Below are 46513 nucleotides of genomic sequence, written 5' to 3'. Positions count from 1 at the left end.
GCGCTTCAGAGCGGGGCGCTCAAGAACGGGCGCCCTTCGGCAGCCGCCCGGCAAAGTCCGCCACCGCCGCCCGTACGTCCTCCGCCGTCCACTCCAGGCCCGTCGCCGCCACCGTCACCTCCGTCATCGACAGCCCCGGGCCCTTCGTGCCCCAGAAGCCGGTGAAGAGGTAGGTGTTGGTCTCCTCGGCCTGGCGTACCGCCGTCTCCAGCAGTACGTCGGCGTCGTACGGCAGCCAGACCTGGAACTGGTGGGTGTGCGGTTCCTCCGGGTGGACCCGGGCCCAGGGGACGCCCGCCCCGGCGAAGCCCTCGCGCAGCGCCGCGGCGACCACACGCGCGTGGCGGACGTAGTCCGGGAGGCGGGGCAGTTCGCGCTCCAGGCCGATCAGGGCCGCGAGCGCCGTCGGGAACTGCTGGAAGACCATGCCGCCGTAGCGGTGGCGCCAGGTCCTCGCCTCCTCGACCAGGGACCTCGGGCCGGCCAGCGCGGCACCGCCGATGCCGTCGAGGGACTTGTAGAACGACACGTAGACGCTGTCCGCCAGGTCCGCGATCTCCGGCAGGGAGCGGCCGAAGCGGACGGTGGACTCCCACAGGCGTGCGCCGTCGAAGTGCACCACCGCGTCGCGTTCCCGCGCCGCCTCCACCAGCTCCGTGAGCTCCTCCCAGGAGGGCAGGACGAAACCGGCGTCCCTGAGGGGCAGCTCCAGCATCAGCGTGCCGAAGGGCTCCGCGAAGTCGCGTATCTCCTGGGCGGTCGGGAGCCGGGGCTCGCCGGTGACGCGGACCGTGCGCAGGCCGGCCACCTCGCGCAAGGCGTCGCGCTCGTGCACCTCGGGGTGGGCGAGGGCGTGCAGGGCGACCGTGGGGCTGCCGGTGCGGGCCGCCCAGCAGCGCAGGGCGACCTGCTGGGCCATCGTGCCGGTCGGGAAGAACGCGGCGGCCTCCGTGCCCAGCAGAGCCGCGACGCGCCGCTCCAGGGCCTCGACGACGCCGTTGCCGTAGAGGTCCGACGGCTCGTCCAGGTCGTACACCTCGGGGGCCGCCTCCCGGAGCCCCGCGAGCCGCTCGCGGAGCGAGGCCCGCAGGCCGGTGCGCGCCAGGACGCGGGTTGCCTGCCGGTAGGCGTCGGCGCGTCGCCGTCGCATCCGTTCTTCCGCCGGCAGGGGTTCCGCCGGCTGCTCGTCCTGGGCCGTCGCCGTTTCACTCATGCGGTGGATGATGCCGTGGCGCGCCGGCCGGGTGCCCGGCATTTTCCCCGGGGCCGGTGTGACGGGATACCCACAGCCTGTGGACGACCGATCGGCCCCGGACCGGATAGCGTTAACATGACGAGAAATCGTCCGGTACCCAGAGCGGACTGGAACGGGAAGGCCACCCTCGCGTGAGTACAGTCCAACAGCCAGACCCCGGCGACCGCCCCGCGCGGCTCACCGTCGGCGTCGTCGGCGCCGGCCGGGTGGGCCCCGCGCTGGCCGCGTCCCTGCAACTCGCCGGGCACCGTCCGGTGGCCGTCTCCGGGGTCTCCGACGCCTCCCGGCGGCGCGCCGAGGCGATGCTCCCCGACGTCCCGCTGGTACCCCCCGCCGAGGTCCTGCTCCGCGCCGACCTGGTCCTGCTGACCGTCCCCGACGACGCCCTGCCCGGCCTGGTCACCGGCCTCGCCGAGACCGGCGCCGTACGGCCCGGCCAGCTGCTCGTGCACACCTCCGGACGGTACGGCGCGAAGGTCCTGGACCCGGCCCTGCGCGCGGGCGCGCTGCCGCTGGCCCTGCACCCGGCGATGACCTTCACCGGGACGCCGGTGGACGTGCAGCGGCTGGCGGGCTGCTCGTTCGGGGTGACCGCGCCAGAGGAGCTGCGGCTGGCCGCCGAGGCCCTGGTCATCGAGATGGGCGGCGAGCCGGAGTGGATCTCCGAGGAGAACCGCCCGCTCTACCACGCGGCCCTCGCCCTCGGCGCCAACCACCTGGTCACCCTGGTCGCCCAGTCCATGGAGCTGCTGCGCACCGCCGGTGTCGAGGCCCCCGACCGGATGCTCGGCCCGCTCCTCGGCGCGGCCCTGGACAACGCCCTGCGCTCCGGCGACGCGGCACTGACCGGGCCGGTCGCGCGCGGGGACGCGGGCACCGTCGCCGCGCACGTCACTGAGTTGCGCAGGCACGCCCCGCAGGCCGTCGACGGCTACCTGGCGATGGCCCGCGCGACGGCCGACCGGGCGCTCGCGCACGGCCTGCTCAAGCCGGAGCTCGCCGAGGACCTGCTCGGCGTCCTCGCGAACAGCGCCGACGGCCCGACCGGTACGACCGGCATCGACGGCACCGACGGCACCGAGGGGAGCCCCCGATGAGCACCGCCCTGCTGCGCACCGCCGGGGAACTGCACGCGCGCGTACGGCACGGCCGCCGTGCCGTCGTGATGACCATGGGCGCCCTGCACGAGGGCCACGCCACCCTGGTCCGCGCCGCGCGCGAGATCGCCGGCCCGGACGGCGAGGTCGTCGTCACGGTGTTCGTCAACCCGCTCCAGTTCGGCGCCGGCGAGGACCTCGACCGCTACCCGCGCACCCTGGACGCCGACCTCAAGATCGCGGAACAGGCGGGCGCGGACGCCGTGTTCGCCCCGTCCGCCGACGAGGTCTACCCGGGCGGGCGGCCCCAGGTGCGGGTCACCGCGGGGCCGATGGGCACGCTCCTGGAGGGCGCCTCCCGCCCCGGGCACTTCGACGGTGTCCTGACCGTCGTCGCCAAGCTGCTGCACCTCACCCGCCCCGACGTGGCCCTGTTCGGGCAGAAGGACGCCCAGCAGCTGGCCGTGATCCGGCGGATGGTGCGCGACCTGAACTTCGGCATCGAGATCGTCGGCGTACCGACCGTGCGCGAGCCCGACGGGCTCGCGATGTCCAGCCGCAACCGCTACCTGTCGGCCGACGAACGGCGCACGGCGCTCGCGCTGTCCCGCGCGCTGTTCGCGGGCCGCGACCGGCACGCGGCACAGGAGGCGCTGCGTGCGCGGGCGCGCGAGGTGCCGTCCACGCGGGCGCGCGCCGAGGCGCTCAGCGCCATAGGCGAATCCCGCGCGGCCGCCGACGCGCACGCCGTCGCCAAGGCCGTGCCGAACGCCGCCGCGGCGGTCCGCGCGGCCGCCCGCCAGGTCCTGGACGACGCGGTCCACCACGACCCGCCCCTCGCACTGGACTACCTCGCCCTGGTCGACCCGTCCGACTTCACCGAGATCGACGACGACTTCACCGGAGAGGCCGTCCTCGCCGTCGCCGCCCGGGTCGGGACGACCCGGCTGATCGACAACCTTCCGCTCACCTTCGGATCCTTCGGAGCCGCCTCGTGACCAGCACAGGCACCAGCACAGGCACCACCACCGGCATACGGCTGCACGCGCCCGCGCCCGGGTGGAGCATCTCGGCGGACGTGGTCGTCGTCGGGTCCGGGGTGGCCGGGCTGACCGCGGCCCTGCGCTGCCAGGCCGCCGGGCTCACCACGGTCGTCGTCACCAAGGCCCGCCTGGACGACGGCTCCACCCGCTGGGCGCAGGGCGGCATCGCCGCGGCCCTCGGCGAGGGCGACACCCCCGAACAGCACCTCGGGGACACCCTGGTGGCCGGCGTCGGACTCTGCGACGAGGACGCCGTACGGATCCTCGTCACCGAGGGCCCCGGCGCGGTACGGCGGCTCATCGACACCGGCGCCATCTTCGACGAGTCCTCCGAGGGCGGCCTCGACCTCACCCGCGAGGGCGGCCACCACCGGCGCCGGATCGCGCACGCGGGCGGCGACGCCACCGGCGCCGAGGTCTCCCGGGCCCTGGTGGAGGCGGTACGCGCGCGTGGGCTGCGCACCTTCGAGAACGCGCTGGTCCTGGACCTGCTGACCGACGCCGAAGGCCGTACGGCCGGTGTCACCCTGCACGTCATGGGCGAGGGCCAGCACGACGGCGTGGGCGCCGTGCACGCCCCGGCGGTCGTCCTCGCGACCGGCGGCATGGGCCAGGTCTTCTCCGCGACCACCAACCCGTCGGTGTCCACCGGCGACGGCGTGGCCCTGGCGCTGCGCGCCGGCGCGGAGGTCAGCGACCTCGAATTCGTGCAGTTCCACCCGACCGTGCTCTTCCTCGGCCCCGACGCCGAGGGCCAGCAGCCGCTGGTCTCCGAGGCGGTCCGCGGCGAGGGCGCGTACCTGGTCGACGCGGACGGCACCCGCTTCATGGTGGGCCGGCACGAACTGGCGGAGCTGGCGCCCCGGGACATCGTGGCCAAGGGCATCATGCGGCGGATGCAGGAGCAGGACGCCGAGCACATGTACCTCGACGCCCGGCACTTCGGCGCCGACATGTGGGAGCACCGCTTCCCGACCATCCTGGCCGCCTGCCGGGCCAACGGCATCGACCCGGTCACCGAGCCCATCCCGATAGCGCCGGCCGCCCACTACGCCTCCGGGGGCGTGCGCACCGACGCGCGAGGCCGCACCACCGTCCCCGGGCTCTACGCGTGCGGCGAGGTCGCCTGCACCGGCGTGCACGGCGCGAACCGGCTCGCCTCCAACTCCCTCCTCGAAGGCCTCGTCTACGCCGAGCGCATCGCCGCCGACATCACGGCGGCCCGCGCGGAGCACGGCCTGCCCGCACGCGTGCCCGCACCGGTCCCGCACCCCGAGAAGCCCGCGCACCCGCTGCTCGCCCCGGAGAACCGCTTCGCCATCCAGCGGATCATGACCGAGGGCGCCGGCGTGCTGCGCTCCGAGGAGTCCCTCGCCAGGGCCGCCGGACAGCTCCAGCGGCTGCACACGGACGCCCGTGACGCCCTGGACGAGAACGGCAAGACCGCCGAGCCCGGCGTCGACACCTGGGAGGCCACCAACCTCCTGTGCGTCGCGCGGGTGCTCGTCGAGGCGGCCCTCCGCCGCGAGGAGACCCGCGGCTGCCACTGGCGCGAGGACCACGCCGACCGCGACGACGCCCGGTGGGAGCGCCACATCGTCGTACGGCTGAATCCCGACCGCACGCTGGCCGTGGGCACCACCGACACCGCAGACTTCCCCCCTACCCGGCCCCACCAGCCACACCAGGAGCAGTGACAGACGTGAGCACCAACGACCTTCCCCTCGCCGACGGCGGCGGCTGCGGCGACGGCTGTGCCTGTGGCGCCGGGGGCGACGAGGAGTACCTGGAGTGCGGGCTCGACCCCGCGCTCGCCGAACTGCTGGCCGCCGCCGGCCTCGACCCCGTCGAGGTCGAGGACATCGCCAACGTGGCCGTCCAGGAGGACCTGGACAACGGCGTGGACGTGACGACCGTCGCGACGATCCCCGAGGAGGCCGTGGCCACCGGCGACTTCGTCGCGCGCGAGGCCGGTGTCGTCGCGGGCCTGAGGGTCGCCGAGGCCGTGGTCTCCGTGGTCTGCACCGACGAGTTCGAGGTCGAGCGGCACGTCGAGGACGGCGACCGGGTCGAGGCCGGGCAGCGGCTGCTGTCGATCACCACCCGCACCCGCGACCTGCTCACCGCCGAGCGCAGCGCCCTCAACATCCTGAACCGCCTCTCCGGCATCGCGACCGCCACGCGCGCGTGGGCGGACGAGCTGGAGGGCACGGCCACGCGCGTGCGGGACACCCGCAAGACCACTCCGGGGCTGCGCTCCCTGGAGAAGTTCGCGGTGCGCAGCGGCGGCGGCGTCAACCACCGCATGTCGCTCTCCGACGCGGCCCTGGTCAAGGACAACCACGTGGTCGCGGCCGGTGGCGTCGCGCAGGCCTTCAAGGCCGTCCGCGAGGCCTTCCCGGAGCTGGCGATCGAGGTCGAGGTCGACACCCTGCACCAGCTGCGCGAGGTCGTCGACGCGGGCGCCGACCTGATCCTGCTGGACAACTTCACGCCGATGGAGTGCGAGGAGGCCGTCGCGATCGTCGACGGGCGCGCGCTCCTGGAGGCGTCCGGGCGGCTCACGCTGGACAACGCGCGGGCCTACGCCGACACGGGCGTGGACTTCCTGGCCGTCGGCGCCCTCACCCACTCCTCGCCGATCCTGGACATCGGCCTGGATCTGCGCGAGGCGGAGTGACCCCATGCTCCTCACCATCGACGTCGGCAACACCCACACCGTCCTCGGCCTCTTCGACGGCGAGGACATCGTCGAGCACTGGCGCATCTCGACGGACGCCCGCCGTACCGCCGACGAGCTGGCGGTGCTGCTCCAGGGCCTGATGGGCATGCACCCGCTGCTCGGCGACGAGCTCGGCGACGGCATCGACGGGATCGCGATCTGCGCGACCGTGCCGTCCGTGCTGCACGAGCTGCGCGAGGTGACGCGGCGCTACTACGGCGACGTCCCGGCGGTGCTGGTGGAGCCCGGGGTGAAGACCGGGGTGCCGATCCTCACTGACAACCCCAAGGAGGTCGGTGCCGACCGGATCATCAACGCGGTCGCCGCCGTCGAGCTGTACGGGGGACCGGCGATCGTCGTCGACTTCGGTACGGCCACGACCTTCGACGCGGTGTCCGCGCGCGGGGAGTACGTGGGCGGTGTGATCGCGCCCGGTATCGAGATCTCCGTGGAGGCGCTCGGGGTCAAGGGCGCGCAGCTGCGGAAGATCGAGGTGGCCCGGCCGCGGAGCGTGATCGGGAAGAACACGGTGGAGGCCATGCAGGCGGGCATCGTGTACGGGTTCGCCGGGCAGGTCGACGGGGTGGTCGGGCGGATGGCGCGGGAGCTCGCCGACGATCCCGACGACGTGACGGTGATCGCGACGGGTGGGTTGGCGCCGATGGTGCTGGGCGAGTCGTCGGTGATCGACGAGCACGAGCCGTGGCTGACGCTGGTGGGTCTGCGGCTGGTGTACGAGCGGAACGTGTCGCGGATGTGAGCGGCGGGTGGGGTCGGGGAGGGTTCTTCGCCCCCGCCGCCCCTACCCGTCCCGTCCTTCCAGGGGGCGGACCCCCTTCGACCGCCCGTTTCGGGGGCTGCCGCCCCCGGACCCCCGCATCGGCCTTCGGCCTCGTCCTCCGACGCCGGACGGGCTGGGGGGGGGTCCTCCGGAGCGGTGGGATGGGGGCTGAGCGGGTGGCCGGTGGGCGCCACGCCATGCACCCTATGTCGAGTTTGTCTGATTTACGCGTATCTTCGGTTCATGCCCACGCCATACGGATCCCGCGGCGGCATGGCGTTCGGTGCGGAGGAGCTGCGTGTGCTCCGCCGTGCTCTCGCCCTCGCCCTTCACCCCGGTCCCGTCTCCGCCGATGACATCAGGGACTGTCATCGGCTCGCCGAGTCGCTCGACGAGGCGATGTGCGAGGGGGCCCGGCTGCGTGCCTTCCTGGTGGCCGATCTGGCCCGGTACCGCGCCGCCCTGCCGGGGGCCGTCGCCGGTTACCTCACCCTTCTGGAGGAGGCGCTGGGCGCCGGGTACCGGCCCGCCCCGGACGACCTCGCCGCGCTGCGGGCCCTGCGGGGGAACGCCGGCGCCGCCTCTCTCCTCGACCGCTGCCAGAACCTCGCCGAGCGCGACGTACGGGCCCGGCTCGCCCAGGGGGCCCGCACGGTACCGGCACCCGCCGTTCCGGCCTCCAGGGTCCGGCTGACGGCCCTGCCGGGCGGGGTGGCCAAGGAGCCCGAGAAGAAGCCCCGGGAGAAGCCCGCCGAACGGCCCGCCCCGCAGCCCGCGGCTCCCGAGCCCGGCGCGCCGAAGCGGCCCATCCCCACGCCCGGCGAGGTCTTTCCGCGGCGCCGGCCCGCCGCGCCGCCGGCCGGACCCCCGCAGCAGCTCGCCGCGGGCTGAGCGGCGGCCGACACGGCCGCGGGGCGGTTCGCCCACCCCGCCCCTTTCGCCCCGCCCCGCCTGGCTACTCTGGACGCATGGACTACGTCTCCGCGTTGCTGCCTCCGGTCGTCATGGCCGTCTTCTTCATCGGCCTGGTCCGGGTGATCGTGAAGACCCAGGGCGGGGCCGCCAAGGCCAAGGAGGACGCCGCCGTCGACGCCGCCCTGGAGCGGGCCGAGGGCTCCCGCCGGACCGCCGCCGCCTCCAAGGCCGACGGCGCCTGACGCGGCCGCGTCCGCCCCGGGCGTACGACTCGCGCCGCGACTTTCCGAGCCGTACGCCCTTTTTGCTCGCCTTTGTCGGTGAAAGTGCACGTCCGGCACGCGATTGGCTAGATCTCCCACTATTGTTCTGAGCTGTGCCTCGCCCATTGGGAGAACTCGAAGACGCGGTCATGACGCGAGTGTGGAAGTGGAACCGCCCGGTGACCGTTCGAGAAGTCCTGGAAGACCTTCAGCAGGAACGGTCCATCGCGTACACCACCGTGATGACCGTTTTGGACAATCTCCATCAGAAGGGCTGGGTCCGCCGGGAGGCCGAAGGTCGCGCCTATCGATATGAGGCCGTCTCCACCCGGGCCGCCTACGCCGCCGCCCTGATGAACGACGCATGGTCGCAGAGTGACAACCCGGCCGCCGCGCTGGTCGCCTTCTTCGGGATGATGAGCGACGAACAGCGGCAGGCCCTGCGGGACGCCGTACGCATCGTGCAGGGCCCGGATAGCCGGGAAGAGCGGGAAGGGCGCGAAGCCCCGCGAGAGGAGAACCCCGGCTCCGCGGCGGACGCCGGCGGGCGATAGCGTCCGCTCATGTCAGCGACGCGCCCCGAAGTCACCGCAAAAGCCATCACCGTCCGGCGGGCCCGGACCAGCGATGTCCCGGCCGTGCGCGGCCTCCTCGACGCGTACGTTCGCGACCGCATCCTGCTCGACAAAGCCATGGTGACCCTTTACGAGGACATCCAGGAGTTCTGGGTCGCGGAACGCGACGACAACGCCGAGGTGGTCGGCTGCGGCGCGCTGCACGTGATGTGGGAAGACCTCGCGGAAGTGCGCACTCTCGCGGTGAACCGGGGCCTCAAGGGGGCCGGTGTCGGTCATCAGTTGCTGGAGAAGTTGCTGGAGACCGCGCGTTGGCTCGGTGTTCGCCGCGTTTTCTGTCTGACCTTCGAAGTCGAGTTCTTCGGGAAGCACGGCTTCGTGGAGATCGGCGAGACGCCTGTGGACACCGATGTCTACGCGGAGCTGCTGCGTTCCTATGACGAGGGCGTCGCGGAGTTCCTCGGACTCGAACGAGTGAAACCGAACACCTTGGGCAACAGCCGGATGCTTCTGCATCTGTGATCGCCGAGAGGGATCGTGGCGGTACAAGGGCCGACAACGGTCGACAAGGTTCATCGGGGCAGAGATGGTCGGGAGATCGGGCCGCTATTCCGGGCAACCCTCCTTGCCCAGGTGCCCTATGTCCGAAACGCGCATGTTTCCGGGCGGGAGCTGCCCCCTCGGTCTCTCCCAGGGGTTTGTGTTTTTCCCGCAAAAGCGGTTTGCTTTCCGACGTAGTGCAGTACTGCATATAACAGGGGGGCGGCGTAACGGCGGACGCCGCAGACCCCGGCCCTGAAGTTATCGATGAAAGGAAATCCGGTGGCACAGAAGGTTCAGGTCCTTCTTGTCGACGACCTCGACGGCGGCGAGGCGGACGAGACCGTGACGTTCGCGTTGGACGGCAAGACGTACGAGATCGATCTCACGACCGCCAATGCGGACAAGCTGCGAGGTCTTCTCGACGCCTATGTCAAGGGCGGCCGGCGTACCGGTGGCCGTGCTTCGGGCGGACGCGGAAAGGCCCGTGCGGCTTCCGGCGGCAGCCAGGACACCGCGCAGATTCGCGCGTGGGCCAAGGAGAACGGTTACGAGGTCAACGACCGCGGCCGTGTTCCCGCGACCATTCGCCAGGCCTACGAGGACGCCAACGCCTGACTGTCCTCCGGCTCGCGGCCCGCACGCCGCAGTCGGACGCGGTGGCATTCCGTGGCCACCGTGTTCACCAGTCGTACGAGATCGGGGGCGTCTCCGACGCCCCCCATGGCCGACAGTGTCGGCAGCGAGGCCTCGACCTCGCACCCCGACTCGGGGGGCCGCAACCAGACGGCGGCCCCCTGCACGGGCCCGCCCGGACCAGGCCGCAGCGGAGCGTCCAGCGCGCCCCCGGCGCCCAGCGCCCGCAGGTCGAGAGCGAGGGCCGGTGCGCCCCACTCCAGCCAGTCCAGCAGCCCCGGCAGCTCCTCCGCGCTGCCCGCCGCCACCAGCAGCCGCATCCGGCCGTCCTGAAGGGCCACCGGAGAGCCCGGCGCCAGCTGCCCCAGCGCCCGCGTCCCCGCCCGCGCCGGTACCTCCAGCACGTCGAAGCGCACGCCCGTGACCAGCCGCAGCGGCTCTCCGGGCGCCGCGGGCACCGTTGCCCATCCCAGATCGTTCTCGTACCAGTGCCGGAGCCGGCCCGGCTGCCGGGCGTCCGGCACGGCGACGGAACCGGAATCGAACGGGCTACGGGGGTGAGGAACCGTGGAAGCGGCCAGAGGCGCTGTGCCAGCCATGCACCTGCAACCGCCCCCAACCCATTCGAGTTACGCTGGGTGTGCGTACGACTGCACAGAGTCCCGTAAGCGGGCGCGTGCGGAGGTCCGGAGGGACGCAAGGTTGTTCGCCCGTAGCGGAGGGGCCGGGGCCCCACGGCATGGACTGTCGGTAGCAGCGGGTAAGACATCCCTAGTGGGAGGGGGCGACACGCAGGCGAGGCCGTCTCACGTTCGCCATCGGCGTACTGACGGAAGGGGTAACTGCCTGGCCTGCGGGAACATCGTCTCGCACCATCGGGTTGGAGCAGATGTCGGCGTTCGGGGTCAGGAGGCCATCGACGGTGTCGGCAGTTGGAATGAGCGGTCCCCGCTTGCGGGACTAAGCTGCGGAAGGACAGGGAGGGGAAGTTCCCCCCACTGCCTGACCGCTCTGAGGAGCGATTAACGATGTTCGAGAGGTTCACCGACCGCGCGCGGCGGGTTGTCGTCCTGGCTCAGGAAGAAGCCCGGATGCTCAACCACAACTACATCGGCACCGAGCACATCCTCCTGGGCCTGATCCACGAGGGTGAGGGTGTCGCCGCCAAGGCCCTTGAGAGCCTCGGGATTTCGCTCGAGGCGGTCCGCCAGCAGGTGGAGGAGATCATCGGGCAGGGGCAGCAGGCCCCGTCCGGGCACATCCCCTTCACCCCCCGTGCCAAGAAGGTCCTGGAGCTGTCGCTCCGGGAGGCCCTTCAGCTCGGCCACAACTACATCGGCACGGAGCACATCCTGCTCGGCCTGATCCGTGAGGGCGAGGGCGTCGCCGCCCAGGTCCTGGTCAAGCTGGGCGCTGATCTCAACCGGGTGCGGCAGCAGGTCATCCAGCTGCTCTCCGGTTACCAGGGCAAGGAGACCGCCACCGCCGGCGGCCCTGCCGAGGGCACCCCCTCGACGTCCCTGGTCCTCGACCAGTTCGGCCGGAACCTCACCCAGGCCGCTCGTGAGTCCAAGCTCGACCCGGTCATCGGGCGCGAGAAGGAGATCGAGCGGGTCATGCAGGTGCTGTCCCGCCGCACCAAGAACAACCCGGTCCTGATCGGTGAGCCCGGCGTCGGCAAGACCGCCGTCGTCGAGGGCCTCGCCCAGGCCATCGTCAAGGGCGAGGTGCCCGAGACCCTCAAGGACAAGCACCTCTACACCCTGGACCTCGGCGCCCTGGTCGCCGGCTCCCGCTACCGCGGTGACTTCGAGGAGCGCCTGAAGAAGGTGCTCAAGGAGATCCGCACCCGCGGCGACATCATCCTGTTCATCGACGAGCTGCACACGCTGGTCGGTGCGGGTGCCGCCGAGGGCGCCATCGACGCCGCCTCGATCCTGAAGCCGATGCTGGCCCGCGGTGAGCTGCAGACCATCGGTGCCACCACCCTGGACGAGTACCGCAAGCACCTGGAGAAGGACGCGGCCCTGGAGCGCCGCTTCCAGCCCATCCAGGTCGCCGAGCCGTCCCTGCCGCACACGATCGAGATCCTCAAGGGTCTGCGTGACCGGTACGAGGCCCACCACCGGGTCTCCATCACGGACGAGGCGCTGGTCCAGGCCGCCACCCTGGCCGACCGCTACATCTCCGACCGCTTCCTGCCGGACAAGGCGATCGACCTGATCGACGAGGCCGGTTCCCGGATGCGCATCCGCCGCATGACCGCGCCGCCGGACCTGCGCGAGTTCGACGAGAAGATCGCCGCCGTCCGCCGGGACAAGGAGTCCGCGATCGACTCGCAGGACTTCGAGAAGGCCGCCTCCCTGCGGGACAAGGAGAAGCAGCTCCTGGCCGCCAAGGCCAAGCGGGAGAAGGAGTGGAAGGCCGGCGACATGGACGTCGTCGCCGAGGTCGACGGCGAGCTGATCGCCGAGGTCCTCGCCACGGCCACCGGCATCCCGGTCTTCAAGCTGACCGAGGAGGAGTCCTCGCGTCTGCTGCGCATGGAGGACGAGCTCCACAAGCGGGTCATCGGCCAGGTCGACGCCGTCAAGGCGCTGTCGAAGGCGATCCGCCGTACGCGTGCCGGTCTGAAGGACCCGAAGCGCCCCGGTGGCTCGTTCATCTTCGCCGGCCCGTCCGGTGTCGGTAAGACCGAGCTGTCCAAGGCCCTCGCCGAGTTCCTCTTCGGTGACGAGGACGCGCTGATCTCCCTCGACATGTCGGAGTTCAGCGAGAAGCACACGGTGTCGCGGCTCTTCGGTTCGCCCCCCGGCTACGTGGGCTACGAGGAGGGCGGCCAGCTGACCGAGAAGGTCCGCCGCAAGCCGTTCTCCGTCGTCCTCTTCGACGAGGTGGAGAAGGCCCACCCGGACATCTTCAACTCGCTGCTGCAGATCCTGGAGGACGGTCGCCTGACCGACTCCCAGGGCCGGGTCGTGGACTTCAAGAACACGGTCATCATCATGACGACCAACCTCGGCACCCGGGACATCTCCAAGGGCTTCAACCTGGGCTTCGCGGCCACGGGTGACACGAAGTCCAACTACGAGCGCATGAAGAACAAGGTCCAGGACGAGCTCAAGCAGCACTTCCGGCCCGAGTTCCTCAACCGCGTCGACGACGTGGTCGTCTTCCCGCAGCTGACCCAGGAGGACATCCTGCGGATCGTCGACCTGATGGTCGGCAAGGTGGACGAGCGCCTCAAGGACCGGGACATGGGCATCGAGCTCTCCCAGTCCGCCAAGGAGCTGCTCTCCAAGAAGGGCTACGACCCGGTGCTGGGCGCGCGGCCGCTGCGTCGCACGATCCAGCGCGAGATCGAGGACACCCTCTCGGAGAAGATCCTCTTCGGCGAGCTGCGCCCCGGTCACATCGTGGTCGTCGACACGGAGGGCGAGGGCGACACCGCGACCTTCACCTTCCGCGGCGAGGAGAAGTCGGCGCTGCCCGACGTCCCGCCGATCGAGCAGGCGGCCGGCGGAGCCGGACCGAACCTGAGCAAGGAGGCGTAGCCCTTCCGGGGCTGAGCCGTTGAAAGGGGCCGGTGCCTTCGGGCTTCGGCCCCTTTCGTGTGGTCAGCTGGGTCAGCGGCTGACCATGTCAACGGTGACGTCCGGGAAGAGCGCCGCATAGCGGTCGGCGGGAAAGTCCTTGCCAGGGTAGGTCTGCAGGGTCACCCGGCGCAGGCCTGGAAGGCGCGAGGCGAGGACGGACAGATCCTCGGCGCCGTGCATGGCCGGGACCCGAAGGGACTCGATGCCGGGCAGTTCGGGCATGGCCTCGACGGAGTCCGGGAAATCAGTGACGATCCGTGCGCTCAGGTGGAGGCCGGTCAACTGCGGGAGCGCGGCGACCGATCTCCAGTCGTCGGCCGTGACGGGCGTTGCCAGCGGACCGAGGCTGAGTTCCGTGAGCGTCGTCCAGTGCTCCAGCCCGTGCAGGCCGGTTCGTAGCGTGGTGTCGCGGCCCAGGAAGAGGAATTCCAGCGCGGCACCGATCGGGAGGACGTCGGTGAGGCTGCCTCCAGGGAGCTCCTGCGCCAGGGACAAGCGCAGGAGCGAGCCCAGTGACCGGAGGCCGGTGAGGTTGGTGATCCGCCCCAGGGTGAGGTCGGTGAGGGGCAGTTCGGCCAGCTGGTACAGGCCGTACGAGGCGGTGCAGCCGTCGAGCCGCAGCGTTTCGAGCGAACCGAACGGCAGCAGGGCGCCCAGGTGGGTGAGACGCGGGTTGCTCCGCAGGTCGAGGCCGGTCACCGACTCGGGGGTCGGCACGGTCGCCAGGATGTCCTCGACGGGGTGATCGCCCAGGAAGGCCAGGCGGTGCCAGGGGCGCGTCCCCGCCAGGGCGAGGCGCTGTTCGGCCGACTCGCAAGTGACGAAGAGATCCGAGCGATCCAGGTGGTCCAGCACCTCCGCCGCGTACTCCACGGTGTCGAAACGGCTCCAGGTGCCGACGAGCTGCCGTCGTACGTCGAGATCCCGGTGGTGACGGAATCTGCGCAGGACGGCCAACGCTCCCTCCGGCTCCTCGGTGCCCAGCACCGAGGCCGTGACCGTCACCCCCAGCGCCTCCGCGTCGGTCAGCCCGTCCGGCCCGGGCAGCAGCTCCAGTACCAGCGGCCCGGCCTCCGCCAGGAGCTTCGCGTCCTCGTTCGTGCGCGGTGGGATCAGTGCGGCCGCTCGCGCCTCCACGTCCGCCCGCACCACGGGATCCAACGCCGTCGCATGTTCCAGGCAGGCCAGGGCCAGCAGCGTCAGGCGGGGTTGCTCCCCGGACAGCAGCCGCCGTAGCAGCGAGGCCCGTTCCCGGGGCCGGGCGTGAGCGACGGCCATGCGGATCACGTCCTCCCACTGGGTGTCGTCCGCATGGCTCGTCAGGACGTCCAGGTGGCCCTCCTCCACCGCGTACCGCGCGCCCAGGTAGTCCTGGAAGGTGCGGTGGACGAAGTCCAGGACGCCGTCGGCCGGTTGGCGGACCAGGCCGCTGCGCAGCAGCAGGGTGCGCAGGACGGTGGGTGCGTCCGCCTGCCGTCCCGGCAGCGCGATCGTCGGCAGGCAGCGCTCCACGATCCCCTCGGCCGTCTCCATGTCCATCTCCGTGCTGCCGCTCAGCACCAGCGCATAGGCCAGGCGTTGCAGCAGCTCCAGCTGGGCCTCCTCGCCCAGTTCCACCTCGTCCACCGCGCCCATGCCGCGTTCCCGGTCCCGGCGGGCCAGCAGCATCGCGAGGGCGGCGTCGTACAGCTCCTTGCGGCCGGTGGGGAGGTAGCCGCGGCGTTCGCGGTGCAAGGCGCAGATCAGGCCGCACATCAGGGGGTTGGTGGCGAGCCGGGCGAGGTCGCGTTTGGTGCGCAGGGAGTCGAGGAGCGGGCCCTCGAACTGCGCGGCCTCGGCCGCCGTGTGCCAGCGGTGGACGAAGGTCGCGACGTCCGGGCGGCGCATGGGGGCCAGGGTCAGTTCGCGGAAGTCCTCCGTGGCGAGCCAGGCCTGGCGGACCGCGGTGGGGCGGGAGGTCAGGAGCCAGCGGTTGCCCGGGAACGCGTGCATGAGGGAGCCGAGCCAGTCGCGCGTGCGGTGGCGGTCCGTGGCGGAGATCTCGTCCAGTCCGTCGACGAGGATCAGGCCGCGGCCCGCTGCCAGGACGCGTTCCGCCCAGCCCTCGGGCGCGGAGAGGGGACAGCTCGTCGCCGACAGGAAGGCGGCCGGGGCAGGAAAGGGGTCGGCGCCGCGGATCAGGGTGCGTAGCGGGAGGACGAACGGGATGTGGGTGGCTTCGCGCGCCGCCGTCACCGCCAGCCACTGGACCAGGGTCGTCTTGCCGGAGCCCGCGTCGCCCCGCAGCAGGACCCGGTCGTGGTCGGCGAAGGCCTCCTCGGCGGGGAGCTGCAGGACGACGGGGGCCGTGCCGGGGTCGTCCCCGGGGGCGGGGTGGGCGCCGTCGGCCGTCGCCTCCAGGCTCAGATAGGCGACTTCCAGCGGCCAGCGGTCGGGGGAGTCCCGCAGGTCGATGCCGTAGATGGTGATGTGGTTGTGGCGTTCGGCCACATAGGCGCGGTAGCGGCGCTCGAAGGCGGTGTCGCGGGAGTCGGGCCGTGGCGTGCGGGCGATCAGCTTGTCGATCTTCGCGACGAGTTCGGCCTGGCTCCGGGTCTGTTCCACGAGGGTGCGGGCCACGAAGGTGGAGCGGCGGGTGAAGAACTCCAGGATCTGCAGGCAGGCCCACTCCGTCGCGGAGTCGAGGAAGTGGTCGGCGTCGGCGGAGAGGCCGTCGGGGGCGGCTGCCGTGTGTGCCAGCTTCGCGGCCAGTTCGCGGTGGCCCAGCCGTACGGCCTGGACATCGTCCATGTCGAGATCGCCCAGGGCGAGCAGTCTGCGGGCCAGTGCGTCGGCGACGGCGATCTGTTCCCCGGTCGGGAACGGCGGCTCACCGGGCGAGTCGACCGCCTGCCGGACCACGTGCTCGGCGAGCCTGTGCACGTCCTTCTCGACGAGCGCGCGCTTCTCGCCGCGGAAGGACACCAGGCTCTTCAGCCGCACCGGCCGGTCCACCAGCCCCGCGCCCGGGCCGTCCGCCACGAACAGCTTCTTCAGCAGCGGGCCCATCAGGCTCGACGCCAGCTTGCCGCCCAGTACCGTCGGCTCCATCCGCCCACCCCCGTGATTCGCGCGAACGGATGGAGCCTAGCGGGGGGTTACGACAGCTGGCCGTTGTAGTCCGGCAGCTTGAACGTCTTGTCGGCGTGGCCGCCCGAGAGGTCGGTGGCGCTGTTGCCGATGTTCGCGATGATGTCGTAGCCCTTGTTCTCGATGTCGACGCGCTGGGCGGTCTTGTAGGCGGCGACGTCCTTGAACAGGTCGAGGAAGCCGCGCACGTAGAGGCCGGAGACCTGGTAGCCGTCATGTTCGAGGTTGTACTCGGTGGGCAGGTAGATGATCCCGGGGCGGGCCGTGACGAAGAACAGGGAGACGCCGTGCTCCTGGGCGTACCTGGCCACGTTCAGCACCGGCTTGTTGGCGGGCTGGGGGAAGCTGAAGCCGAAGTCGGTCTCCAGCGTGGTGTTGTCGATGTCGAAGACGATCGCCTGCTTCTCGCCCGGCCGGGCGGTGGCGATGCGCTCCTCCAGGTAGGGCAGGGCCTGGTCCATCACGGACTGGCAGTCCTGCTGCCAGGTGGCGTAGTCGACCGTGGTGGAACTGCTCTCCGTCGCTGCCTGGGCCGGCGCGGCCAGCCCGGCGAGCGCGGCCACGGAGACGGCGGTGACGGATATGCGGCGGGTCCAGGTACCTGTGGTCATGGGGGAGGGGTGTCCTCTCACGTCATGGCTGGGTGTGTCAGGGGCATGGTGAGTGGGGCAGGTGGCGCGAGGGGAACCGTAGGGTTACCGATGGGTAGGTGGCTAGAGGTGTGCGCCATAAACACGCGCCTCCGTGGACTTTCCGTACGACGGCGGTCGGCCGGGGTGGCGCCCGTCACCTTTCGGCGGGGGGCGGATCCCGGCAGCCGGTGACATACCGCACGGGCGAAACGTCCCCTACTAGGGCGGATAGTGGGGTGCCCTGCGCGGGCGGGGCGGTCCTTTGCCCCGGAGTCGTGCCGACGTTCGGAACCGGCGGCGGGACCTTGTCCGCCAGGTCGACTCTGTCAAGAAAGAGTCAATTTTTGGCATGAATACTAGGGCATGTCGTAGAAAAGCGGCTTGAGCTGGTTCCTTCCTCCGGGTTACCAAGAGATGCCCCGTTCGGCGGCCGCCCCTGTGGGCCGGTGCTGCTGGAGGGGGGTCCTGCTGTCTACCCCACGAGGTTTCGATGTCCCTGCGCGCCGCTTTCCGTGCCCCCCGTACGTCCTCGCTCCGCAAGCGGGCCGCCGTTCTGGCCGCCGGTGTCGGGGTCACGGCCGTGGTGGGGTCGGGGATCGCGTCGGCCGCCACCCCCGGTGCCGCCGCCTGGGTCGACCCGGTGAAGAAGTACACGCTCTCCGCGAGCTTCGCCCAGTCCGGCGGCCTGTGGAGCGCCAAGCACAGCGGGCAGGACTTCGCCGTGCCGACCGGCACCGACGTCGTCGCCGCGCACGGCGGCACCGTCGTCAAGGCCGGCGGCAACGGCGCCGGTGACGGTCCCGCGTACGGCAACGCCGTCGTCGTCAGGCACGGCAACGGCCAGTACTCGCAGTACGCCCACCTGTCCCGCGTCGACGTCAGGCCGGGGCAGGTCGTCAGGACCGGCCAGCACATCGGCCTGTCCGGCAGCACCGGCAACTCCACCGGTCCGCACCTGCACTTCGAGATCCGCACGACCCCGAACTACGGCTCCGCGGTCAACCCGGTCGCCTTCCTGCGCGCCAAGGGCGTGATCGTCTAAGGGGCACGCGGCGAACGGCGCCGCGCGACACGGCGCCGACCGTCGGCCGGGGTGAGCGGGGGCACCTCCGGCCGGCGGTCGGGTGTCGGGCCGGGATGTTTTCGGCTTGGCCGGCGGTCGGGTGTCGGGTCGGGGTGGATGGGGGTGCCTTCGGCCGGGCGACCACGGACGAGGTGATCGAAGTCGGCGACCGGCCGTCGGCTGGCAGCCGACGCCCCACGGGCCGCCTGGCCCGCCGGGGCGGCCTGGCCCGCCGGGGCCGCCCGGACCGCTCGAACGCCCGTGACCGTGTGGACCGTGCGGCTGGGCCGCTACCCTGCTGGGCGCAACCGGGCTCGGCGCGCTGATGGGCCGGGGTGGACAGGAGTGCCTTCGGTCGGCGGTGCCGCAGGCTACGCGGGGTGCGTGCCCCTGTGCGCCTGGGTCACCAGATCCACGGCGACCTCCAGGACCGCCTCGCGCTTCTGCTGGGGGTCGCCCTCGACGTCCTGCATCACGAACATGCCGGCGTGCAGTGTGAAGAGCGCGCTGATGCAGCGGATCTGGTCGGTCAGGGCCGCGTCCGGGTCGATGATGATGTTCCGCAGGCCGCGCATCCGGTCCTTGAAGGTGTCGCCGATCCGCAGCTCCCGGACCGTCGCCTGGTTCTCCTGCATGAACCGGAACAGGGGTTCGGCGTCGGTGAGCGCCTGGTGGTACCGCCGTACGATCTCCTGCTTGGTCTCCAGTGTGTGCGGCTGGCCCTTGCCCCACTCGATCAGGTCCTCGATCGGCCGCGTCAGGTCCTCGAAGACGCTGACCAGGATCTCTTCCTTGGTCTTGAAGTGGTAGTACAGGGCCGCCTTGGTCACGTCGAGGCGCTCGGCGATCTCCCGCAGGGAGGTCTTCTCGTAGCCCTGCTCGGCGAAGAGTTCGAGCGCCACGTCCTGGATGCGCTGGCGGGTGTTCCCGCGGCGCTGCTGCTTGGTGCCGTCCATGGTGACGCTCATCCTCTAACTCCTCGCACTCCCACGAAAACTTGCTTGCCGCCCGGCTAGTAAACTTACTTGACGCCCGGCTAGTGACAGGTCTACCTTCCCAGTGTAGTGAACTAGCCGGGCGGCAAGTAAGTACCTGTCGCCAGGGGGAGTGGGAGAGATGGCGGACACCCAGGCGGCCGAGACCGGCCAGGAGACTCCGGAGGCACCGGAAGCGGCCGCGCAGCCGCAGGACCGGCCGGAGAAGGAACCGAAGAGCGTACGGGTCGTGATCCTCGCGCTCATGGTCGCGATGATGCTCGCGATGCTCGACAACATGATCGTGGGCACCGCGATGCCGACGATCGTGGGTGAGCTGGGCGGTCTGGAGCACCTGTCGTGGGTCGTGACCGGCTACACCCTCGCGACCGCGGCGGCCACCCCGCTCTGGGGCAAGATCGGTGACATGTACGGGCGCAAGGGCGCCTTCATGACCTCCATAGTCATCTTCCTGATCGGCTCCGCGCTCAGCGGAATGGCCCAGGACATGGGGCAGCTGATCGGGTTCCGTGCCGTCCAGGGCCTCGGCGCCGGCGGTCTGATGGTCGGCGTCATGGCGATCATCGGTGACCTCGTGCCGCCCCGTGAGCGCGGCAAGTACCAGGGCATGATGGCCGGCGTCATGGCGCTCGCCATGATCGGCGGCCCGCTGGTCGGCGGCACCATCACCGACAACTGGGGCTGGCGCTGGGCCTTCTACATCAACCTGCCGCTCGGCGTGGTCGCGCTGGCCGCCATCAGCGCCGTACTGCACCTGCCGAAGAAGCGGAACAAGACGCGCATCGACTACCTGGGCGCCGGTCTGCTGACCCTGGGCATCACCTCGATCGTGCTGGTCACCACCTGGGGCGGCTCCCAGTACGCCTGGACCTCCGCGCGGATCATGGAACTGATCGCCATCGGCGTCGTCGCCCTGATCGGCTTCGTGTTCTGGCAGACCAAGGCCGCCGAGCCGATCGTGCCGCTGCACATCTTCCGCAGCCGCAACTTCACCCTGATGTCGATCATCGGCTTCATCGTGGGCTTCGTGATGTTCGGCGCCACGCTGTTCCTGCCGCTCTACCAGCAGGCCGTGCAGGGCGCCTCCGCGACCAACTCCGGTCTGCTGCTGCTCCCGATGCTCGGCGCGATGCTGGTGACCTCGATGGTCGCCGGCCGGGTCACCACCAACACCGGCCGCTACAAGATCTTCCCCCTCGCGGGCGGAGTGCTGCTCACCCTCGGCCTGTACCTGCTGTCCACCATGGACACCGACACCACCCGGTTCGTCTCCGGCGTGTACATGGCCGTCGTCGGCCTCGGCATGGGCTGCCTGATGCAGATCACCATGCTGGTCGCGCAGAACAGCGTGGAGATGAAGGACATGGGCGTCGCGTCCTCGTCCACCACCCTCTTCCGTACCCTCGGCTCGTCCTTCGGTGTCGCCATCATGGGCGCGATCTTCAACGACCGGGTCAAGGACGTCATGGCCCAGCGGGCCGGCTCCCTGGGCTCCAAGATCACCGAACAGTCGGCGCAGCTGGACGCGAAGAGCCTGGCGAAGCTCCCGGCCGCGGCGCGCGAGGCGTACCAGCACGCGGTGTCGGCCGGCACCCACTCGGCGTTCCTGCTCGGGGCCGTGATCGCGGTGCTGGTGCTGGTGGCGGCGGTGTTCGTGAAGGAGGTCCCGCTGAAGGGCGGGCCGCAGAAGACGGACGAGGCGGCACCGATGCCGGTGGTCGAGGCCGTCTGAGCGAGGCCCCGGTCGCCGGGGCCGGCTGAGCGATGCGCGGGTGGTTCCGGGGCTACGGCCCCCGGGGCCGCCCGCTTCGTCGTTCCGGGCCGAGAACGGGCGGCGTGGACGGACCGCGGCAGCTGCGCCTCGCCGAGGACGCCATGGGCCGGGACCGGGACCGGGACCGGGCCGACCCGGCTCCCGACCTCGACGCGGTCGCCGCGCACGCCGGGTACTCGCGGTACCACTTCCTCCGCTTCCTTTGCGCCTTCAAGGAGGCGTACGGCGAGACACCCGGCCAGTACCGACCGGAGGGCTGAGTGAAGGGCCGACTGGAGGGTCGGCGAAGGGCCTGTCGGGAGGGGCGTGGTCAGTCGCGGTCGGCCGTGCCCGGCTGCGGGCGGCTGTTCGTCAGCGGTTTCCCGACTGGGCGGGTCCCGGCAGCATCGGATAGCTGCCCGTGGCCGTCGGGGCGTGTTCCGGGAGCCAGAGGACGGCCACCGCGCCCTCCGCCGGGATGTGTTCGGGCGAGCCCGCGGGACGGATGTTGCGGAAGGTCAGGCGGGCGCCCAGGACGCGTGCCTGGCCGGCCGCGATGGTCAGGCCCAGCCCGTGGCCCTGGCCCGCGCGGTCCTCGCTGCCGGTGCGGAAGCGGCTCGGCCCCTCGGCGAGGAGCTTCTCGGGGAAGCCGGGGCCGTGGTCACGGACCCGGATGACCCGGCCCTCGACGGTCACCTCGACGGGCGGCTTCCCGTGCCGTGCCGCGTTGGCGAGCAGGTTGATCAGCACGCGCTCCAGCCGCCGCGGATCGGTGGTGACCTCCGACTCGTGCACCACCCGCACCTCGATCCCCGGGTCTTTCGCGGCCACCCGCCGGGTCACGAACTCGCCCAGCATGATGTCCTGCAGCTCGGCCCGCTCGGAGGCGCTGTCCAGGCGGGCCACCTCCAGCACGTCCTCGACGAGGGTGCGCATCGCCTTCGCCCGGTCCAGGACGAGCTCGGTGGGGCGGCCGGGCGGGAGCAGTTCGGCCGCCGTGAGCAGACCCGTCACCGGCGTCCGCAGCTCGTGCGCGATGTCGGCCGTCACCCGCCGCTCGGCCTCAAGGCGTTGCTGCAACGCGTCCGCCATGGCGTCCACCGCCCGCGCCAGGTCGTCGGTCTCGTCCCGTACGACCCCGCCGATCGCCTCCCGCACCCGCACGTCCGGTTCGCCCTGGGCGACCTGGTTGGCCGCGGCCGCCGCCTTCCGCAGCCGCCGGGAGAGCTGCCCGCCGATCAGCACCCCGAGCGCGCTGCCGCCGAGGACGACCGCGATGGAGCCGATGACGAGGGCCTGGTCGAGGTCGTTCAGCACATCGCTGCTGCGGTTCGCGAAGGTGCTGTGCAGGGACAGCACCCGCCCGTCCTTGGCCTGCACCGCGGCCCAGATGTCCGGTGCGCCGGTGCCGTGGTCGATGACGTCGGTCGCCCGGCGGCCCGCGTCGACCCGCTCGCGCAGGGCCGGCGGCAGCCGGGGGTCGTCGACCTTGACGTCCGGGAAGTTGGCCCTCCCGTACAGCTCGTAGTTGCGCTGGGCGATCTGCAGCCGCTCGTTGGCCAGGTCGCGCGCGTTGTCCAGCATCGAGACCCGGGCGGCGTTGTGCACCACCAGGCTCAGCGCGATCGCGACCAGCGCGCCGACCAGCGCGATCGCCGCGCTCAGCTTCCATCTGAGTCCGGTGCGCAGACCCGGACCCTGGTACCGGCTGGAGAACCCCCGCATGACCGCCTCGCTCAGGCCTTCAACTTGTAGCCGAAACCACGGACCGTCTCGATCCGGTCCTGGCCGATCTTGGTGCGCAGCCGCTGCACATGGACGTCGACGACCCGGGTGTCCCCGCCCCAGCCGTAGTCCCAGACGCGTTCCAGCAGCTTGTCGCGGGAGAGCACGGTCCCCGGTGCCGAGGAGAACTCCAGGAGCAGCCGCATCTCGGTGGGCGTCAGCCCGACCGGCTGCCCGGACCGGCGTACCTCCATGCCCTCCGTGTCGATCTCCAGCTCGCCGAAGGTGAGCATCCCGCCCGTCACCGCCGCCGCGTCCTCGTGCGGCCGCTCGCCGCCGCTCGCGTGCCCGAAGCGGCGCAGCACCGCCCGGATCCGGGCGACCAGCACGGCGCCGTCGAACGGCTTGGTGACGTAGTCGTCGGCGCCCGCCTCCAGGCCCAGCACCACGTCGATCGAGTCGGCGCGCGCCGACAGCATGATCACCGGGACGGTCGACTCGTCCCGGATGCGCCGACACAGACTCACCCCGTCCAGGCCGGGGACCATCACGTCCAGCAGGGCGATGTCGGGCCGGTCGGCGCGGAAGGCCTCCAGTCCGGACAGGCCGTCGGGCATGGCGGTGACCGCGAAGCCGTCCCGCTCCAGCGCGAGCTGGGTGGCCTCGCGGATGACGTCGTCGTCCTCGACGAACAGCACGTGGGTCTGGTCTGCCATCCCGGCTCTCTCGGTGGTCGGTGGGTCGGTGGGGGTGGGGCGGGGCGGTTACGGGGCGGGTCAGTTGGCGGTGGAGGGTTCCGGCGTCGCGTCGCCGCTGCCGGCCGCGTTGCCGTAGTCGGTGTGGTGGAAGTCCTCCTGGACGAAGTGTCCCGCGGACCAGCCGTAGGTGATCACGTTCTCGCCGGAGGGGCTCGACACCGGGTCGCCCCTCTCGTACACCTGCTTGGTCACGCTCAGGTCGCCCCGGTCTATCTCCGCGTAGACCGGGGACTCCTCGGCCTTGAAGACGTTCTTGTACGCGCCGCTCTCCCTGCGGTACACGTACGCCCCGACCCCGACCGCGTCCCCGCAGGTCAGGACGTTCACGACGATGTCCTCGACCGGGCCGCCGGTGAGGTCGCCGTAGGTCACGTCGACCGGGTACTCGTCGCCCGAGCAGGGCTTGAGGTCCCGCTTCACGGTGGCCGAGACCACCGGGTCGGCCTTCACCAGGGCGACCGCGTCGACCTTCTCGTACGTCTGGGACGGGTTGGGCGCGGGGGAGGGCGCGGCCACCGTGCCGTTCACCGAGTCGGCGTGCGCCGGGCCCTCGTCACGGGCTCCGGTGCCGCCGGTGCCGCAGGCAGCGGCGAAAAGGGCGAGGGCGGCGAGCACGGCCGTCGCCGTGATCACCGCCTGTGCGCTCGCCGGGCCCCTGCCGGGCCCCGTGTCGGTCAGGCCGCGCAACGCTCCCGCTCCTCACGCTCCAGCGCGCGTGCGTCGAGGTCGCGTGACTCCAGCTCCTCGCGGAGCCGGGCGAGCGCCCGGTGCAGCGTGCTCTTGACCGTTCCGGCCGACATGCCGAGGGCGGCGGCCGTCTCCTCCGTGGACATCTGCTCCCAGTGTCGCAGCACCACGACACTGCGCTGTTTCGGAGCCAGTACCTTCATGATGTCCATCAGGAGAGCGCGGTCCGCGTGCTGGTCGGTGGAGTCCTCGACGCAGGCGTCGGGCAGCTGCTCGGTCGGGACCTCCTCCAGCTTCCGGGCCCGCCACCACTCGGTCCGTGTGTTGATCATGACCCGGCGCAGGTAGGCGTCCGCGAGCTTCTTGTCGGCGATGCCGTCCCAGCGGCCGTACGTCCGCACCAGCGCGGTCTGGAGCAGGTCCTGGGCGTCCGTCGGGTCCGGGACCAGCCGGCGGGCACTGCGCAGCAGCGCGTCCTGCCGAGTGCGGACGTACTCCTCGAATTCGAGCACCTCGCCCTGCGCCATGATCAACCGCCTCCCGATCCCCGTTTTCCCCGGCCCTCGGCCCTGAGTTCCTGCCGTGCCCGCCCGGTCGTGGCGGGCACAGAAACGAAGCTACGGACCCGTTGTCACGGGGCTGTGCGGAGCAGCCTGCGGGGAGCAGTCGGCTGTCCGTCGGTTGTGTAACGGAAGTAGGTTCGGGGTAAGTGGGTACGGTTCTATGCCCGGTTGTGCGGTGATTCGCCGTGCGGACGGGGTCGTGACAGAGCCCCGTCCGCTGTGATGTGGCTGTACGTCAGCCCAGCGGAAGCCGGTACAGGCCGCCCGCGAGCGGCTCCACCAGTCCGTCGGAGACCAGCCCGTCCAGCGCGCGCGCCCGCTGCACCGGCTCGTGCCACACCCGGTCGAGCGCGGTCTGCGGCACGGGGGTGTGCGCCTCGCGCAGGACGGCGAGCAGCTTGCCGCGCACCTGCCGGTCGGTACCGGCGTACGTCTGCCCGCGCCGTGGCGGACCCTCGTGCGCCGGCTTGCCGGCCAGCCGCCAGGCGCACTCACCGGCGATCGGGCACCGCACGCACGTCTCGTTCTTCGCCGTGCACACCAGTGCGCCCAGCTCCATGGAGGCGGCGGCCCAGCGGGCGGCGGTCCGCTCGTCCTCGGGCAGCAGTTCGCGGGCGAGCCTGCGCTCGGCGGCGGTGGTGGCGTTCGGCGGGTACTGCACGCCGGTCACCGCGCGCGCGAACACCCGCCGCACATTGGTGTCGAGCACGGCGTGCCGCTGTCCGTAGGCGAAGGAGGCGACGGCCGCCGCGGTGTACTCGCCGATGCCCGGCAGCGCGAGCAGCTGCGCGTGGTCCGTCGGTACGTCACCGTCGTGGCGTTCCGTTATGGCGACGGCGGCGCCGTGCAGCCGCAGGGCGCGGCGCGGGTAGCCGAGCCGGCCCCAGGCGCGGACCGCCTCGCCGGGCGCCTCCGCGGCGAGGTCGGCGGGGCGCGGCCAGCGGGCCAGCCACTGCTCGTAGACGGGCTGCACCCGGCTCACCGGGGTCTGCTGGAGCATGAACTCGCTGACCATCACACCCCACGGGCCCGCCTCCGGGCGGCGCCAGGGGAGGTCACGGGCATGGGCGTCGAACCAGGCGATCACGGGGGTGTGGAGCTTCTCAGTCATGGCCCCTCCGATCCTGCCACGTCCGGCGGCGGCCGGGGTGGACGTGGCCCGCGGCCGGGTCGGGGCCGGTGCGGTGAAGAGGGGCCGTGCCGAGGGGAGTTGCCGAAATGATGATCCGGAAAAGTTGAGGTCCGGGCGGCGGGTGGGGCGAGGAAGTGCACGGATCTCTCGTACAGTTTGAGCCGTGGGATCTCTGCGCAATCCGGTCGGGCCGCTTCCCTCCTCCATCTACTGGCGACGGAGGGTCTTCATGCTGTCGGCGCTCGCCGTCCTGGCGCTGCTGATCGCGTGGATCATGACATCGAACGGCGGCGGCGGGAAGAAGAGCGCCGGCGGGCCGGACGGCAAGGACCCCGTGTCCACCATCACCCCGGGACCGTCCGGCAGCGGGCCGGCGATCAGCCAGGCGCCGGGCGGCCGGGACGGGTCGAGTTCCGGTTCCGACGGCGGCGGTTCGGGCGGGACGGGCGGCGACCCGTCGGCCGGTTCGAGCACCGCGTCGGGCTCCGCGGGTACGTCGGGTTCCTCGGGCTCCTCGGGTTCCGCCGGTTCCTCGGCCGGCTCGGGCGACGACGTCACCTCGGGTTCCGGCGGTACGGTCGCCTCGCTGCCGGGGTCCTCGGCACTTCCCAACTGCACCGCCGGGTCGGTGGCGTTGAGCTTGAAGAGCCTGCACAACTCCTACTCGCCGGAGCAGACGCCGACCTTCGAACTCACCGCGAAGAACACGTCGTCCAGCGACTGCAAGATCGACCTCGGCCCGAAGAACGCGGTGTTGACCATCACGCAGGCCAGCTCGGACGACAGCTACTGGTCGTCGGCGGACTGCCCCAAGCCGGCGGCGAGCCGGTGGTACCGGGTGCCGGCCGGGAGCAGCATCACGTACACCCTGAAGTGGGACCGGAAGCCGAGCGCCGCCCAGTGCGCGACCCCTCCGGCGGGGTCGGCCGGGACGGGCACGTACCTCCTGGAGGCGGCGACACCGGGGTACGCCAAGGCCCAGGCGTCCTTCGTGCTGGCGGCGGACTAGCGCGCGGCGGGCTGGGGCTGGGGGGCGGGACGCTTACCGGCGCCGGCAGGGTGCCGCTGCGCCCACCCGTGCCGCCCTGCGGCACGCCTGCCCGCAGCTATGCAGCGCCCCGTAAGGGGCGCGGGGAACTGCGCGAGCAACCCCCGCCGGGCCGCACACGCCACACGACGCAGCCTGCCGAGCTAATCGGCGAAATCAGACATACCGTTCAAGAATCGAAGACTCCGCCAGCCTCGACAGACCCTCCCGGACGCTGCGGGCGCGAGCCTCTCCCACCCCGTCCACGGTCTGCAGGTCGTCGACGCTCGCGGCGAGCAGCTTCTGCAGGCCCCCGAAGTGCTCCACCAGCCGGTCGATGATCGCCCCCGGCAGCCGTGGCACCTTCGCCAGCAGCCGGAACCCGCGCGGCGACACCGCCGAGTCCAGCGCCTCGGGCGAACCCGTGTACCCCAGCGCCCGCGCCACCGTCGGCAGCTCCAGCAGCTCCGCATGGCTCAGCGCGTCCAGCTCCGACAGCGCCTCGTCGACCGTACGGGACCGCTTCGCCGTCGGCTCCGGCACATAGTCCCGGACCACCAGCTCGCGCTCCGGCTCGACCCCGGCGATCAGCTCGTCCAGCTGGAGGGCGAGCAGCCGGCCGTCGGTGCCCAGCTCGACCACGTACTCGGCGATCTCCGTGGCGATCCGGCGGACCATCTCCAGGCGCTGGGCGACCGCCGACACGTCCCGGACCGTCACCAGGTCCTCGATCTCCAGCGCCGACAGCGTTCCCGCCACCTCGTCCAGGCGGAGCTTGTACCGCTCCAGGGTCGCCAGCGCCTGGTTCGCGCGGGAGAGGATCGCCGCCGAGTCCTCCAGGACCCGGCGCTGACCGCCGACGTACAGCGCGATCAGCCGCATCGACTGGGAGACCGAGACCACCGGGAAGCCGACCTGCTTGGAGACGCGGTCCGCCGTGCGGTGCCGGGTGCCCGTCTCCTCCGTGGGGATCGTCGCGTCGGGCACGAACTGCACGCCGGCCCGCAGGATCTTCGACAGGTCGGAGGAGATCACGATGCCGCCGTCGAGTTTGCACAGCTCCCGCAGCCGGGTCGCGGTGAACTCGACATCCAGCACGAAACCGCCCGTGCACATGGACTCCACGGTCCGGTCGAAGCCGAGGACGATGAGCCCGCCGGTGTTGCCGCGGAGGACGCGCTCCAGGCCGTCCCGCATGGACGTGCCCGGCGCCACGGCGCTCAGCGAGGCGCGCATCAGGCCATCGGAACCGGCACTCCCACCGGACTTTCCGGGAGCCGCTGCCCGGTCGTTGGCTGCCACTGCACTCCTCCGGTCGCAGGTTCTGAGGCGCTGCCGTCCCCGCACTCGGTTCGTACGGACGGGCGAGACCAGGGCAAAGTCTACCGGCGCTCTTCCGCCTCCCGTGGGGCCTCTCGACGACGGGACCGCGGCAGTACCCGTAGCGCGTCTCCCATGTCGGCGACTTCCAGGACCTTCATGCCCGGCGGGATCTTGCCGGGATCGCCCGGCACGAGCGCGTGCGTGAAGCCGAGCCGGTGTGCCTCCGCGAGCCTGCGCTGCACCCCGGTGACCCGTCTGACCTCGCCCGCGAGGCCGACCTCGCCGATCGCGACCAGGTTCTTCGGGAGCGGGGTGTCGCTGGCGGCGGAGGCCAGCGCGAGGGCGATGGCCAGGTCCGCGGCGGGCTCGGAGAGCTTCACGCCGCCGACGGTCGCGGAGTAGATGTCCCGTTTCCCCAGCGCGCTGATGCGCCCGCGCTGCTCCAGCACCGCCAGCATCATGGACACCCGGGAGGTCTCCAGGCCGGACGTGGTCCGGCGCGGGGAGGGGATCTGCGAGTCCACCGTCAGCGCCTGGACCTCGGCGACCAGCGGACGGCGGCCCTCCAGGGTGACCGTCAGGCAGGTGCCCGGGACCGGTTCGGCGCGGCGGGTCAGGAAGAGCCCGCTCGGGTCGGCGAGGCCCGTGATGCCCTCGTCGTGCAGCTCGAAACAGCCGACCTCGTCCGTGGTGCCGTAGCGGTTCTTGACGCCCCGGACCAGGCGCAGGCGCGCGTGCCGGTCGCCCTCGAAGTGCAGGACCACGTCCACGAGGTGTTCGAGGAGCCGCGGACCGGCGATCGCGCCGTCCTTGGTGACATGGCCCACCAGGAGCGTGGACATGCCCCGCTCCTTGGACGCGCGGATGAGCGCCCCGGCCACCTCGCGGACCTGGGCCATACCGCCCGGGGCACCGTCGATCTCGGGAGAGGCGACCGTCTGCACCGAGTCCAGGATCAGCAGCGACGGCTTCACCGCGTCCAAGTGGCCGAGGACGGCGGCCAGATCGGTCTCGGCGGCGAGATAGAGATGGTCGTCGATGGCGCCGATGCGGTCGGCGCGCAGCCGGACCTGGCTCGCCGACTCCTCACCGGTGACATAGAGCGTGCGGTGCTCGTCACTGGCCGACTTGGCCGCCACGTCGAGCAGGAGGGTGGACTTGCCGACGCCGGGCTCCCCGGCGAGCAGCACCACCGCGCCCGGCACCAGACCGCCGCCGAGGACCCGGTCCAGCTCCGGGACGCCGGAGGTGCGGGCGGTGGCCTGCCGGCCGTCGACCTGGCCGATGGGCACCGCGGAGGTGGTGACCCGGCCGGGCGCCGTCGTACGGACGGCGGGCGTGCCGTACTCCTCGACCGTCCCCCACGCCTGGCACTCGGCACACCGGCCGAGCCACTTGGCCGTCTGCCAGCCGCACTCGGTGCAGCGGTACGACGGACGGTCCTTCGAGGTCTTGGTACGGGCAGCCATGCGGAAACCGTAGCCCCCGCCACTGACAGCGGGGTCACGGTGGCCCATGTGACAGGCGTGGACGGACCGGTCCCGGCCACCCCGCGAGGGGGCCGGATCCGCCGAAGAACAGGTTCCTGTCCCCTTATGAGGGATCGTTTCACCCGTACGGATTAAATGTGCTCAAGCCGCAAGAAGGGGCCGTACAGCGCCGCCTACGGTCGCACGGGTGATGAGCAGCAGCCCGGAGACCTCGACCCGCACGACCGGCGCACACCGGGCGCACCGGGAGGCGCGTGCGGCGCGTGATCGCACGGCGGCGCGTGCGCTGGCGCAGCGACCGCCGGCGCGTTACGAGCCGTACCTGGACGGCCTGTTCACCTACTGCCTCTCGGTGCTGTGCGACCACGACGCGGCCACCGCCGCGCTCGGGGACGTCCTCGCCCTCGCCGAGCGGCGCGGCCAGCGCGTCCCGGAGGCCGCCGGGGACCGCAGGGCCTGGCTGTACGCGCTGGCCCGCTGGGCCTGTCTGCGCGGGCTCGCCCAGGCCAGGCAGAAACGTCAGGCCACCCACGCGGCGGGGCGCCACAGTGCCTCCGAACCGGCGGCACCCGCCGACACCCAGGACGAGCGGCGCCGCGAACTCGCCCTGCTCGCCTGGCCCGAGGCGGCCGGCACCACCCCCGAGCAGCGCGAGGCGCTCGAACTCGCGGTACGCCACCACCTTGCCGCCCAGGAGGTCGCCGCCGTCCTCGGCATGGACCTGGCCCGCACCCGGGAGCTGCTCGCCTCCGCCGCCTGCGAGGTCGAACGCACCCGCGCGGCCCTCGCCGTCGTCGAGACCGGCGGCTGCCCGAGCGTGTCCCACCTCACCGGCGACAGCCAGCTGGTGCTCAGCAGTGCCCTGCGCCGGGAGCTGGTCCGGCACGTCGACGACTGCCCGCGCTGCCGCCGTACCGCCGAGCGCGCGGCCCCCGGCCGGTGGCCCGGCGCGATGACCACGCCCGCCGAGCTGCCCGTCCTGGAGGCGCCCCGCGCGGCCCTGCACATGGCCATGGCGCACCAGCCACGCGCGCGTGGCGCCGCCGTCCCGCGCTTCGACCGGCGCGGCTTCCCGATGGACCCCAAGGACCGCGCGGCCCGCCGCGACCGGCTTCGCGCGCGTGCCGTCACGACGACCGTGGTGGCCACGGTGGTGGCCGCGCCGGTGCTGGCCCTGTGGGCCGCGTACCGGGGCGCGCCGGCGGGGGAGGCGCACGACGGGCCGTCCGCGACCGCGCGGGAGGCCGCGGGCCCCGACGCGGTCGACGGCGACACCGGCGGGGGCTACGAGAACGCCGGCAACGCGGGTGACGCCGGCGCCCGACCCGGGCCGCGGGTCGGCAGGGACGGCAAGGCCGACGTGTCGGTGGAGGTGATCAGCGTCGCGGGGGCCGGCCGGAAGCGGGCCGGCGCCGGGCACCTCGCGGTGACGGCCGTGAACGACGGCGACACGACGCTGATCACCCTCGCGGCGTCCGGGGACGCGCCGGTGCGGTGGTCGCTGTCGACCCCGGCGGGCTGGCTGTACTTCGCCCGGTCGTCGGGAACGCTGCGGCCGGGCGAGTCGTTCACGATCAAGGTGTACGTCGATCAGCTGCGGGAGCCGGCCGGCCGCTGGAGCGCGCGGGTCGCGGTGGCGCCGACGGGGGCGGTCGTGTCGATCGCCGGGTACGGGACGGCTCCGCCGACGCGCCGGGGCCCGAAACCGCCCCCTGCGGGGAGCCCGGCGCCGACCGACTCGACCTCGACCCAGCCGACAGCGCCGGCCGGCGGGCCGCCGACATCGAGCGACCCGACCCCGAGCCCCACCGACTCACCCACCACGGGTCCGACGGGGTCCCCCTCCCCGACACCCCCCGACAGCGACAGCCCACCACCGACTCCGTGAGCCCCGTGACCGGTCGGCGTTGCTCCGCCGGCCTTCTTCCGCCGGTCTTCTCTTCCCGCCGCGACGTTGCTCGGTCACGACGGCGGGGTTCGGCGGTGTCGGGCCGGGCGGTGCGCGCCGTTGCGGGTGCGGCGCCGTCGTGGCTGAGCGCGCAGTTCCCCGCGCCCCTGACGGGGCGCCGTCGTGGCTGAGCGCGCAGTTCCCCGCGCCCCTGACGGGGCGCTGTCGCGGGTGTCAGGCGGGCGGGTCCGCCGGGTGGGGGGCCAGCAGCGGGAGCTGTGCGGCGAGGCGGGACTCGCAGAGTTCCACCAGGCGGTCGTAGCCGGCCTTGCCCATCAGTTCGGTCAGTTCCGCGCGGTAGGAGACGTACACCGGGTCGCCCGCGCCGTGGGCCGAGGTCGCCGAGGTGCACCACCAGTGCAGGTCATGGCCGCCCGGTCCCCAGCCCCTGCGGTCGTACTCGCCGATCGAGATCTGCAGGACGCGCGTGTCGTCGGGGCGGTCGATCCAGTCGTAGGTCCGGCGGATCGGGAGCTGCCAGCAGACGTCCGGCTTGGTCTCCAGCGGCTCACGGCCCTCCCGCAGCGCCAGGATGTGCAGCGAGCAGCCCGCGCCGCCCGCGAAGCCGGGCCGGTTCTGGAAGATGCACGAGCCCTCGAAGGGGCGGGTCTGGCGGGAGCCCTCGTCGTCCTCCGAGACCCAGCCGTGCTCGGTGCCCTCGGCGTGGTGCTGCCAGATGTCGGGCGTGAGCCGCGCCACATGTCCGGCGACCCGCTTCTCGTCGTCCTCGTCGGAGAAGTGCGCGCCCAGCGTGCAGCAGCCGTCGGCCGCACGGCCCGCCTGGATGCCCTGGCAGCCGCTGCCGAAGATGCAGTTCCAGCGCGAGGTCAGCCAGGTCAGGTCACAGCGGAACACCTGCTCCTCGTCGGCCGGATCAGGGAACTCCACCCATGCGCGCGCGAAGTCGAGGCCCTTCTCGTCCGCGGCCAGGGCCTTTTTCGACAGCGCCGACGTCTTCGCCGCCGCCGCTGGCTTCACCCGCGAAGAACCGTCGGCGGATTGGGCGCCCTTGTGGTCCTTCGTCTTTTTCGTCTTTGGCACCCGTCCAGGGTAAGTCGCCGAAGGCGGCTCCGGGGACCGCTCAGGGCCCGCGGTCAGCAGTGTTCCGTAGAGTTCGGTGCATGAGACTCGGTGTCCTCGACGTGGGATCTAACACGGTGCATCTGCTGGTGGTGGATGCGCACCCCGGCGCGCGTCCGCTGCCGGCGCATTCGCACAAGGCGGAGTTGCGCCTTGCCGAACTCCTCGACGGCAACGGGGCGATCGGCCCCGACGGTGTCGAGAAACTGGTCGCCGTCGTCAAGGACGCCCTGCAGGCCGCGGAGGACAAGGGCGTCGAGGACCTGCTGCCGTTCGCCACCTCCGCGGTGCGCGAGGCCAGCAACGCCGACGACGTCCTCGCGCGCGTGAAGGCCGAGACCGGTGTCGAGCTCCAGGTCCTCAGCGGCGCCGAGGAGGCCCGGCTGACCTTCCTCGCGGTCCGCCGCTGGTTCGGCTGGTCCGCCGGAAAGCTGCTGGTCCTGGACATCGGCGGCGGCTCCCTGGAGATCGCGTACGGCATCGACGAGCAGCCCGACGCGGCCGTCTCGCTGCCGCTCGGCGCCGGTCGGCTCACCGCCGGCTGGCTCCCCGGCGACCCGCCGTCCGCCGACGACATACGGGCGCTGCGCCGCCATGTGCGCGCCGAGATCGCCCGTACGGTCGGCGAGTTCAGCCGCTTCGGCGCCCCCGACCACGTGGTCGCCACCTCCAAGACCTTCAAGCAACTGGCCCGCATCGCCGGCGCGGCCCGCTCCGCCGACGGCCTCTACGTCCAGCGCGAACTCAAGCGGGGCTCCCTGGAGAGCTGGGTGCCGAGGCTGGGGGCCATGACCACGGCCCAGCGCTCCGCGCTCCCGGGAGTGTCGGAGGGACGGTCGGGCCAGCTGGTGGCGGGTGCCCTGGTGGCGGAGGCCGCGATGGACCTGTTCGGGGTGGAGAACCTGGAGGTGTGCCCGTGGGCCTTGAGGGAGGGCGTGATCCTGCGCCGCCTTGATCACATGGGTTCCGCGTAGCACCCCTTCAGGGGCGTGGGGAACCGCGCGATCAACCACGACGCGGCCGCACTCGCCGACGCACCGCAACCCGCAACGGCGAGCAGGCGCCCGGTTCCCCTCCCTGCCGCACCCGCCGACGCGACCCTGGTCACAACGGCCGGCAGGCGCCCCCTTCCCACTCACCCCCACCCCGTAACCTGTCCCTCGTGGCAAACCCAAGGGACGTCGTCCGCATCCCGGATGCGAAGGTCGCGCTCTCCACGGCCTCCGTGTACCCGGAGTCGACGGCGACGGCCTTCGAGATCGCCGCGCGCCTCGGTTACGACGGCGTCGAGGTCATGGTGTGGACCGACCCGGTCAGCCAGGACATCGACGCCCTGCGCCGGCTGAGCGACTACCACCGCATCCCGATCCTCGCCGTCCACGCGCCCTGTCTGCTGATCACCCAGCGGGTCTGGTCCACCGACCCCTGGGTGAAGCTCCAGAGGGCCCGTGCCGCCGCCGAGAAGCTGGGCGCCGGCACGGTCGTCGTACACCCCCCGTTCCGCTGGCAGCGCCAGTACGCCCGCGACTTCGTCGAGGGGATCTGGCGCATGGCGAACGAGACGGACGTGCGGTTCGCGGTGGAGAACATGTACCCCTGGCGGTACCGCGACCGCGAGATGCTGGCGTACGCCCCCGACTGGGACGTCACCAAGGACGACTACCGGCACTTCACGATCGACCTCAGCCATGCCGCGACCTCCCGCGTCGACGCGCTCGCCATGTTCGACCGGATGGGCGACCGGCTCGGCCATGTCCACCTCGCCGACGGCCGCGGCTCCGCCAAGGACGAGCACCTGGTGCCCGGCCGTGGCACCCAGCCCTGCGCCGAGCTGCTGGAGCGGCTCGCGGTCACCGGTTTCGACGGGCACGTCGTCATCGAGGTCAACACCCGGCGCGCGATGTCCGGCGCGGAGCGCGAGGCGGACCTCGCGGAGGCGCTGGCCTTCACCCGCCTGCACCTGGCCTCGGCGGTGCAGGTGCCCCGCCGGTGACCGGTACCGACAGCGGGGGGACCGGAGTCCGTCGCCGCGGCCGCCCGCCGCGTACCGAGTCGGCCGACACCCGGGACCGTATCCTCGCCACCGCCCGTGAGGAGTTCTCCGAACACGGGTACGAGAAGACGTCGGTGCGCGCCATCGCGAAGGCCGCCGGGGTCGACTCCGCCCTGGTCCACCACTACTTCGGCACCAAGGAACAGATCTTCGAGGCCGCCATCGCGGTCGCCTTCGCCCCCGCGCTCAACGCGCCCGTCGCCATCGCCGACGGCCCGCTGGACGGTGTCGGCGAGCGGCTGACCCGGTTCGTCTTCGGCGTCTGGGAGAACCCCACCACCCGTACGCCCCTGCTCGCGATCGTCCGCTCCGCCGTCAACAACGACACGGCCGCCGCCGTCTTCCGCCGCCTGGTCGTCGCCCAGCTGCTGCGCCGGATCGCGCAGCGGCTGGAGGTGCCCGACGCGGAACTGCGCGTCGAACTGGCGGCGGCACAGCTGGTGGGCTGCGCGATGCTGCGCTACGTGATCAAGGTGGAGCCGCTGGCGTCCGCGGACCTGGAGCACATCGTGGTCAGGATCGCCCCGGTGGTGCAGGGGCATCTGACCGGGCCGTGAGCCCTCGCCGGGCGAGGCGTCCGGCCGGGCCGCGAACCCCGGCCGTACGAGACGCGCGTCCCGCATTCCGGACACCTCGTCCCGAGGCCTGAACATCGGGCGTACGCTCAATAGCAGCCCTATCTGTCTGAAGGAGCGAGCGCGATGCCCGAGCTGAGGTCCCGCACAGTCACCCACGGCCGCAACATGGCGGGCGCCCGCGCCCTTATGCGCGCCTCCGGTGTACCCGGCGCGGACATCGGCCGTAAGCCGATCATCGCCGTCGCCAACTCGTTCACGGAGTTCGTGCCGGGCCACACCCACCTCCAGCCGGTCGGCCGGATCGTCTCCGAGGCGATCAAGGAGGCGGGCGGCATCCCGCGCGAGTTCAACACCATCGCGGTGGACGACGGCATCGCGATGGGCCACGGCGGCATGCTGTACTCCCTGCCCTCCCGCGACCTGATCGCGGACTCGGTCGAGTACATGGTCGAGGCGCACTGCGCCGACGCCCTGGTCTGCATCTCCAACTGCGACAAGATCACCCCGGGCATGCTCATGGCCGCCCTGCGCCTGAACATCCCGACGGTCTTCGTCTCCGGCGGCCCCATGGAGGCCGGCCGCGCGACCCTGGTGGACGGCACCGTCCGCACCCTCGACCTGATCGACGCGATGGTCGACGCGGCGAACGAGAACGTCTCCGACGAGGACGTCCTGCGGATCGAGGAGAACGCCTGTCCGACCTGCGGCTCCTGTTCCGGCATGTTCACCGCGAACTCGATGAACTGCCTGACGGAGGCGATCGGCCTCTCCCTCCCGGGCAACGGCTCGGTCCTCGCCACCCACACGGCCCGCAAGCAGCTCTACGTCGACGCGGCCCGCACGGTCATGGACCTCACCCGCCGCTACTACGAGCAGGACGACGAGACGGTCCTGCCGCTCAACATCGCGACCTTCGCCGCGTTCGAGAACGCGATGGCGCTGGACATCGCGATGGGCGGCTCCACCAACACGATCCTGCACCTGCTGGCCGCCGCCCAGGAGGCGGGCGTCCCCTTCGGCCTCCCGGAGATCGACGCGGTCTCCCGCCGGGTCCCCTGCCTGGCCAAGGTCGCCCCGAACGTCGCCAAGACCCGGACCTACTACATGGAGGACGTGCACCGCGCCGGCGGCATCCCCGCCCTCCTCGGCGAGCTGCACCGCGGCGGCCTCCTCAACGAGGACGTGCACTCCGTCCACAGCCCCTCCCTCGCCGACTGGCTGAAGACCTGGGACGTGCGCGCCGGCTCCCCGTCCCCCGAGGCGGTCGAACTCTGGCACGCGGCCCCCGGCTGCGTCCGCTCCGCCGAGGCCTTCTCCCAGTCCGAGCGCTGGGAGGCGCTGGACGAGGACGCGGCCGACGGCTGCATCCGCAGCGTCGAGCACGCCTACTCCAAGGACGGCGGCCTCGCGGTCCTCAAGGGCAACCTCGCCGTCGACGGCTGCGTGGTGAAGACGGCCGGCGTCGACGAGTCCATCTGGACCTTCGAGGGCCCCGCGGTGGTCTGCGAGTCCCAGGAGGAGGCCGTCGAGAAGATCCTCAACAAGCAGGTCACGGACGGTGACGTGGTCGTGATCCGCTACGAGGGTCCCAAGGGCGGCCCCGGCATGCAGGAGATGCTCTACCCGACGTCCTTCCTCAAGGGCCGCGGCCTGGGCAAGTCCTGCGCCCTGATCACCGACGGCCGCTTCTCCGGCGGCACGTCGGGCCTGTCCATCGGCCACGCCTCCCCCGAGGCGGCCTCCGGCGGCACCATCGCCCTCGTCCAGGACGGCGACCGCATCCGCATCGACATCCCGGGCCGTACGATCGAGCTCCTCGTCGACGAGGCCGAGCTGTCCCGCCGCGAGCAGGCCCTGAACGGCGTGTACGCCCCGAAGAACCGCGAGCGCAAGGTCTCCGCGGCCCTGCGCGCCTACGCCGCGATGGCCACCAGCGCCGACAGGGGCGCGGTCCGCGACGTGACGAAGCTGGGCTGAGCACCCACCGCCCGTCGAAGGGGCCGCCTCCCACCGGGGAGCCGGCCCCTTCACGCCGCCGTCACCAGCCGGCGGGATCCTGCGCGTCCACGGCGAAGACGGTGCCGTCGGGGGCGGTGGCGTAGATGTGGGTGCCGGCGATCAGGGGGGCGGGCACCGAGGTGGCGACTCCACCTGTGCCCGATCCGAACCGGGACGAGGTCTGTCCCGCGGCCTTTCCACTGGCCGCGTCAACGGCCATGAGCCGTCCGTCGGCCGCCGAGAAGTACACGTGCCGGTTGTCGGCGACGGGTGCCGAGCCTCGGCTCACCGAAGTCTCCAGATGCCAGACGCGCTTGCCCGCATCCATGTCGACGGCATCCAGCGACCCGGTGGCGGACAGTACATAGACCACCCCGCCGCGTACGCCGGCCTGCGCGTCCGCACGCGGTACGGGGAGCTTGGCCCGGCGGATCGCCCCGGACCCCGGCGTGTAGCGGACCACGGCAGTCGTGTCGCCGTACTCGGGATCCGCGACCAGCAGGAAGACCGCCCCGTCCCGCCCGCCGACCGGTGTCAGCAGACCCTGCAGCCGTGTTTCCCACCGAACGTCTCCGGTGGCCGGATCCACGGCGGTGACCCGAGTGCTGGCGCCGTCGTCGGACGTACTGGTCACATATGCCGACGACGGGTCCGAGGGGAAGAGGCTGATCCGGGGCGTGCTGTGGCCCTCTGTCGGCCGACTCCACTCGGTCCTGCCGGTCGCACTGTCCACTCCGGTCACCGTGCCGCCCGCCTGCGCGAGCAGGAGCATGTCGCCGGCGTACTTCATCCCCACGTTCGCGGGCAGGTCCCGTTGCCATCGGCTCCTGCCCGAGTCCGGATCGAGCGCTGACACATGTCCCTCGTCCGTGATGAGCTGGACGAGGCGGCCGGAGTAGGCCGGGGGTCTGTTCCAGTGGGCGTTCGCGACGGAGTGCCGCCAGAGCACGGCACCCGTCACCGGGTTCAGGGCGAAGGCCACGGATGCCTCGGTGCAGAACAACTTCCCGTCGCCGTCCGCGCACTGGGGAGTGGTCACGTCCTTGGTGATCGGGTTCGCCTGCCAGGCGGCGAAGGCAGCGGCCGTTGTCCTCGGGCTGCTCTCCTGCGGCCGTGGGCCGTTCCCCGCGGCCCACAGGGCCAGAGCCGCGACCGTGCCCAACGCGAGCACGACGGCGCCCGTGGCCAGGACGACCCGCCGACTGAGGCGTGGCCCGCGCGGATGCCCCGGCTCCTGCTCCTTCGCCTTTGCCTTCACGTTCGTCGGATCCGGATCCGACGTTCCGCGGGCGCCACCGGTTTCGCCGGTGACCGTGGTCCGCTGCGCCGGTATGAACGCCTGCGTGTCGTACGACGCCGACAACGACCGCAGCTCCCGCATCAGTTCGTCGGGCGTCGGCCGGTCCTCCGGCTCCTTGGCGAGGCACCGCAGCACCAGCGGAGCGATCTCCTCCGGTACCTCCGTGATGTCGGGCTCGTCATGGACGACCTGGTACGCGACGACGTAGGGGCTGTCGGAGTCGAACGGCCCCCGCCCGGTCGCCGCGTGCACCAGCACCGACCCGAGCGCGAAGATGTCCGCGGCGGGCCCCACTTCACGCGGCCGCCGGAACTGCTCCGGCGCCATGAACGGCGGCGTACCGATCAACTTCCCGGTCTCGGTCCGCAGTTCGCTGTCTTTCGGCCGGGAGATCCCGAAGTCGATGACCTTGGGACCGTCCTCGGCGAGCAGCACGTTGCTCGGCTTCAGATCCCGGTGGACCACGCCGACCCGGTGGATGTCGCCCAGCGCCTCCGCCAGTCCGGCCATCAGCCGGCGCAACTGGGCAGGAGGCATCGGCCCGTTCCGCTTCACATGCTCGGAGAGGGTCGGGCCGGGGATGAAGAGAGTGGCCATCCAGGGCCGCGCGGCCTCGGGATCGGCGTCCACCACGGGTGCGGTGAAGGCGCCGCTGACCTTGCGCGCGGCGGCCACCTCCTGCCGGAAACGGCCCCTGAACTCACGGTCCTTGGCGTACTCCGCGTGCACGACCTTCACCGCGAGCTTCAGCCCCGAGGTGCTGCGGGCCAGATGCACCACGCCCATGCCACCGGACCCGAGGCATGACTCCAGGCGGTAGTGCCCGGCGTACTCGGGAAGTTCCGCTTCCGCGCCCGCTCCGGTGTTGCGCTGTGGCGTCAAGGGACCACCCCCGTGCTTGTTCCGCGGAGCGCGACGCACGGAGCCTAGTCGATGACTCGTGCGATACAGAGGCGACTTGCTAGCGTCCACGTGCGAGTTACGCATATGTGTTTCGTGGCTCGATCGCGGGGAATCAACGGGACTCCATGGCACTCATGGGTCCAGTGGGGGAGCACTACATGTCTGTCGAAAACACGCAGAAGGCCGAGAGCAGCGGCGAGGACGAGGCCGTCACGACGCTGGCGGCATCCGTGCGCTACTACTCGGTCGCCCCGGGCGTCCGCCTGAACGTCCGCAGCGGCCCCGGCACCGGTTACGACATCACCCGCGTCCTCCCCGAGGGCGCCAAGGTCCCGATCTACTGCCAGACGCCGGGTACGACGGTGTCCGGGTACTACGGCACGTCGAACATCTGGGACAACATCAGCAACGGCGAGTTCGTCTCCGACGCCTACGTCAGCACGGGCAGCGACGGCTACGTGGCCGACCGCTGCTCCTGATCCGGTCCAGGGGGGACTGAGATGACACCCGTAAGACGCGCTTCCGTTCTTCTCGCCGGCTCCGCAGCGGCTTTCCTCATGATCTTGGGGTCGGCCTCGGTCGCCTCCGCCGTATCGCTGTACTCGACGGCCCCGGGCGTCCGCCTGAACGTCCGCAGCGGCCCCGGCACCACCTACGGCATCACCCGTACCCTCCCCGAGGGCACCAAGGTCCCGATCTTCTGCCAGACGCCCGGCTCGACGGTGTCCGGGTACTACGGCACGTCGAACATCTGGGACAACATCGACAACGGCGAGTTCGTCTCCGACACCTACGTCCACACCGGCAGCGACGGCTACATAGCCGACCGCTGCGCCTGACCGCACTCCTGAAAGGACGGCCACGACCATGACCTCGCCGAGGCGCCGGGCACTGATGCTCGCCGGCACAGCCGCCACGTCCGCCATGATGGTGCTGGGCTGGGCCGCGACGGCAACGGCCGCGAGCTCCTACACCACCGCTCCGGTCGAGCTGAACGTCCGGAGCGGGCCGGGCACCTCCTACAGCGTCGTCCGCGTCCTGCCCGCGAGCTCCGTGGTGGAGCTCTTCTGCCAGAAGCCGGGTACGACGGTGTCCGGTTACTACGGCACCTCGAACATCTGGGACAACATCGGCGGCAGCGCGTACGTCTCGGACACCTACGTGCACACCGGCAGCGACGGCTACGTCACCGCCCACTGCTCCTGACCGGTCACACCGGCCCCGCCCCGGAGCCCGCGGCCCCCGGCGCCATAATCGTCCCGTGAGCGACGAACCAGGCACCCCGGACACCCCCGCGGGCTCCACCGGCGGACCCCGCCCCGAGCCCCTCCGCTTCTTCGGCACGTCCTGGGTGAACCACGACGACGGCTACACCGCCCGCCGGATCGGCGTGGCCGCGGGCTCGCTCGCCGCGGCCGCCGCCTCCTGCCTGGTGCTGCGCCTCGCCTACGAGGGTGTCCAGCTCGCCGACACCGGCTCCTTCGTGACCGTCCTCGTCGTCGCGATGTTCGCCATCTGCAGCGCCCTGGCCTTCCGCAACACCTGGGAGTCCTTCGGCAGGCGCCCCGACCCCGAACGCCAGGCCTCCCTGCGCGGCCTCCTCGCCATCGGCTTCGTCGGCTCGCTCCTCGCCTACTTCTTCCGCTCCCTCACCGAGGCCCCCGGCGAGAGACTCCACCGCGCCGAGTACGACACCGCGGTCCGGGAACACGAACAACGCACCACCCGCCGCTCAGGCAATCCGTCGAAGAAGAAGCGCAAGCGCTGAGCGGAACCACACCGGGGGAGGGGCCCGGTCGGCAGGCGTATTCGGCCGGGCCCTCGGAAATCCCTGTCGCCCCGGACCCGCCCCCCGGGACCATGGCCGCATGACCACAGGCCAGTCGCAGTCGCATCCCCGGAACCCGACCCCTTCCCACGCCGCACGTGCCCGCTCCTTCGACGACGCCGCCGCCCAGTACGCCGCGAACCGCCCCTCCTACCCGCCCGCCCTCCTCGACGCCGTCGAGGAAGAGGCCGGCCGCTCCCTCACCGGCGCCCGGGTGGTCGACGTCGGCGCGGGCACCGGCATCGCGACCGCCCTCCTGCACGCGCGTGGCGCCGACGTCGTCGCGGTGGAGCCGGGGGAAGGCATGGCCGCGCAGTTCCACGCCACCCTCCCCGACGTCCCGATCGTCCGCGGCGACGGCAACGCCCTCCCGCTCGCCGCCGCCACCGCCGACGTCATCACCTGCGCCCAGGCCTGGCACTGGACCGACCCGGCCCGCTCGGTGCCGGAGGCGCTCCGCGTGCTGCGCCCCGGCGGGGCGCTGGCGCTGTGGTGGAACACCGACGCGCTCGACGTCGACTGGATCGCCGACTCCGCCGACCGCATGGGCCGCTTCTTCGGCATCGACGTCCGAGCGGAGCGGAGCAGGTCCACCGACCGCACCGACCTCGCCGACCCCAGCGGCCGGCTCCGCTTCGCCCGCCGCATGGTCCGCTGGAGCCGACGTGTCCCGGTCGACACCCACCTCGCCAACATCGGCAGCCACTCGGCGTTCCTCGTCACCCCCGAGACCCGCCGCACCGCCTTCCTCGCCGAGGAACGCGCCCACCTCCTGAAGACCTTCCCCGACGGCATCGTCGAGGAGACGTACGACGTCCTCCTGCTCGTCGCCCTGAACACCTGAGCGCCACCACCTCCCGGCAAGCCCTCCCGCGAGCCCCCCCCCGCGAGCAACTCCCGCCCGGCAAGCACCGGCCCGCGGCCGCGACTTGGGCGCGGGCCGGTGGGGGCTGGTCGCGCAGTTCCCCGCGCCCCCTTCGGGGCGCCTCGCCCGCCGCTACTGCCCAGCCGCGGGCAGCGCCGGTGAGCGTTCCTCCGGCCCGCACGCCCCGTGCCCCTCCCCTTGACGCCCCACCCCCTCCCCAGCATTATTCATCACATGATGAATTACTCGCCGGAGCCGCCCCAGGCCCCCGGCAACTCAGCCCTGCCCCCCGCCATCCAGGCCACCGGACTCACCGCGGTCCGCGGCCCCCGCACCGTGCTCCGCGGCCTCGACTTCACCGTCCCGCGGGGGCAGATCACCGGCCTCCTCGGCCCCTCCGGATGCGGCAAGTCCACCCTGATGCGCTCCGTCGTCGGCACCCAGGCCAAGGTCACCGGCACCCTGGACGTCCTCGGCCGCCCCGCCGGCCACCCCTCCCTCCGCACCCGCATCGGCTACGTCACCCAAGCCGCCTCCGTCTACGACGACCTGACCATCCGCCAGAACCTCGACTACTTCAGCCAGATCCTCGACCCCACCCGCCCCACCCCCGACCGCCGCGCCGACATCGACCGGGTCCTCGGCGAAGTCGACCTCACCAGCCACGCCGACGCCCTCGCCGGCAACCTCTCCGGCGGCCAGCGCAACCGCGTCTCCCTCGCCGTCGCCCTGCTCGGCAGCCCCGAAGTCCTCGTCCTCGACGAACCCACCGTCGGCCTCGACCCCGTCCTGCGCCGCGACCTCTGGAACCTCTTCCACTCCATCGCCGCCACCCGCGGCGCCACCCTCCTCATCTCCTCCCACGTCATGGACGAGGCCGAACGCTGCCACCGCCTCCTCCTCATGCGCGAGGGCGAGATCCTCGCCGACGACACCCCCGAGGCCCTGCGTACCCGCACCGGCTCCGACACCGTCGAGGCCGCCTTCCTCCACCTGGTCGACGAAGCCGCCGCCCACTCCCGCACGAAGGAAACCTCACGATGACCACCCGGACCGCGACCGCGACCGCCGCCGCCACCACCGCCGCCGACACCGTCCCCGTCGGCGCCCTCAACCTCTCCCGCACCACCGCGACCGCCGCCCGCGTCCTGCGCCAGCTCCGTCACGATCCCCGCACCATCGCCCTGCTGATCCTCATCCCCTGCCTGATGCTGGTCCTGCTCCGCTACGTCTTCGACGGCAGCCCGCACACCTTCGACAACATCGGCGCCTCACTCCTCGGTATCTTCCCGCTCATCACGATGTTCCTGGTGACCTCCATCGCCACCCTCCGCGAACGCACCTCCGGCACCCTCGAACGCCTCCTCGCCATGCCCCTCGGCAAAGCCGACCTCATCGCCGGCTACGCGCTCGCCTTCGGCATCCTCGCGATCATCCAGTCGGCCCTCGCCACCGGCCTGGCCGTATGGCTCCTGGGCCTCGACGTCACCGGCTCACCCTGGCTCCTGCTCCTGGTGGCCCTGCTCGACGCCCTGCTCGGCACGGCCCTCGGCCTCTTCGTCTCGGCCTTCGCGGCCTCGGAGTTCCAGGCGGTCCAGTTCATGCCCGCGGTGATCTTTCCCCAGCTCCTCCTCTGCGGCCTCTTCACCCCGCGCTCCGACATGCACCCCGCCCTCGAAGCCGTCTCCGACGTCCTCCCCATGTCCTACGCCGTCGACGCCATGAACGAGGTCCTCCACCACACCGACATGACCTCCACCTTCGTCAGGGACGTCCTGATCGTCGCCGGCTGTGCCCTGCTGGTCCTGGTCCTCGGAGCCGCCACCCTGAGGCGACGGACGGCCTAGCCGACAGCCACGACGCCCAGCGGCGCAGTCCGGCCGGCGGACAGACAACCTCCGCCCCGGCCCCCGGTGCCAGACTGACCGCATGAGCCAGAAAGTCGCAGTCCTCGGCACCGGCAAGATCGGCGAAGCCCTGCTCAGCGGAATGATCCGCGCCGGCTGGGCCCCCGCCGACCTCCTGGTCACCGCCCGCCGCCCCGAACGGGCCGAAGAACTCCGCGCCCGCCACGGAGTCACCGCGGTCACCAACCCCGAGGCCGCGAAGACCGCCGACACCCTGATCCTCACGGTCAAGCCCCAGGACATGGGCACCCTCCTCGACGAACTCGCCCCGCACCTCCCCGCCGACCGCCTCGTCATCAGCGGCGCCGCGGGAATCCCCACCTCCTTCTTCGAGGAGCGCCTCGCCCCGGGCACCCCGGTCGTCCGTGTCATGACGAACACCCCCGCCCTCGTCGACGAGGCGATGTCCGTCATCTCCGCCGGCAGCCACGCCACCGCCGACCACCTCGCCCACACCGAGGAGATCTTCGGCGCCGTCGGCAAGACCCTCCGGGTCCCCGAGTCCCAGCAGGACGCCTGCACCGCCCTCTCCGGCTCCGGCCCCGCCTACTTCTTCTACCTGGTCGAGGCCATGACCGACGCCGGCATCCTGCTCGGTCTGCCCCGCGACAAGGCCCACGACCTGATCGTCCAGTCCGCGATCGGCGCCGCCGTGATGCTCCGCGACAGCGGCGAACACCCCGTCAAGCTCCGCGAGAACGTCACCTCGCCGGCCGGCACCACGATCAACGCCATCCGCGAACTGGAGAACCACGGCGTCCGCGCCGCCCTCATCGCCGCCCTGGAAGCAGCGCGCGACCGCAGCCGCGAACTCGCCTCAGGCAAGAAGGACTGAAGCTAACGCGCCGCGTTCAACGAGGGCTCGGCCGTCACCGAGCCCGGCCTCGACCCCGAACTCGACCCCGACCCCGAGAAGGCGCCGGGCGGCAGCAGACCCACCGCCCGGTAAGCCGTATCGACGATCGGCCGGGCGATCGCCCGAGCCTTCTCCGCCCCATGCCGCAGCACCTCCTCCACATATCCCGGATCGGCACACAACTCCCTGTGCCTGGCCTGCACGGGCCTGAGCGTCTCCAGCACCGCCTCCGCGGTGGCCTGCTTCAGAGCGCCGTACGAATCATGAACGCTCGCCAGTGACTCAGGGTTCCCGCCCGTGCACGCAGCGAGAATCTCCAGCAGATTCGCGACGCCGGGCCGCTCCTCCCGGTCGTACACGACCTCCCGCCCGCTGTCGGTCACGGCCCGCATGACCTTCTTCCGGATCACGTCCGGCTCGTCGAGCAGATAGACGATCCCGGGTCCGGAGTCGTCGCTCTTCCCCATCTTCGACCCCGGATCCTGAAGATTCATCACCCGCGCCGCCACCGCCGGGACGGTCGCCTTCGGCACCACGAACGTGTGCCCGTACCGCTGGTTGAACCGCACTGCCAGGTCCCGGGTCAGCTCCACGTGCTGCGACTGGTCGTCCCCGACCGGCACCTCGTCCGCCCCGTACGCCAGGATGTCCGCCGCCATCAGCGCCGGGTACGTCAGCAGCGACAGCCGCACACCCCGCCCCCGCGCCCCCTCACCGGCGACCTTCTCCTTGTACTGGATCATCCGCCGCATCTCGCCATCGGTCGCCACGCACTCCATGACGTACGACAGCCGGGTGTGCTCGTCGACATGGCTCTGCACGAACACGGTGCACAGCTCCGGATCCAGCCCGGCCGCCAGCAGCAGCGTCGCCGCCTGCCGGGTCAGCCGGCGCAGCCGGGCCGGGTCGTGGTCCACGGTCATCCCGTGCAGATCGACGACGCAGAACACGGCGTCGGCCCGGTGCTGGTCCACGGCGGCCCACTGCCGCATCGCTCCCAGGTAGTTCCCCAGTGTCAGGTGCCCGGTCGGCTTGATCCCGCTGAAGACCCGTGTCATTCCCTCTCCACCTCCTGGTCGAGGCCGCCGTCCCCGGCGCCCGACCCCCTGAGGTTCTGGAGGGGGATACGCGAACGGCCGCCGAAGCGGCGGCCGTTGAATGCGTACGTGAGCGCGGCCGCCGTCAGGCGGGCCACCACTGCTGGGTACACGTACGCGTAGTCATGCGGCCCAGCCTACGCTCCCGAGGTGCCGTCCCGCCGCGAGTTGACACGCCCCAACCGGATACGTAGTGTTCTCCGAGTTGTCCGACGTGAGCGCCGACCCCGGTCGGTCCCCGGACAGCCATTCCGCAAGTACCAGCCAGCAATCGGCGACATGTCGTCGGATGCTTCGGTGTGCGTATTTACGTAATGAGGAATCCACGTTCGAAAGGACGCGGCCCCCGATTAGCTCGGAGGCCGGGAATCCGCTAAAGTCTCACTCGTCGGAACGGCCC

The 46513-nt window shown here is 71.8% G+C and carries 43 protein-coding genes and 1 pseudogene; 28 read left to right on the top strand and 16 right to left on the bottom strand.

Annotation, left to right across the window (positions count from 1 at the left end; genetic code table 11):
• Window positions 1-19: 19 nt before the first annotated feature.
• Window positions 20-1213: a threonine aldolase family protein gene (locus tag IEZ11_RS14490; protein ID WP_189263142.1), complete on the bottom strand. Its 1194-nt coding sequence runs from the start codon at window positions 1211-1213 to the stop codon at window positions 20-22.
• 173 nt (window positions 1214-1386) lie between these two features.
• On the opposite strand from IEZ11_RS14490, the gene IEZ11_RS14485 reads away from it, so the two are divergent.
• From IEZ11_RS14485 to IEZ11_RS14440, 10 genes are all read left to right on the top strand, one after another.
• Window positions 1387-2352, top strand: a complete 966-nt coding sequence (locus IEZ11_RS14485; RefSeq protein WP_189263141.1) for a Rossmann-like and DUF2520 domain-containing protein — start codon at window positions 1387-1389, stop codon at window positions 2350-2352.
• Window positions 2349-3350 (top strand): pantoate--beta-alanine ligase, encoded by a 1002-nt coding sequence (gene panC, locus IEZ11_RS14480; RefSeq protein WP_189263140.1) that lies wholly within the window; start codon window positions 2349-2351, stop codon window positions 3348-3350. Before IEZ11_RS14485 ends, panC begins: the two co-directional genes overlap by 4 nt.
• Complete coding sequence (locus tag IEZ11_RS14475) at window positions 3347-5092, top strand: L-aspartate oxidase (RefSeq protein WP_189263139.1); 1746 nt, start codon at window positions 3347-3349, stop codon at window positions 5090-5092. Before panC ends, IEZ11_RS14475 begins: the two co-directional genes overlap by 4 nt.
• 5 nt (window positions 5093-5097) lie before the next feature.
• The gene (gene nadC / locus IEZ11_RS14470) at window positions 5098-6075 is read left to right on the top strand and encodes a carboxylating nicotinate-nucleotide diphosphorylase (protein WP_189263138.1); all 978 of its coding nucleotides are present in this window, start codon (window positions 5098-5100) and stop codon (window positions 6073-6075) included.
• A 4-nt stretch (window positions 6076-6079) separates the two neighbouring features.
• Window positions 6080-6877 carry a type III pantothenate kinase gene (locus IEZ11_RS14465; protein WP_189263137.1) on the top strand — a complete coding sequence of 266 codons (798 nt, stop codon included), beginning with the start codon at window positions 6080-6082 and terminating at the stop codon, window positions 6875-6877.
• Window positions 6878-7171: 294 nt separating this feature from the next.
• Window positions 7172-7789 (top strand): hypothetical protein, encoded by a 618-nt coding sequence (locus tag IEZ11_RS14460; protein WP_189263458.1) that lies wholly within the window; start codon window positions 7172-7174, stop codon window positions 7787-7789.
• A gap of 77 nt (window positions 7790-7866) precedes the next feature.
• The gene (locus tag IEZ11_RS14455) at window positions 7867-8055 is read left to right on the top strand and encodes a hypothetical protein (protein ID WP_189263136.1); all 189 of its coding nucleotides are present in this window, start codon (window positions 7867-7869) and stop codon (window positions 8053-8055) included.
• Window positions 8056-8225: 170 nt separating this feature from the next.
• Window positions 8226-8630 carry a BlaI/MecI/CopY family transcriptional regulator gene (locus IEZ11_RS14450; protein WP_189263135.1) on the top strand — a complete coding sequence of 135 codons (405 nt, stop codon included), beginning with the start codon at window positions 8226-8228 and terminating at the stop codon, window positions 8628-8630.
• Window positions 8631-8639: 9 nt separating this feature from the next.
• Window positions 8640-9173: an amino-acid N-acetyltransferase gene (locus IEZ11_RS14445; protein WP_189263134.1), complete on the top strand. Its 534-nt coding sequence runs from the start codon at window positions 8640-8642 to the stop codon at window positions 9171-9173.
• Between the two features lie 300 nt (window positions 9174-9473).
• Window positions 9474-9809, top strand: a complete 336-nt coding sequence (locus tag IEZ11_RS14440; RefSeq protein WP_189263133.1) for a histone-like nucleoid-structuring protein Lsr2 — start codon at window positions 9474-9476, stop codon at window positions 9807-9809.
• On the opposite strand, the gene IEZ11_RS14435 is transcribed toward IEZ11_RS14440, so the two are convergent.
• The gene (locus tag IEZ11_RS14435) at window positions 9788-10426 is read right to left on the bottom strand and encodes an SCO3374 family protein (protein ID WP_189263132.1); all 639 of its coding nucleotides are present in this window, start codon (window positions 10424-10426) and stop codon (window positions 9788-9790) included. The two genes, IEZ11_RS14440 and IEZ11_RS14435, sit on opposite strands and share 22 nt — an antisense overlap.
• Before the next feature lie 429 nt (window positions 10427-10855).
• Here IEZ11_RS14435 and IEZ11_RS14430 point away from each other — a divergent pair, with 429 nt between their 5' ends.
• Window positions 10856-13381 (top strand): ATP-dependent Clp protease ATP-binding subunit, encoded by a 2526-nt coding sequence (locus IEZ11_RS14430; RefSeq protein WP_189263131.1) that lies wholly within the window; start codon window positions 10856-10858, stop codon window positions 13379-13381.
• Between the two features lie 72 nt (window positions 13382-13453).
• Here IEZ11_RS14430 and IEZ11_RS14425 read toward each other — a convergent pair whose 3' ends face one another.
• Both IEZ11_RS14425 and IEZ11_RS14420 read right to left on the bottom strand, forming a co-directional pair.
• A complete protein-coding gene (locus tag IEZ11_RS14425; RefSeq protein WP_189263130.1) occupies window positions 13454-16513 on the bottom strand; it encodes an NACHT domain-containing protein in 3060 nt (1019 codons plus the stop codon).
• A gap of 47 nt (window positions 16514-16560) precedes the next feature.
• Window positions 16561-17163: an HAD family acid phosphatase gene (locus IEZ11_RS14420; RefSeq protein WP_189263129.1), complete on the bottom strand. Its 603-nt coding sequence runs from the start codon at window positions 17161-17163 to the stop codon at window positions 16561-16563.
• Between the two features lie 511 nt (window positions 17164-17674).
• Here IEZ11_RS14420 and IEZ11_RS14415 point away from each other — a divergent pair.
• Window positions 17675-18226 (top strand): M23 family metallopeptidase, encoded by a 552-nt coding sequence (locus tag IEZ11_RS14415; protein ID WP_189263128.1) that lies wholly within the window; start codon window positions 17675-17677, stop codon window positions 18224-18226.
• Between the two features lie 392 nt (window positions 18227-18618).
• Here the strand turns inward: IEZ11_RS14415 and IEZ11_RS14410 are convergent, their stop codons facing one another.
• Window positions 18619-19215 (bottom strand): TetR/AcrR family transcriptional regulator, encoded by a 597-nt coding sequence (locus IEZ11_RS14410; RefSeq protein WP_189263127.1) that lies wholly within the window; start codon window positions 19213-19215, stop codon window positions 18619-18621.
• A 148-nt stretch (window positions 19216-19363) separates the two neighbouring features.
• Between IEZ11_RS14410 and IEZ11_RS14405 the strand changes: the two genes are divergently transcribed.
• Together IEZ11_RS14405 and IEZ11_RS14400 are read left to right on the top strand one after the other, a co-directional pair.
• Window positions 19364-20974 carry an MDR family MFS transporter gene (locus IEZ11_RS14405; RefSeq protein ID WP_189263126.1) on the top strand — a complete coding sequence of 537 codons (1611 nt, stop codon included), beginning with the start codon at window positions 19364-19366 and terminating at the stop codon, window positions 20972-20974.
• Between the two features lie 143 nt (window positions 20975-21117).
• Window positions 21118-21261, top strand: a pseudogene (locus tag IEZ11_RS14400) (helix-turn-helix transcriptional regulator); the annotation flags it as partial.
• A gap of 106 nt (window positions 21262-21367) precedes the next feature.
• Here the strand turns inward: IEZ11_RS14400 and cseC are convergent.
• The 5 genes from cseC to IEZ11_RS14375 form a co-directional block, all read right to left on the bottom strand.
• Entirely contained in the window at window positions 21368-22720 is a 1353-nt protein-coding gene (gene cseC, locus IEZ11_RS14395) for a two-component system sensor histidine kinase CseC (RefSeq protein ID WP_189263125.1), read from the bottom strand.
• 11 nt (window positions 22721-22731) lie between these two features.
• Complete coding sequence (cseB, locus tag IEZ11_RS14390; protein ID WP_189263124.1) at window positions 22732-23436, bottom strand: two-component system response regulator CseB; 705 nt, start codon at window positions 23434-23436, stop codon at window positions 22732-22734.
• 60 nt (window positions 23437-23496) lie between these two features.
• Window positions 23497-24165 carry a hypothetical protein gene (locus IEZ11_RS14385; RefSeq protein ID WP_189263123.1) on the bottom strand — a complete coding sequence of 223 codons (669 nt, stop codon included), beginning with the start codon at window positions 24163-24165 and terminating at the stop codon, window positions 23497-23499.
• Window positions 24153-24692 carry a SigE family RNA polymerase sigma factor gene (locus IEZ11_RS14380; protein WP_189263122.1) on the bottom strand — a complete coding sequence of 180 codons (540 nt, stop codon included), beginning with the start codon at window positions 24690-24692 and terminating at the stop codon, window positions 24153-24155. Before IEZ11_RS14380 ends, IEZ11_RS14385 begins: the two co-directional genes overlap by 13 nt.
• Window positions 24693-24963: 271 nt before the next feature.
• Window positions 24964-25839 (bottom strand): HhH-GPD family protein, encoded by an 876-nt coding sequence (locus IEZ11_RS14375; protein ID WP_189263121.1) that lies wholly within the window; start codon window positions 25837-25839, stop codon window positions 24964-24966.
• 184 nt (window positions 25840-26023) lie between these two features.
• Here IEZ11_RS14375 and IEZ11_RS14370 point away from each other — a divergent pair, with 184 nt between their 5' ends.
• Window positions 26024-26869: a hypothetical protein gene (locus IEZ11_RS14370; protein WP_189263120.1), complete on the top strand. Its 846-nt coding sequence runs from the start codon at window positions 26024-26026 to the stop codon at window positions 26867-26869.
• A gap of 195 nt (window positions 26870-27064) precedes the next feature.
• Here the strand turns inward: IEZ11_RS14370 and disA are convergent, their stop codons facing one another.
• Both disA and radA read right to left on the bottom strand, forming a co-directional pair.
• Window positions 27065-28189 carry a DNA integrity scanning diadenylate cyclase DisA gene (gene disA / locus IEZ11_RS14365; protein WP_189263119.1) on the bottom strand — a complete coding sequence of 375 codons (1125 nt, stop codon included), beginning with the start codon at window positions 28187-28189 and terminating at the stop codon, window positions 27065-27067.
• Between the two features lie 80 nt (window positions 28190-28269).
• Complete coding sequence (gene radA / locus IEZ11_RS14360) at window positions 28270-29679, bottom strand: DNA repair protein RadA (RefSeq protein WP_189263118.1); 1410 nt, start codon at window positions 29677-29679, stop codon at window positions 28270-28272.
• A 208-nt stretch (window positions 29680-29887) separates the two neighbouring features.
• Here radA and IEZ11_RS14355 point away from each other — a divergent pair, with 208 nt between their 5' ends.
• Window positions 29888-31588 carry a hypothetical protein gene (locus tag IEZ11_RS14355; RefSeq protein ID WP_189263117.1) on the top strand — a complete coding sequence of 567 codons (1701 nt, stop codon included), beginning with the start codon at window positions 29888-29890 and terminating at the stop codon, window positions 31586-31588.
• 234 nt (window positions 31589-31822) lie between these two features.
• Here the strand turns inward: IEZ11_RS14355 and IEZ11_RS14350 are convergent, their stop codons facing one another.
• A complete protein-coding gene (locus IEZ11_RS14350; protein WP_373294917.1) occupies window positions 31823-32626 on the bottom strand; it encodes a DUF3109 family protein in 804 nt (267 codons plus the stop codon).
• Between the two features lie 143 nt (window positions 32627-32769).
• Here IEZ11_RS14350 and IEZ11_RS14345 point away from each other — a divergent pair, with 143 nt between their 5' ends.
• From IEZ11_RS14345 to ilvD, 4 genes are all read left to right on the top strand, one after another.
• Window positions 32770-33702: a Ppx/GppA family phosphatase gene (locus IEZ11_RS14345; RefSeq protein ID WP_189263115.1), complete on the top strand. Its 933-nt coding sequence runs from the start codon at window positions 32770-32772 to the stop codon at window positions 33700-33702.
• A gap of 188 nt (window positions 33703-33890) precedes the next feature.
• On the top strand, window positions 33891-34721 hold the full coding sequence (locus IEZ11_RS14340; RefSeq protein WP_189263114.1) for a sugar phosphate isomerase/epimerase family protein: 831 nt from the start codon (window positions 33891-33893) through the stop codon (window positions 34719-34721).
• Window positions 34718-35338: a TetR/AcrR family transcriptional regulator gene (locus IEZ11_RS14335; protein WP_189263113.1), complete on the top strand. Its 621-nt coding sequence runs from the start codon at window positions 34718-34720 to the stop codon at window positions 35336-35338. The genes IEZ11_RS14340 and IEZ11_RS14335 overlap by 4 nt, the downstream gene beginning before the upstream one ends.
• A 144-nt stretch (window positions 35339-35482) precedes the next feature.
• Window positions 35483-37336, top strand: coding sequence for a dihydroxy-acid dehydratase (ilvD, locus tag IEZ11_RS14330; protein WP_189263112.1), 1854 nt, complete (start codon window positions 35483-35485; stop codon window positions 37334-37336).
• Between the two features lie 61 nt (window positions 37337-37397).
• On the opposite strand, the gene IEZ11_RS14325 is transcribed toward ilvD, so the two are convergent.
• A complete protein-coding gene (locus IEZ11_RS14325) occupies window positions 37398-39539 on the bottom strand; it encodes a serine/threonine-protein kinase (protein ID WP_189263111.1) in 2142 nt (713 codons plus the stop codon).
• A 179-nt stretch (window positions 39540-39718) separates the two neighbouring features.
• Between IEZ11_RS14325 and IEZ11_RS14320 the strand changes: the two genes are divergently transcribed.
• The 8 genes from IEZ11_RS14320 to proC all read left to right on the top strand — a co-directional run bounded on the left by IEZ11_RS14320 (window position 39719) and on the right by proC (window position 44995).
• Window positions 39719-40039 carry an SH3 domain-containing protein gene (locus IEZ11_RS14320; protein ID WP_189263110.1) on the top strand — a complete coding sequence of 107 codons (321 nt, stop codon included), beginning with the start codon at window positions 39719-39721 and terminating at the stop codon, window positions 40037-40039.
• 78 nt (window positions 40040-40117) lie between these two features.
• Window positions 40118-40399, top strand: a complete 282-nt coding sequence (locus IEZ11_RS14315) for an SH3 domain-containing protein (RefSeq protein ID WP_229713014.1) — start codon at window positions 40118-40120, stop codon at window positions 40397-40399.
• Between the two features lie 28 nt (window positions 40400-40427).
• On the top strand, window positions 40428-40766 hold the full coding sequence (locus IEZ11_RS14310) for an SH3 domain-containing protein (protein ID WP_229713013.1): 339 nt from the start codon (window positions 40428-40430) through the stop codon (window positions 40764-40766).
• A 55-nt stretch (window positions 40767-40821) separates the two neighbouring features.
• Complete coding sequence (locus IEZ11_RS14305) at window positions 40822-41328, top strand: EamA/RhaT family transporter (protein ID WP_189263108.1); 507 nt, start codon at window positions 40822-40824, stop codon at window positions 41326-41328.
• Between the two features lie 100 nt (window positions 41329-41428).
• Complete coding sequence (locus tag IEZ11_RS14300) at window positions 41429-42232, top strand: class I SAM-dependent methyltransferase (RefSeq protein ID WP_189263107.1); 804 nt, start codon at window positions 41429-41431, stop codon at window positions 42230-42232.
• 255 nt (window positions 42233-42487) lie between these two features.
• A complete protein-coding gene (locus IEZ11_RS14295) occupies window positions 42488-43297 on the top strand; it encodes an ABC transporter ATP-binding protein (RefSeq protein WP_189263106.1) in 810 nt (269 codons plus the stop codon).
• The gene (locus IEZ11_RS14290) at window positions 43294-44100 is read left to right on the top strand and encodes an ABC transporter permease (protein WP_189263105.1); all 807 of its coding nucleotides are present in this window, start codon (window positions 43294-43296) and stop codon (window positions 44098-44100) included. The genes IEZ11_RS14295 and IEZ11_RS14290 overlap by 4 nt, the downstream gene beginning before the upstream one ends.
• A gap of 82 nt (window positions 44101-44182) precedes the next feature.
• Window positions 44183-44995, top strand: coding sequence for a pyrroline-5-carboxylate reductase (proC, locus tag IEZ11_RS14285; RefSeq protein ID WP_189263104.1), 813 nt, complete (start codon window positions 44183-44185; stop codon window positions 44993-44995).
• A gap of 2 nt (window positions 44996-44997) precedes the next feature.
• Here the strand turns inward: proC and trpS are convergent, their stop codons facing one another.
• Window positions 44998-46074, bottom strand: coding sequence for a tryptophan--tRNA ligase (gene trpS, locus IEZ11_RS14280; protein ID WP_189263103.1), 1077 nt, complete (start codon window positions 46072-46074; stop codon window positions 44998-45000).
• Entirely contained in the window at window positions 46071-46211 is a 141-nt protein-coding gene (locus IEZ11_RS14275) for a hypothetical protein (protein WP_189263102.1), read from the bottom strand. Before IEZ11_RS14275 ends, trpS begins: the two co-directional genes overlap by 4 nt.
• Window positions 46212-46513 lie beyond the last annotated feature (302 nt).

Source organism: Streptomyces fuscichromogenes, assembly GCF_014645815.1.
Taxonomy (GTDB): domain Bacteria; phylum Actinomycetota; class Actinomycetes; order Streptomycetales; family Streptomycetaceae; genus Streptomyces; species Streptomyces fuscichromogenes.
The sequence above is the reverse complement of the archived record's forward strand: the minus strand, read 5'-3'. Positions and strand labels throughout refer to the sequence as shown.

What these genes read in the sequence shown, in the direction of transcription:
- IEZ11_RS14490 (WP_189263142.1), bottom strand. Translation starts at nt 1,213, where the DNA reads ATGAGTGAAACGGCGACGGCCCAGGACGAGCAGCCGGCGGAACCCCTG.
- panC (WP_189263140.1), top strand. Translation starts at nt 2,349, where the DNA reads ATGAGCACCGCCCTGCTGCGCACCGCCGGGGAACTGCACGCGCGCGTA.
- IEZ11_RS14465 (WP_189263137.1), top strand. Translation starts at nt 6,080, where the DNA reads ATGCTCCTCACCATCGACGTCGGCAACACCCACACCGTCCTCGGCCTC.
- IEZ11_RS14460 (WP_189263458.1), top strand. Translation starts at nt 7,172, where the DNA reads ATGGCGTTCGGTGCGGAGGAGCTGCGTGTGCTCCGCCGTGCTCTCGCC.
- IEZ11_RS14455 (WP_189263136.1), top strand. Translation starts at nt 7,867, where the DNA reads ATGGACTACGTCTCCGCGTTGCTGCCTCCGGTCGTCATGGCCGTCTTC.
- IEZ11_RS14450 (WP_189263135.1), top strand. Translation starts at nt 8,226, where the DNA reads ATGACGCGAGTGTGGAAGTGGAACCGCCCGGTGACCGTTCGAGAAGTC.
- IEZ11_RS14445 (WP_189263134.1), top strand. Translation starts at nt 8,640, where the DNA reads ATGTCAGCGACGCGCCCCGAAGTCACCGCAAAAGCCATCACCGTCCGG.
- IEZ11_RS14435 (WP_189263132.1), bottom strand. Translation starts at nt 10,426, where the DNA reads ATGGCTGGCACAGCGCCTCTGGCCGCTTCCACGGTTCCTCACCCCCGT.
- IEZ11_RS14430 (WP_189263131.1), top strand. Translation starts at nt 10,856, where the DNA reads ATGTTCGAGAGGTTCACCGACCGCGCGCGGCGGGTTGTCGTCCTGGCT.
- IEZ11_RS14425 (WP_189263130.1), bottom strand. Translation starts at nt 16,513, where the DNA reads ATGGAGCCGACGGTACTGGGCGGCAAGCTGGCGTCGAGCCTGATGGGC.
- IEZ11_RS14420 (WP_189263129.1), bottom strand. Translation starts at nt 17,163, where the DNA reads ATGACCACAGGTACCTGGACCCGCCGCATATCCGTCACCGCCGTCTCC.
- IEZ11_RS14415 (WP_189263128.1), top strand. Translation starts at nt 17,675, where the DNA reads ATGTCCCTGCGCGCCGCTTTCCGTGCCCCCCGTACGTCCTCGCTCCGC.
- IEZ11_RS14410 (WP_189263127.1), bottom strand. Translation starts at nt 19,215, where the DNA reads ATGAGCGTCACCATGGACGGCACCAAGCAGCAGCGCCGCGGGAACACC.
- IEZ11_RS14405 (WP_189263126.1), top strand. Translation starts at nt 19,364, where the DNA reads ATGGCGGACACCCAGGCGGCCGAGACCGGCCAGGAGACTCCGGAGGCA.
- cseC (WP_189263125.1), bottom strand. Translation starts at nt 22,720, where the DNA reads ATGCGGGGGTTCTCCAGCCGGTACCAGGGTCCGGGTCTGCGCACCGGA.
- cseB (WP_189263124.1), bottom strand. Translation starts at nt 23,436, where the DNA reads ATGGCAGACCAGACCCACGTGCTGTTCGTCGAGGACGACGACGTCATC.
- IEZ11_RS14380 (WP_189263122.1), bottom strand. Translation starts at nt 24,692, where the DNA reads ATGGCGCAGGGCGAGGTGCTCGAATTCGAGGAGTACGTCCGCACTCGG.
- IEZ11_RS14375 (WP_189263121.1), bottom strand. Translation starts at nt 25,839, where the DNA reads ATGACTGAGAAGCTCCACACCCCCGTGATCGCCTGGTTCGACGCCCAT.
- radA (WP_189263118.1), bottom strand. Translation starts at nt 29,679, where the DNA reads ATGGCTGCCCGTACCAAGACCTCGAAGGACCGTCCGTCGTACCGCTGC.
- IEZ11_RS14345 (WP_189263115.1), top strand. Translation starts at nt 32,770, where the DNA reads ATGAGACTCGGTGTCCTCGACGTGGGATCTAACACGGTGCATCTGCTG.
- ilvD (WP_189263112.1), top strand. Translation starts at nt 35,483, where the DNA reads ATGCCCGAGCTGAGGTCCCGCACAGTCACCCACGGCCGCAACATGGCG.
- IEZ11_RS14320 (WP_189263110.1), top strand. Translation starts at nt 39,719, where the DNA reads ATGTCTGTCGAAAACACGCAGAAGGCCGAGAGCAGCGGCGAGGACGAG.
- IEZ11_RS14315 (WP_229713014.1), top strand. Translation starts at nt 40,118, where the DNA reads ATGATCTTGGGGTCGGCCTCGGTCGCCTCCGCCGTATCGCTGTACTCG.
- IEZ11_RS14310 (WP_229713013.1), top strand. Translation starts at nt 40,428, where the DNA reads ATGACCTCGCCGAGGCGCCGGGCACTGATGCTCGCCGGCACAGCCGCC.
- IEZ11_RS14300 (WP_189263107.1), top strand. Translation starts at nt 41,429, where the DNA reads ATGACCACAGGCCAGTCGCAGTCGCATCCCCGGAACCCGACCCCTTCC.
- IEZ11_RS14295 (WP_189263106.1), top strand. Translation starts at nt 42,488, where the DNA reads ATGATGAATTACTCGCCGGAGCCGCCCCAGGCCCCCGGCAACTCAGCC.
- IEZ11_RS14290 (WP_189263105.1), top strand. Translation starts at nt 43,294, where the DNA reads ATGACCACCCGGACCGCGACCGCGACCGCCGCCGCCACCACCGCCGCC.
- proC (WP_189263104.1), top strand. Translation starts at nt 44,183, where the DNA reads ATGAGCCAGAAAGTCGCAGTCCTCGGCACCGGCAAGATCGGCGAAGCC.
- trpS (WP_189263103.1), bottom strand. Translation starts at nt 46,074, where the DNA reads ATGACACGGGTCTTCAGCGGGATCAAGCCGACCGGGCACCTGACACTG.